Genomic DNA, 54880 nt, shown 5'->3' on the forward strand with positions numbered 1-54880 from the left:
GAAAATCGACAAAGATGATTTCAGTAAAAAATATTTCATTGGGATATCAAAAGACAACAACGGAGATTACAACCTTCTCACAAGCGAAGGAAATTATAAAGTTGAACTCGGTGATCTGGATAATATAGAATTAAAAGTAAAAGGATTTAAAGCTTTTGTAGAAAAATATCTAGTTTATCAGGATCCTTTAAAATACAATATGATCTCTATAAAGTATCAGAATCAGATTGTGACCACACTAAATCCTTATTTTAAAGAAAACGACAGTATTTTAAAAGTGGGGAATTTAGAACTTGCAAAAGTATCAACGCCAGCCCCTGCTAAAAAAACAGAGGCTAAGCTCAAAATAGGAAACGTAAAGAAAGAAACTAAGAAACCTAGCTCTACTTCTAAAAAACCGAAGGAAGGTACAAAGCCAAAGGCTACAGCCAAGCCAAAAGCAAAAGAAACTAAAAAAACAGAAAAGAAAATAACTCCTGCCAAGGCAAAAGCAAAAGTTAAAGTAGAATAAAAAAAATCAAATCGATATAAACAATGGAAAATCAAGAGTATTCAGTAGGTCTGGACATAGGGACAACAAAGATAGTCGCGATTGTCGGAAGGAGGAATGCACACGGGAAAATCGAAATTCTCGGTGTTGGGAAGGCCAAAAGTCTTGGAGTTCATAAGGGCATTGTGAATAATATTTCGCAAACCATTAACTCTATTAAGGCTGCTGTGTCAGAAGCACAATCAAGCGCAGGAGTTCCTATCCGTAAAGTCACGGTAGGTATTGCAGGAAAGCACATACGCTCTCTCCAGCACTCCGATTATATTATGCGTGAGCACCCCGACAAATTTATTACAGATGATGATATAGAAGCACTGAAAGATCAGGTCAAGAAACTGGTTATGCTTCCCGGAGAAGAAATTATCCATGTTCTTCCCCAAGAATATAAAGTGGATTCCGAAGGTGAAATTCAAGAGCCTGTTGGTATGCACGGGAAACGTTTAGAAGCTAATTTCCACGTAGTTGTGGGACAAATGGGTAGTATCCGAAACATTGCAAGATGCGTAAGAGAAGCCGGTTTGGAAATGGAAGCTCTTACTTTAGAGCCTTTAGCATCTTCAGAAGCGGTTCTTACCAAAGAAGAAAAAGAAGCAGGAGTTGCCATCGTAGATATTGGTGGTGGTACTACAGATATAGCTATATTTAAAGATAATATTATCCGTCATACATGTGTAATTCCTTATGGTGGCGGGATCATTACAGAAGATATTAAAGAAGGCTGTTCCATTATAGAGAAACATGCAGAGCAACTGAAAGTAAAATTCGGTTCTGCAGTTCCTGAGTTGGAAAAAGACAGCACATTTGTTACTATTCCGGGACTTCATGGAAGACCAGATAAAGAAATTTCTCTTAAAACTTTAGCACAGATTATCAATGCAAGAGTAGAAGAAATTCTTGAAATGGTAAATACAGAATTAAAGGCGTATGGTGCTTTTGAACAAAAGAAAAAACTGATTGCGGGAATTGTTCTTACAGGAGGTGGATCTAATTTGAAACATCTTCGTCAGCTTGCTAATTATACTACCGGTTTTGATAGTAGAATTGGTTTTGCAAATGAGTATATTGCTAATGATAAAAATCAATATTTAAAAGGTCCTGAATTTGCAACCTCTATTGGATTATTAATGGAGAGTTTAAAAATCAGAGACAAAAAACCGGTTATAATAGAAGAAGAACTCGTTCAGGAAGCTCCTAAGCAAGAAATTGCAGACGAAGTTGTGGAAACCAATACAACGGCTCAACACACAGCACCTGTTCAGGAACAAGAAGTTAAAACCCCACAGGAAAATAAAAGAGCGGCAAGACTGACTTTCGGACAGTCGCTTATGGAAAAAGTAAAAAAATTCTTTGAAGAAGTAGAATAGTAAATACAGATATTATGGAAAATATAGGTACACAAGGATTTTCATTTGATTTACCAAAAGGTAACTCAGCGATCATAAAGGTAATTGGTGTTGGTGGCGGTGGAAACAACGCCCTAAAATACATGTACGAGAAAGGAATTCACGGAGTAGATTTCGTGGTTTGTAATACAGATGCTCAAACTCTAGATAATAACCCGGTTTCAAACAAAGTACAGTTAGGAACTACGATTACAGAAGGATTAGGTGCAGGTGCCGATCCTGAAGTAGGAGAAAAATCAGCAATTGAGAGTATTGAAGAGATCAAGGCTGCGATGGGACATAATACCAAAATGGTGTTTATCACTGCCGGAATGGGCGGTGGAACCGGAACTGGTGCAGCTCCCGTAATCGCTAAAGTGGCTAAAGATATGGGAATCTTAACGGTAGGTATTGTTACCGTTCCTTTCAGTTTTGAAGGGAAAAGAAGACTGGAACAAGCTGAAATTGGTCTTGAAAAATTAAGAAATAATGTTGATTCACTTATTGTGATCAATAACGATAAACTAAGACAGCAGTTTGGTAACCTTGGATTCAAACAAGGGTTCTCAAAAGCCGATGAAGTATTAACCAATGCGGCAAAAGGTATGGCAGAGGTTATTACAGGTTACTTTGATGTAAACATTGACTTTAGAGATGCTAAATCTGTGCTTCAAAATTCAGGGACAGCTTTGATGTCTACAGGTACAGCTTCAGGAGAAAACAAAGCGGATGAAGCGGTAAGAAAAGCGCTGGATTCCCCTCTATTGAATGACAATAAGATTACAGGTGCTAAAAATGTATTATTGTTGATCAGAAGTGGTGTAGAAGAAGTAACGATGGACGAGATCGGTATCATCATGGATTACATTCAGAAAGAAGCTGGAAATACAGCTGATATTATTTTCGGGGTGGGTGCTGATGAAGAATTAGGAGATGCAATAAGCGTTCTTGTGATCGCAACAGGTTTTTCTAATGACGATAAAAAATTCGCAGGCCCAACAGAAAAAATCAGAATTGGTCTTAATGACAAATTAGATTCTAATAAAACTTCTCCGTTTAAAACAAGAGAAGAAAGAGAGGTTGCTCCTGAGCATGGCTACGATTTTGGAGGAAAAAATCATTTCAGATTAGACGACGAAGACCACGACAGTCCACAGTTTAAGTCTATGACTACTGAAAAAAAAATGATTATCGAGGATGAGAGCATTACAACAGAAGTAAAATTCTCTGATAGAGAGGAAGATACATTAGGTAGTTCTAATCAAGGCTGGAGAGGTGATGAAGAAGAGCAGGATGCATACAGCTTATTTGCTATTGATGACGATAACGATCCTAATGATTTAGAGATTCAATCTTTCTCATTTGAAACAGAAGACAGAAGAGAAGAACCAAAAACAAATATTTCTACTCCAACTTATTCTCAGGAAAAACCGGTTGAGTTTAGTTTCTTTGTAAACGAACCCATCAGCGAGCCTAGAACTGATTTTGGACAGCCAAAAGCAGAGTTTAGTACTCCAACGAATACATACAGTCAGGTAACAGAAGAAGTGGCTCCAAAAATTGAAAGTTTCTATCAACCCAAAGAGGAAATAAAAACTGAAGAGAGACCTGCTTATGAAAGCAAAACTGAAATTGAAACTTCTTCTGACAGCGAATTCACTTTTGTGAATAAAACAGCAGAACAAGAAAGAGTAATAGAAAGAAGAAATAAACTAAAAGAATTCAACTCTCGCTACCAAAGCTTTGATAGCGCAAGTGAGTTCGAATCTGTTCCTGCTTTCAAGAGAAAAAATATTTCTATTGACGGAACTAATGCTTCAGATCAAAATATAAACACGTATTTATCTGACAACAATGGTTCTATGCAAATCAGAGAAAACAGATTTTTAAATAAAGATGTAGATTAAATTGCTACAAGCAATAAGCAGTAAACTCTAAGCTTGTTAATTCGAGCGTAAATGCGTACTGCTTATTGCATAAAGCTTAAAGCCCAAACCATGAGTTTAGAAATTATAATTAGTGAAGCTATAAAAACAGCAATGAGAGCAAAAGACAGAGTAGCTCTGGATTCTCTTCGTGCTGTAAAATCTCAGATCCTACTTCTAAAAACAGAAGCTAGAGGTGCAGAAGTTTCAGAAGAGCAGGAAATTGCTATTTTACAAAGAATGATCAAACAACGTAAGGATTCTTACGAACAATTTACTGCACAAGGCAGAAATGATCTTGCAGAAGTAGAAGAAGCTCAGATGAAAGTTATTGAGAAATTTTTACCACAACAGCTTTCTCCAGAAGAATTGGAAGCTGAAATGAAAAACATTATCTCAGAAGCAGGTGCTGAGTCTATAAAAGATTTAGGAAAAGTAATGGGAGTTGCCTCAAAAGCATTTGCTGGAAGGTCTGATGGAAAGAGTATTTCCGAAATGGCTAAAAAACTCCTTTCTTAGAAAAGTCTTGGCGTGATTTCCAAGCAATAGATAAGGATATTCAATATTTGCATATCGATTTGATTAAGAAGCCCGAAACATTTCCAGTTTCGGGCTTCATTTTTTTATCTTGAGATATTCAATATTTTTATGATTCTAAAAGAGAATTGAATATTCCGTTAAAGTAAGGGAAAAATGTAAATGTTTTTTTCATGGTTATTGTTTTCAGAATCATTTCAAATTTAACAATTATTTTCGATAATCAATAACATTATCTCATTATTGTTTTAATATCATTAAACTATTAATATATCACCAATCTTGTTTTACGAATACTTTGATAGTTTTTATATATTGAAGAAAAGTAAAGAATTGTTTAACTTTGCATAGATTAAAAAACAAAAATATGTATCCAACAGATTTAGTAATGCCTATGAAGGCAGAACTTACAGATAAAGGTTTCCAAGACTTAGCAACACCAACACAGGTTGAAGAAGCATTAAAACAATCAGGAACTACTCTATTGGTGATTAATTCTGTTTGCGGATGTGCAGCAGGCGCAGCAAGACCAGGAGTTGTGTATTCTTTAACAGGAGATAAGAAACCTGATCATTTAACAACAGTTTTCGCTGGCTTTGATACAGAAGCTGTAGCAGAAGCTAGAAAGCACTTAGCACCATTCCCTCCAAGCTCACCATGTGTAGCTTTGTTTAAGGACGGAGAATTGGTTCATATGCTAGAAAGACATCATATTGAAGGTAACCCTGCAGGAGCTATTGCAGCAAATCTTCAGGCTGCTTATGACGAATATTGCTAAGAAACAATAAATCTAAATACTAAACCGTTACAAAATTTGTAGCGGTTTTTTTATTTTAATACGTCAACTTTTGTCGTTACCCATATCTACTTTTGGTTGATAATACTTTTATAACCAAATGGTATGATACAAAGATTAGAATATGTGTTAAGCAGAAATCTCGACAGTCCTTTAGGCGAAAACAGTATTTTTTACGAAACTTTTATAGTTCCTCCAGAGTTAAAAGATAGTTATCCAAAGTCAGAAAAATACAGTATAGTTAATCATCAGGCTGTTTTCTGTAAAAGTGGAATAGAAGTTTTTGACAGATACGAAAAAGAAAAATAGAACCTGACTACTTTACTATTTATTATGAGGAGATTTCCAAAAACACCAGTAATTTTTTTGGAACAGCTTGTAGGGTGAAAATGGGTGATTATGCAAGACAAAGATTACTAAGAGACTATAACAGTAAGGGAAAGACCATTAACTACCATGGTAACACAATAGATGGCAGTGTCTCAGATTTTAATAGTCTTATCAAGCTAATTGCCAAAGATTATGGAATTGATGATACATTATTGAAAGGTGCTATTTACTTAGAGATACTTGACAAAAGTAAAATCAATGAAGCTTTTAAAAAAGTATCTTCATTAAATAACCAATTGGCAGACTGGCTAAAAGGAGGTATTGAAGCCACTGAAAAATGGAAATTTACAGAAGAAAACTATGATTATACTAAGTTTTATACAGAGCCAATGTATAATAATTTCCAAAATATAGCTGGTGCAAGTGGCTTTCCTAAACAAGAAGTAAAATACAAACCCATTATTCCCGTCCCATTTCCTTGCAATGAGTATAAGAACATGTCCGATAATCAACAAGGAATTGCAGAAGCTGGATTAAAAAAACTCTCGGGGTTTATAGCCTCGTTTGATGAAATTTCTACTGCTGCTGTTTTCAACATCGTGAAGGCAACCCCTACTATTACAGATGACATTTTGTTTGCTGTCACATTCCTTGTAAAGAACTTAATAGAGGATAATATGCCTGATAGTATAAAAAGTATTTACAATAAGCTAAAAGTATTGTTTAAGGACGTTCTGGACATTGTTTCAAACATTGGAAATGTAATTAGTGAAAAATTAAACCGAGAAATTGCAAAAATCAATGCTTTTCTTTGTGGGATACTCAACGGGTTTATCTCTTTGGTACAATTGATTATTATGCTATTAGCAATGATAGTCGACAAACTTCCTATTTTTGAGTTAGAGAAAATGAGTGCTTTGGAGTTGGCAAAACACCAAGAAAAGCTGGAGTTTATAGAAGATTTTGTAGATTTATTTGATGAGAATGCAAAAGAGTTTCTAAGTGGTATTAAAAAGCTTTTCACCGATGATAAAATATGGAAAGACATTTCTACTTTTATTTCTGGTTTGGCTAAAAAAATCTCTAACTACAATGAGTATTTCTGGGCTTACTTCATTGGAGGAGTTGCCTTTGAATTGATTTTAGATGCTGTTATTGCTTACTTTACGGGTGGAAGTTCATTAGTTGCCGAAGCATCTGCAAAAATCAGTAGATTGACAGCTAAAGCAGAACAGGCAGGAGCAAGAGCTCTGAATTTTTCTAAAAATTTGGGAAAGAAAATTGCAAACACAACACAAGACCTTTTTAAATGGCTTGAAAAAGAGTTTCTTGAAATGATAGAAGCCATAAAGAATGGAAAAGTTGCAGAATGGCTTAAAAAGAAAATTGATGCTATATTTGCTGATGGCAATAAGCCAGTTGGATTAGAAAAAGGAGAATTAGATTGGATGTCAGCTCCTAAATTAGATGAATATGGAGGTAAATTAGTAACTCTTGAACAATTAATTAAACTTAGAGATATATTAAAACAAAAAGGTATAAATCTAATTTTGGAAAATGATACAGTAGCAATTAAAAAACTCTTCAAAGCTGTTGAAATTCCAGAATTAGGAGTAATAGACAATGCTGATGATTTATTTCAATTCATGAGAGAAAATGATTTGGTTGGTGGTTTTGATGCAGTAAATAAACAGTTCGTTTTACCTGAAGGAGCTTCAGAACTTGTTGCTTTTCACGAAATGGCGCATGTTAAACATTTTGAACATGCCGGAGAGGCATATCATGATATAGATTTATTAGATAAGGAAATGTATGTATGGGAACAAATTTATGAGAATCGACAAAGATGGACAAAAGCAGAATTAGAAAGTTCCTTAGAATATATAAATGACATCAGAACTAGTCCAATATATAATTATAATTTAGAACCTATAAAAATTCCATAAATGAATTATACTCAAAAAGAAATTTTAGAAAAAGCAAAGATTATACTAAAAGACTTACAAGCAAAATATTACAATGAAAAAAATATAAAAGGGGCATCATTTGAGAAAGAAAAAAGTATACATGGAAATGAAAATAAAAAACTCCCTTGTTGGACTGTTCTTATTAATGAGCCTGTCTTTAATAGTTCAATTTTTTTATATATTTCTGATGAGGATGCAGAACCCATTTACATTAGAAGCAAACACAAAACATCCGAAATAATAAAAAATTCTGATGGGACCTATATTAGAAAATGAAAAATATCATAAGAAGTTAGACTTATGACGAATATTGCTAAGAAACAATAAATCTAAATACTAAACCGTTACAAAATTTGTAGCGGTTTTTTTATTTATCCTCATAAAATATTCTTAGAAAAGTCAAATATCATTATATTTGGAAATGGCAACGAAAGCACTCTTTAATACTGTGGTCAACTGGTTCATCCGCCAAAGGATAGATCAGATACAGAATTTTATGGATCATCCTATTGAAACACAAAAAGGAATTCTATTTTCCCAATTGTTTCATTCTGAAGATACTGAGTACGGAAAAAAATATGGTTTTAACTCTATTTCAAGCTATCAGGACTTTAAAAATAAGGTTCCGATTGTTACCTATGAAGATTTTGAACCCTATATCGAAAGAGCAAGGCAGGGTCATAAAGATGTAAGCTGGCCCGGCTATATCAAGCATTTCGCTAAATCTTCGGGAACTACCAACGCGAAAAGTAAATATATCCCTATTTCTACCGAAAGCCTGGAATATTGCCACATGAAAGCAGGAAAAGATATGGTAGCTATTTACGCCAATAATCATCCTGAAAATCAACTTTTCACCAACAAAAATTTACGTTTAGGAGGAAGCTCAGAACTGTATGCCGATTTTAACACAAAATTCGGAGACTTATCTGCTATTTTAATCGACAATCTTCCCTTTTGGGTTGAGATTACTACGACGCCAAGTAAAAAGGTTTCGTTAATGGGTGAATGGGAAAGTAAGCTCAAAGCCATTACCTCTGAAGTTAAAAATGAAGATGTAGGAAGTATTTTAGGTGTACCCAGCTGGATGATGGTTCTTTTACAAAGAGTTTTGCATGAAACTGATGTTAAAAATATTTCAGAATTATGGCCCAACCTGGAAGTATTCTTTCATGGAGGAATAAGCTTTAAACCCTACAAAGAACAGTTCCAGCAGATAATCGGTAAAAAGATTAATTACTACGAAATTTACAACGCTTCTGAAGGTTTCTTCGGTATTCAGGACAGACCTGATAGTGATGAAATGCTCTTGATGCTGGATTATGGTATTTTCTATGAGTTTATTCCGATGGATCAGTTCCATTTTTCAAATCCAAAAGTAGTAAGCCTGGAACATGTTGAAATCGGCAAGAACTACGCCATGGTTATTACAACCAACGGTGGTTTATGGAGATATTTAATTGGCGATACGGTTGTATTTACATGTACAAACCCTTTCAGAATAAAAATTACAGGAAGAACAAAACATTATATCAATGCTTTTGGAGAAGAGTTGATGATTACGAATGTAGAATCAGCTATTTCGAAAGCCTGCCAAACCACAGGAGCCAGCATAACCGAATTCACAGGAGCCCCTATTTTCATGAAAGAAAATGAAGGTGGCGCTCATGAGTGGATCTTTGAATTCAGTGAAAAACCGAGCGATTTAGACCATTTTATCGACTGTTTTGATCAGCACTTAAAGACTATCAATTCGGATTATGAAGCGAAGAGATATAATAACCTAACGCTAAAACGACCTATCGTGCATATTGCAAAACCCAATCTATTTTACTGTTGGCTAGAATCCAAAGGAAAATTGGGAGGACAAAATAAAGTCCCAAGATTAAGCAACGACAGAGAATACATTGATCCTCTATTGGAATTAAATAATAAACCGCAGTAAGTTCTGCGGTTTATTGTTTATTGTTTATTATTTGTTTAAATCATCTTTTAATTTCTTAGCAGCGTCTTCTACTTTCGAAGCTCCTTTTGCAGCGGCTTCTTTTGCATCTTTCCCTACTTTATTTGCTTCTGTTTTAATATCTTGTCCTGCTTTGTGAAGATCATTTTTAGTTTTATCAGCAGTAGCATCTATTTTATCTTTGGCTTTCTGAGCTGCAGCATCTATTTTATTTCCAGCTTCATCTACTTTAGCTTTAGCATCTTCTTTGGCTTTATCAATTTTTGATGTATCAATACCAGTCTGGCTTACCGTTGTGGTTTCGGTAGTCACAGATCCATCAGCATTTTCAGTAGTTTCAGATTTTGTTGTTGATTTCGTGCATGATACAACAAGAGTTGAAATCATCAATGCTGCTAAAATTTGTTTTTTCATATTGTATATTTTTAATGAGTTTTTAAAATTAAATATTTTTATTCAGTTTTAGGAGCATTTGAAGAAGTTTCTGCTGCCTTCTTTTTTTTCTCTTCATCCGATTTTTTCTTTTCTTCGTCCTGTTTCTTTTTATTTTCTTTATCCAACTCGTCTTTAATTCGTTTCTCTTCCTTCTGAACCTTAACAGCTTCTTTTATAGAATCCTGATAACGTTGAGAAGACATTCTTATCTTCCGAACAACATCAATGGAAGTGGCTCCTGTAGAAAAAGAATCTATTGCAACCGTATCGTAATGTACTTTAGTCTCCTGATCGGCATTAAGATTAACAGTTTCTTTTGGGGAACATGCGGTACATAAAACAAAGAAAGTAAGAATTACAAAAACTAAATTTTTCATGGAACTAATTTAGCAGAAATTCTGCAATTACAGGATAGTGATCCGATAATTTCACAGAATTGTCTACTTTATAGCTTAAAGGAATAATTGATTTTGAACTAAAAATATAATCAATTCTCAAAGGTACTTTATAATCATAAAAGCTTGAAGAACTTCCATTTCCAACTGTTAAAAACGCATCTTGTAAATCTTTCCCTAAATTATAATATTCATAAGAATTAGGAACAGAGTTAAAATCTCCTGCTAAAATCACAGGATAAGGTGATAAATCTACCGCTTTTCTAATTCTTCTAATCTGATCTTCATGAGCTTTAAATGTAGGAATCATGTGAGAAAGAAGGGTATTTATTTTTCCTCCCTGTTTCCCCAATCCATCAAACTGAAACATTGATTTATGCAATCTAAAAGGCTCCAAATAAACATTTACTACCCTTATGATTTTTCCATTGATGTCAATATCTGCGTAGAATGAATTTCCACGGTCTTTTTCTTCAACAAGATTTTCCTGTCTTACAATTTTGTGTTTGGTTTTTAAAATTACTGAAGGATATTTTATCAAATCGTCTCTTAATGCTGTTTTAGTATCTTTTTCTTGAACTAAAACAATATCAGCATCCTGATCATTGATATATTTTTTCACTTTGTCCCAACCAAAATCTCCATATTTAACATTGAAAGTCAACACCTTAATATCTCTTATTGATTTTGAATTCTCATTTTTTGGTGTAAAATTAACCCATCTTCTAATTGGATTATAAAAAATAAAAGTACTTAATACAAAGGCAATTGCTATTTTTTTTCTTTTGACAACCCAAACTAAGGTTAGTAAAAGATGTAGAAGTATAAGATAAGGGAACCCAAGAGAAAGAAGGTTAAGATTACCCAGAATATTAGGTGGAATCCATGCATTTCCTAATGTACATAGGAGTAAAACAATAATTGAAATATGAAAAAATAACAATATCTGGCTCAACTTCATGGAATAACGATCTTTGGGTACACCCTATTTAAGCAAAAACCCTACCAATGCCAGATTATTTAACGAACTTTATGAAATAGCTACTTTAGTTTAAAAGTACCAATTACCGGATAATGGTCTGAAAGCTTAACAGAATAGTCAACTTTGTATGTAATTGGTTGTATTGATTTTGAAGTAAAAATATAATCAATCCTCAATGGAAATTTATAATCATGAAAGCTTGTCCCACTTCCTTTACCCACTTCTAAAAAAGCATCTTGTAAGCCTTCTGAGAGATGGTAATACTCATAAGAATTAGGAACAGAATTAAGATCTCCCACTAAAATTACAGGATAAGGCGAATTTTCAATCCCATTTTTGATATCCTTTACTTGATCTTGGTGCATTTTAAAAGTTGGAACCAATCTCTTGACAACATTCTTTAATTTCTCTTCATCTTCCTCACTGTTTCCATTGAGTTTTACCATTGCCTTTTCAAACTTAAATGGCTGAAGATAAACATTAATAAAACGATATATCTTCCCTTTTATTTCAATATCTGTTTGTGTTGCGTATGCATTATTTGAAAAATAATCACTGTTGATAAGTTCTTTTTGATCAATAACTTTATATTTAGTAAATACCGAAACAATATAATTTCCGCTTGTATTTTTTAAACCATTAAAATGATATTCATGCCCACCTTTTTCCTGTAGAAAAACAATGTCTGCATTTAAAGAATTAACATAGTCATCAATATTTTTCATCCCATAAGAACCTCCCTTTGTATTGAATGTGACTATTTTGAAATTGGCAGTTTCTTTTTTATCAGTAGAAAAATTCACCCATCTCTTTACAGGGCTGGTAAAAATCAAACCTAGTAGCATGAATACAAAAGCTCTTTTTTTCCAACTGAAGATCCAGAAAAAAATTAGTATAACATACACAATCATTAGAATAGGGAAGCCTAATGATAATAAATTAAACCAAGGAAATACCTTAGGTGGAACATAGGCATTAAGCAACATTCCCAATAAAAGAAGGAATATTCCTACATGAAGTATTAAAAATATGAGGCGAAGGATTTTCACGAAAGGTGTTTAGTTAAATCTGTATAAATGTTTTTTCCAGATCCAAGCTAACAAAAATCCTACCAAAGCTCCCCCGACGTGTGCAAAGTGAGCAATACCCCCAACATTTCCAGAAACTCCTAAAAAGACAGAAACAACGATAATTACTGGTAATATATATTTTACTTTAACAGGAACAGGAATAAACATGATCATGATTTTTGAATCTGGATATAACGTAGCAAAAGCTGCGATCACTCCAAAGATAGCTCCCGAAGCACCTACCATAGGAGTACCAACGATACCATTTAGATCTTGTACTAATCCTTGTTGCTTAAGAATAGATTCTGCCGTTCCATTATAAACTCCTTGAGCACCCGACAAATAAGCATTTACATTAAAGCCTAATTGTTGTAACTCATTAGAGATTTGTTGTACTTCTACGAAATTCCATAAATTAAAAAGAAAGAATGCTCCCAATCCACTTACAAAATAAAGAATCAAATATTTTTTACCACCTAAGCTTTGCTCTAATATAGGTCCAAAACTATACAAGGTTAACATATTAAACAAAATATGCATGATACTTCCATGCATAAACATATGAGTAATAACCTGCCAAGAATGGAAAAAGGGTGAAAACGGATAAAAAGCAGCAAGACTAGCCGTTAGTTGATCTCTCAATAAAAAACTTGAAACAATAAACACTATAATATTTATAATGATAATATTTCTTGTAATGGGTGGTATATTATTAAACATGTTTTTTAAAATTTATTCTTAAAATCATTGAACGGAATCTCATAAAAACATCGTTTTCCATCGGGTAAAAACTCAGGGAATCCTAATGCTGTAAAGTCTTTTACCAATTGTTCCGCATCTTTTTTATAGATAAAATCAAATCTGGATTTAGATTGCAATTTATTCCATTGACTATTATAAAACTGCAAAAATTCTTCTTCCGTTTTATATTCTAAAATTTCAAACAGATCTTCAAGGAATTTCATCACTTGAGTTTCTTTCAATCCTTCAGGAACCGAATCTATTCTCAGTACATTTTCATGGGCCACTTTCGTCTCAAAACCAAGTTCGGGAAGATACTTTTTAATTGAGTTATATTTACTTTTCTCAATTTCATTCATGTGATATTCCAAAGAGAAAAGAAGAGAATGACTGTTTGTTGCTCCTCTTTTTACCGGTTTATTATTTTCAGCAACCAATAACCTATGGATTCTTCCTAAATCCATCATCAGTGCCCGATCTCCTTTATTGAACAACCAATATCCGTTCGGAAGCCTCATCAAATCTTCATCAAAATCTTCATCTTCAAATAAATTAATTTTTGAAGGTGCTGCAGTGATATTCTGATGATACATCTCTGTAATGTTTTGAATTTGTGATAGATTAACCACTTTTTCTTCCAAAAAGGGATTATAGTCTTTATCTACAACAATTTCAGGCATTTTAATAGTACCGCCACCATTTCCTTTGCTTGGATAGGTCTTATTCATCATCTGATCCAAATCCGGATCTCTTTCAAAATCTAAACTTGGTGCAATATTATAAATCCCTAAAGATCTTTTTATGGTTGATCGAAGCAAAGCAAAAATAAGGTGCTCATCTTCAAATTTAACTTCTGTTTTTTGTGGATGAATGTTAACGTCTATCTTCTCAGGATCAAGATCTAAGAATAGGAAAAACGTAGGAACATATCCCGGAAGAAGTAATCCTTCAAATGCTTCCTGAACCGCTTTATTGAAATATGGGCTTTTAAAATATCTTCCATTTACGAAAAGAAACTGCTCGCCTCTTGTCTTTTTTGCTCCTTCAGGTTTTGCAACAAACCCGTGAAGTTTACACCAGATAATATCTTCTCTGATAGGAATAAGCTGCGGCTGTAATTTTCTTCCAAAAATATCAACAATACGCTGCATCTGATTCCCCTTTCTTAATCTGAAAATAGGTTCATCATCATGAAATAAAGAAAACTCTAAATTTTCATGAGCCAACGCCACGCGCTGAAATTCATCAATGACATGACGGAATTCTATATTATTGTTTTTAAGGAATTTTCTTCGTGCTGGAACGTTGTAAAAAAGATTTTTAACTAAAAAATTAGAACCCTCCACTGTTTGTGCAGGATCTTGAAATTGGAAAACTCCGCCTTCAATATAAATATTCGTTCCGATACCCGCCCCTCTCTGCATTGTTTTCAATTCAACCTGAGAAACTGCTGCAATAGAAGCCAAAGCTTCTCCACGAAAACCTTTTGTAATAATCTTGAAAATATCTTCAGTTCCTTTAATCTTGGAAGTTGCATGTCTTTCAAATGCCATTCTTGCATCCGTCTCAGACATCCCTTTTCCATCGTCTACAACCTGTATCAGATTTTTTCCGGCATCTCTGATAATCAGCTCAATTTTGCTAGCATCTGCATCTATTGCATTCTCCAAAAGTTCCTTCACTATGGACGCAGGTCTCTGCACCACTTCTCCTGCCGCTATTTGGTTGGCTACATGATCGGGTAAAAGCTGAATTATATCTGACATAAAAACATTAAATCGACTTACAAAAATAGTCAATGAAAACGGGAATAAAAACATTAAACCCGTGAATTAAAATTTAATTATCAACAAATCAACAATCTTGCCGTAAAGCTCTTTAAACAGTGTTTTACAATAATCAGTTTTTTACAAAAGAACAACCCTCTAGTTGCCTTATACAAATAGAGGGTTGATTCACAGCTAGTTTACACAAAAAATAATACTGATATTATTATATTTATTCTTGTACTTAATCTTCAAATACAAGTTTTCTTTTTTCTTGTCTCTTTTCCTTTATTTCCGGAATCCCGTGGATCTTGTTATATAAATAAGCTACAAGGTTCGGTTTTTTATAGATTTTACTATATCTGTACCGTGTTTTGAAATGTCGGACATGGATTTTATACATATCATACCCAATGACAATCAAAAGACATAAACTAATGACATAGAACACTCTAAACTCCAAGTAATAATACGTTAACCCTGAGAAAACAGCTCCCAAAACATAAGCAAACATAATACTTGTTAGTAATTTTGCCCTTGCAATCAGTTCTCCGTTTTTTCTAAATTTTTTCTGGGTAAACATGGAAAAAAGTATTCCCAAATCCGTTGTTGTTCCCGTAAGGTGAGTTGTTTTTACAGAGAAGTTTGATATACTTGCTGTTAAACCATTCTGCAAACCTGTTGCAAAAAGCATTAATGCTACCAAAAATTCTGTTTCTTCTAAAGTTTTCCGATAGAAAAACTGTCCATAAACTCCCACAAACAATAGACATAGTATTTCTAATACAATAGGCATTGAATGCGCAAAATATTTACTCTTTTTATTGAAATTAATGACAATAAAATTAGAAACAAAGCCTCCCAAGAAGAACAAAAATATCCAACCTCCGACTACCGCAACTTGCGTCCAGTTTCCTTTACTTATTTCTGCCGCCAAGATGGCATAATGCCCTGTTACGTTTGAGGTAAAAGAGAGAAATATTAATAGAGATGCTATATTTATAGTCCCTGCCGTAAAGGCGGTCAGCGTCCCCAACCTAATGTTGTCTCCCAATGTCCTGCTGTTACTATAATTTCTTAACATTTTTTAATTTTTAAAGTGTTGTGTGTTTTTTTAAACCTCAACAAAGACCTCTGCAAGCCTTCCTCTTTCCGGAAGTCTTTTAGCAATCTCAATAGTAATTTCCTGAGTTTGCAGATCTTTGCATTTTTTGATGTAAGAAGCAATGTCGAATTTCCCGTTCCCTTTGCTTTTAATAGCCGGAGAATAATAGGCTTCTTCTATATTTTCTGCTTTTACATAATTATTAAAAGTCCTTTGGAAGCTTCCCGTGAAAATATCACAGACTACTTTACTAATTAAATGAGGGTATTTATTTTTGATAATCCCATAGGCGTCAACAAACTCCTGAGGCCTTATTTTATTGAAGATTGAGCTTTTGGTTGTAAACAATAGATCTCTGATAGAATCTCCCATTTCATATCCCGATACAAGCAAAATATTATATTGAGTTTCATCCCCTTTTGCATCTTTCTCTTTTAGTACTTTTTTCAATATATTTAAAGACTCTAGAGAGTAATCCGTGGCAATTAAAATCGTTTTAGTCATATCTTTATGATTTAGTTTCGTGTTTATCTTTTTTGATAATACAAAACTATAGCGACCAAATTAGAAGCTCTTTGGAATAGAATTAAAATGTCATTAAAGAGATTAAAATGAGATTAGAAAATTGTTAAGGTGAGTTAACATAGGCGAAATTAGCTAAACGCAAAGGCGCAAAATAAATTTGTAAATCCGTTTTTAGGGCGCAACGATTTTATCTCCGATAAAATTGATAATGTAAATCTTGCTGAAAATCTTTGATTTTCTTGCGCCTTAATAAACACTAGTTTTATAAACTTTGCGCTTAACCAACGTTTGGAAAATATTAAACAATATCCTGCTGAGTACTATAGAAATTAGGAAAACGAAGCTGAACAGTCGTTCCTTCGTTTTCATGAGAACTTACGATGAGTTCGCCACGATGCATTCTGACAATATTTCTTGCCAAAGGAAGCCCGATTCCGTAGCCTTCGTAATTTTTTGTATTAGACGCCCTAAAGAAAGGATCGTAGATTTTATTCATTTCCTCTTCAGGAATACCAATTCCGTCATCTTTAATAATGATATAAACATCTGTATCCGTAGCGCCTAACGACACTTTTACCTGTTGAAAATTAGAATATTTACATCCGTTTTGAATAATATTGGCCACCGCAAGATGCAACAACTGCTCATTACCCTGAACTTTTAATTTTTTAGGATTATCAGGCAACATACTTATATCCAGATAGATATTATTTCGAACATCAATTTTTCGCAATGTCTCAATAACATCCCAAAGCAACTGATCAATTCTTACCTTATCCATTTTCTGCACCTTACCATCAAAACCGGTTTGGGCAATCATCAATAAAGCCTTGATCTTTTTATCTAATTTTTCGGCTTCATCTAAAATAATCTCTAAGGTTTCTTTATACTCATTGGCTGTTCTATTGATAGAAAGCGCCACATCTGCTTCTCCCATAATCGAAGTAAGCGGCGTTCTCAATTCATGGGAAACATTTCCAATTAAATGATTTTGGGTTTCAAATGAGGTTTCAATACGGTTAAGCATTCCGTTAAAGGTATCTACCAACTCATTCAATTCTTTATTATCAGGCTGAGATTCCAGTCTTAAATGAAGATTTTCAGAACTGATTTCCTTTACCTTTCCTGTGATTTTTAAGATCGGCTTAAATAAGGTTTTAGATAAATAAAAAGAAAAGATCATACTAAAGAACAACGAAAGCACAACACAAGCGATCAACGTTCTCTTTAGAAAACCTAAATAATAAACTACATAATGATTTTTTGCAGAAGCAATGGCGATATATTCTTTATTATCAGACTTAAAAGATTGCCCGATGTAATAAAACTCTTTATCATTATAATTAGCCTCACCTCTTTTTATAATATTCTTGAAAAAATAATCCGGAATATGTACTTCTTGAGAAATTTTTTTGAAATTAGAATCCGTTGGAACCGCAAAAACATAATCTTTTTCCATCGGAAGTTCTTCGTCATTTGAACTGTTCAGAACATAATTTTCAGGAAGATCAAGATGGTCTTTGCTTTTCTCAATCTGCACAATAGTTGTCGTACGGATTTTCAGCAATTCATAAAATCTCTGATGTGAAAAGTTGACAATAGAAAAATAAACCAATCCACTAAACAACAATATAATGGCGGTAAAAACCAGCATTAAAAGTACCATCGTTTTGGTTTGATTTGTGACAACTCTATTAAACATTCAATTAAGGCTTTTTCAACACATACCCCATTCCTATCACGGTATGTATTAATTTATTATCATCTTGCTGATCTAACTTTTTCCGTAAATAATTAACGTAAACATCCACAACATTCGTCCCCAACTCATAGTTTACCCCCCAAACCGCATCCAGAATTTCTGCTCTGGAAATCACTTTTTCAGGATTATTAAGAAAGTATAACAGTAATTTATATTCTGTAGAAGTAAGAGAAATCTCCTCTCCCGAACGGGTTACCTTTTTAGTATAATCGTTCACTATTAAATCCGAGAATTGAAAAACGTGCTCATTATCAACCTCCGGTTCTGCGATTTCCTGAGCCGGACTATTATTACTTCTCCTTAATAATGATTTTATGCGGGCTACCAGTTCAATAAACTTAAATGGCTTTACCAGATAATCATCTCCCCCATTTTCTAACCCGAGAACGATATTTTCGGATGTTCCCAGCGCCGTTAAAAACAGAATAGGAACGTGTTTATTCGTTTTTCTGATTTCTTTACAGACATCCAACCCGTTCATCTCCGGCAGCATGATATCCAGAATTACCAGATCAAAATCATTAGCCTGCACCAATTGAACTCCGGTACGGCCATCGAAGGCCACAGAAATTTCATAGCCTTTTTCCTGAAGTCCTTTTTTTATAAAAGAGACTACGCTGGTTTCGTCTTCGATCAGAATAATTTTTTTCATAAGAGTAACGAATTTCACAAAAATAGCATTTTTTATTTTGAGCCGGAAGCCTGATGTGGGAAGAAACTCAGATTTAGAAGATAGATCTTCTTATTTGGACTCCATTTAATGATTCTGACATTTTAAAATAACAATAAAAAATTTCAGTTAATTGATTTTAAACGTAGCATACACTCTATAGAATAATACTAAATTTGTTCTCAATTAGTAACATTCAAAACAATTCGGGTTAAATTCTAAATACTATGAACGATTTTTTAATAGGTGTCGGAAAAAGATTAAAAGATATTAGAAAAAAAAATAATTTAACCATTAACGAATTGGCTCTCAGAGCAGATGTAAGCAATGGACTTATTTCCCGAATTGAAAATGGAAGAACCATTCCTTCCCTTCCCGTTCTTCTGGATCTTATTCAATCATTAGAAATTGATGCCAGCTACTTTTTTGAAGGCGTAGAGAAAAAATCTCATGCAAAGTTCATTCATTTACCTAAAGAGAACCAACAAGTTATTGAAAAAGAAGTTGAAGCAGAAGGTTTCAAGTATATGCATATTTTCAGTAAAAGTCTTCATTCATTAGGTTTTGAAGCTGTTTTGTTAACTATTGAACCTCACGCAAAAAGAGAAAAAGTAATCACCGATGCCTGGGAATTTAAATACATTCTGAAGGGAGAAGTAAAATATGTAATCGATAACGAAGAAATTATCCTAAAAGAAGGAGACTCTTTATATTTCAATGGAAAATTCCCTCACGTTCCCGTAAGCATCAGCAATGAAAGCTGCATTATGCTTGTTCTTTATTTTTATTCCGATAAACATTAATCACTTTTTACTATAAGACAACTTTTAATTGTTTTCTCATTATTATTTTGGGTAATTATAACCTTTTCAATCTTCCTTTTTAAAATAAAAAGTTTACAAATACTCAACTTTTTATTTTTAGAAGCATTTCAAAATTAACGTAGAATTAATCAAAAGCCACTCAGATTATTAATTAATTTTATTAATGATTTATTCCTTTTAAATTAATAAAAACCATTAAAAACTCCTATATAAAGCTTTTTAAACATTATTTACCTAAAAATAGCTCTAGTAATATATTGGTCTTATTTTAATGAATTTGTTAATTATTACTTAACTTCAAATTATTACATATATTAAAATTATTAGCTTGTTTTGCAATAGAAATTTAATATTTGTAAAATGCGAGCAAAATTTGAGAAACTATTTATCCTTGTTTTTGTCTGTTGTATTACGCTGCTATCAGCCCAAGAACAATCTATTATAGGCGTTGTCCTGGATGAAAGCCAGCCACTTCCCGGAGCCACCATAAAAATAAAAGGCTCTTCTAAAACTACCACCACAGATGTTGACGGAAAATTCATCATCAGTGATGTAAAAACCGGACAATATCATTTGCAAATAAGCTATATAGGATATGAAACTAAAGATACAGATGTAGATCTAGTATCGGGACAAACTAAAGACCTAGGTACTGTTAATTTATCTCAAAAACACAAAAGCATTGATGAAGTTATAGTAACCGGAACCTTAAAAAACACAGAGGCAAGAGCTTTAAATCTTCAAAAAAATGCCATCAATATCAGCAATGTCATTGCATCTGACGGAATCGGAAAACTACCGGACAGAAACGCCGCAGAAACCGTACAACGTGTACAGGGCGTATCTATTGAAAGAGACCAAGGAGAGGGAAGATTCGTCTCTTTAAGAGGATTACCCCCGTTTTGGGCCTCTACAACCATCAATGGAAACAGACTTCCAACCGCAGAAGAAGAGACCACCTCAAGAGCGACAGCTTTCGACTTCTTTCCAACAGAATTGATTTCCTACGTTCATGTTAATAAATCTTTCACTCCCGATATGGAAGCAGACGGAATTGGCGGCGGTGTAAATTTCATCACCAAAACTCCCCCGATGAAACCTGAACTGAAAATTACGTTAGGAAGCGGGTACAATGCAAAAGCTGATAAAGGAGTATATAATTTGGGGCTACTTTACGGAGGAAGAACAAAAGATAAAAAGTTTGGTTACCTTTTTAATGTGGCTCACTTCACAAGAAACTGGTCAACAGATAATTTTGAAGCGAGAAGAAGTGGTGACGAAGGTGTTTTCAGGCTTGAACTTCGCGATTATAACGGGGTTAGAAAAACTACAGGAATCAATACCGCTTTTGAATATGTCTTATCTCCAAAAACTACATTTTATCTAAAAGGAATGTATGGAACACTTGCTGATGACGAAACCCATTACAAACACAGAATCAGGTTTGATAAATTCAATGCGGCAGATAATACGGTAAGAGTTGAGCTACAGAACATTCACAATAAACTTATCACTGAACTAACATCTGTTTCTTTAGGAGCCGTTCATAATCTCAACAAAGGAAAAATAGATTGGGACCTATCCTATTACGACAACAGATTCAAATACGGGAACATTCCGGACAAGCAAAATAATTCTTATTACGTCATCAAATACACTCAATCTGGCGTTGGTATTAATCCCAATTATATTTCAGATCATGGAAACGGACCAAGAGCTTATTGGCAGGCAGACGGCGGAAAATTAGACTATAAAAATACAGATGCCTTATTTGGTTTTTACAGCGATCCTAATTTCAAAATGGACGCTTCTAAAATGAAATTCACCGATTTAGAATTCTACAAAGTTTTTGTTGATGAAAAAGATAAAATTGTGGCCACCTTTAATCATGAGATCAACGCTTCTGATAAACTGACCTTAAAATACGGTTTCAAATACAGGGATAAAGAACGTAATGCAAGATTTTCTGATATCTTTTACAACTGGAACAATGCTTCTGCTCCTTATCTATCTGATTTTGGTCAATTCATCACCACTCAGCCAAACGGCACAAAATATTTAAGCGAAATGAATGCCCACATCGGGAATACTTTCGGGCCTGTTTTATCAACAACGGGAATGAATCAGTTTTGGTTTCAAAATCAAGGAAATTTAAAAATTAATCCTGCAGATTCAGAGTCTCTTGAATTTAACAAGGCGTTAGGAAGAAACTTCGATGTTTTTGAAAAACATGCAGACGCTTATGGAATGGGAACGTATAAAGTAAATGATCAGATGACCATTTTAGGAGGAATCAGATTATCAAATACAAACACCAAAGTAAGAGGTTATAATGTGGTGGATAACGTATTAACACCCGTAGAAAACACCAAAAATTATCTTGCCGTTTTACCGATGTTACACATTAAATATGCTTTAAACGACAAAACCAATCTACGTTTTGCGGCAACCAGAACATTCTCAAGACCCAATTTCGGTGATTTAACTCCTGGAGGAACTTACATTGAAGCAGATTATAAATTTATAGGAGGAAATCCAAATCTGAATCCTACTTATTCTTTAAACTTCGATTTAATGGGAGAATATTACTTCTCTAATGTAGGGATTTTGAGTGGTGGTGTTTTCTATAAATCAATCACAGATCCGATCTTCCAAGATTCTTTCATCGGTACGTACAATGGAAATAGCGGTGTACAATTCTCTGCTCCCAACAACGGAAAAGCAGCTTGGCTAAGCGGAATTGAATTGGGAATCAACAGAAGATTCGATTTCTTACCCGGTTTTCTTCAGTATTTCGGAACACAGCTGAATGCCACTTTCATGAATTCTGAGATGGAAAAACCAAGCGGAAGAAAAGTAAAGCTTCCGTATCAGGCAAAAGAATTATACAACATCCAGATTTTCTTTGAGAAAAAAGGATTCAATGCAAGATTGGCTTACAATTATAAAGGGAAATATGCTGTAGAATATGCAGAAGAAGATATCAACGATTCTTACTACGGAAAATACAGCAGCTTAGACTTCGGAACATCGTATCAATTCACAAAATATCTGCTACTCTACGCAGACGTGAATAACATTCTGAACAAGCCTTTGATCTATCATTTCGGAAAAGATGAAACACGTCCGGAGCAGGTTGAATACTATGGCGTACGATGCAATTTGGGTATAAAACTTAATTTCTAACCTCATCACCATGGCAGAAAGTAATAATAAAAAAACAGGAGTAACTCTAAAAGCGGCATTCGCTGCTTTTGGGGTCTACTTTTGCATGTACGGTTTTAGAAAACCTTTTACAGTAGCTTCTTTCGAAGGTCTTTCTTATCTCGGTGTTGATTATAAAGTGTTGATCATCATTGCTCAGGTAATGGGCTATTTTATCTCAAAATTTATCGGAATTAAATTTATTTCAGAATTAAAACCCGAGAAAAGAATCTTCTATTTATTCACTTTTATTGCTGTTGCCGAATTGGCTTTGTTAGGTTTTGCAGTTGTTCCCGCTCCTTACAACATCATCTTTATGTTTATTAATGGAATTCCGCTGGGTATGATCTGGGGAATTGTATTTTCCTACATCGAAGGAAGAAAAACAACAGAGATCATTGGTTTGTTTTTATGCTCAAGCTTTGTGGTTTCTTCAGGATTTACAAAATCTGTCGGAAAGTTTTTAATGGACACCTTTAATATTTCAGAATTCTGGATGCCGTTTTCTGCCGGATTACTCTTCGTAATTCCCTTATTGATCTTCGGATTCATGTTAGAGAAGCTTCCAAAGCCAACGGAAGAAGATATTGCTTTAAAAAATAAAAGACGACCACTCAACACCACAGAAAGAAAAAAAATCATCAAGCAGTTTTTTGTACCGATGCTTTGTATCACCTTTTTATACGTGAGCTTGACAATCTTAAGAGATTTCAGAGATAATTTCAACCGTGAGATCTGGGATAATTTACATATCAAATTTGACAGTTCAGTTTTTACCTTAACGGAAGTTCCAATTGCGATCATGGTGCTTTTAATCCTGAGTTTTATGGTAAAAGTGAAGAACAACAAAAAAGCCTTTGCTTATTATCATTACATCCTTTTCGGAGGAATATTAACCGTCGGATTTTCAACCTATCTATTTGAAAACAACTTATTATCGCCTTTTCCATGGATGGTTCTTTCGGGTTTTGGAATGTATTTATGCTACATCCCCTTCAACGGAATTTATTTTGACCGAATGATTGCCGCCTTTAACATCAAAGGAAACGTGGGATTTCTCATCTATTTTGTAGATTCTTTTGGGTATCTGGGAAGTGTTTTGATTCTGCTTTATAAGAACTTCGGATCTTCCCAAACCTCATGGCTCAATTTTTATATCAAACTCAACTACATCATCGTGGTCATCGCATTAGTTTCTTCTCTTATTGCCTTTATCGCATTCAGAAGAAAATCAAGAAAAAATAAAATTAACAATCAACCATACATCAATTTCGACACGTCGGAAAGTATATAAATTACAGTAACAATGACAACAAAATTCGATTTAATTGTTGTAGGAGGTGGAATTCTAGGAACATTCCACGCCTATCATGCCTTAAAAAGAGGTCTTAGCGTAGCTTTATTAGAAAAGAATTCTCTGCCTCAGGGGGCTACCGTAAGAAATTTCGGTCAGGTTGTTCCTTCCGGAATGGATCTTAAATGGCAAAACTTCGGAAGAGAAAGTTTAGCAATTTATAATGAACTTCAGGAGCAAACCAATTTAACCATAAGAAAAAACGGTTCGGTGTACATTGCTTCCAATGACGAAGAAATGCAGTTGATCAAAGAATTATACGAGATCAATAAAAATAACAGCTATGAATCTGTTCTTTTATCAAAAAGTGAATGCATTAATAAATTTGACGGCCTTCGTTCAGATTATTGCAAAGGCGGATTATTTTTCCCACAAGAATTGTCGGTAGATTCTGCCGAGATGATCTTAAAACTGCACGCTCTTTTAAAGGAAAAATTCAACCTAAAAATATTCTACAACACCACCGTTCTGGAAACATATGAAGATGATCGTGAATGCACCGCCGTTACTTCAGATGGAACAGAATTCAATGCTGCTAAAATTATTATCTGTGGCGGACATGAGTTTAAGACCCTCTATCCAACCGTTTTTAACGAAAGTGATCTTGAAGTAAGTAAACTTCAAATGCTACAGACAAAACCACAGGGAATTTATTCTTTACAGGGAAATATTCTTACCGGATTATCCATTAGAAGATATGAAGCGTTTGAAGAATGTGCTTCTTTCGAAAAGATCAAATCAATGGAAGACCCCAATTCTTTTGAGAAAAAATTCGGGGTTCATATTTTATTCAAACAAGCGCTGGACGGCTCTATAATTTTAGGAGATTCTCATGAATATGCCGACGCAAAAGATTCTGACAATTTAGGATATGATCTGAATATGGAAATTGATGAATTCATGATCAACGAAGCAAAAAAAATTATAGACCTGCCCACTTACGAAATCCAGAGGCGTTGGTTTGGAATCTATTCTCAATGCAAAACGAAAGATATTTTCGAACATAATCCTTCCCCAAACATCCACATCGTAACAGGAATTGGAGGCAAAGGAATGACCGGAAGCGGCGGCTTCTCAAAATTTAACATCGATAAAATTTACACTTAAAATAAATGAAGAATATAGAATTATTGGTTCTGGATATGGCTGGAACTACGATCAATGAAGACAATGTAGTATACAAAACATTAACAAATGCCGTGAATGATTATGGCTATCAGGTTTCTTTAGAAAAAGTCTTATCCACCTGTGCGGGAATGGAAAAACTGGAAGCCATCAGCAGTTTATTAAAAAAGATTGAAGGAAATGAAGAGGATGCATTGCCCATTTTTGAAAACTTTTCAGACCAATTAAAAGATGCTTATCAAAACCTAGAGGTAAAACCCATTATTGGAGTTGAGGAATTCTTGCTGAAAATGAGATCTAAAAACAAGAAAGTAGCCTTGAATACGGGATATACTTCCGAAATAGCGCAACTGCTTATAGATAAACTGGGCTGGAAAGAGAACATTCATTATGATGTTTTAATTACAGCCAATGATGTTTCAGAAAGTCGCCCAAGCCCCGAAATGATCCATCTTGCAATGAAGAAGTTTAATATTAATGATGCCGAAAGAGTATTAAAAGCAGGCGATTCTGTTATTGATATTGAAGAAGGTAAAAATGCAGGCTGCGGACTGACCATCGCTGTTCTTTCAGGGGCGCAAAACAGAGCCGAACTTGAAAAATCCAAACCCGATTATATTTTCAACACTTTATCTGAGGCTGAAGAAATTCTTTGCTAATTCTTTCAAACTAAGTTTACTTATTCAGCCTCTTTTTTGATTTAGCATTCAACTTTTTAATTATCAATTAATTAATTTTAAGTTCATACATGTTTACAAATAGTAAATTAATTTTACAATTATAAAAATATAATTACTATTTGTAAACATTCTTATTTTTAAACTATCTAATATTATGAAAACAAAACTATTTTCTCTTGCTGTCATTATGAGTAGTTTTTTCAACGCTCAGACAAAAAAAGTTCTTTTTATTGGGATCGATGGATGCCGTGCGGATGTGATGATGTCATCCAACATTCCTAACATTCAGAATCTGGTTTCAAAATCAATCTATTCTATAGATGGACTTTGCGCAGCAACAACCTGGAGCGGAAACGGCTGGAGTACAATGCTTACAGGCGTTTGGCATACCAAACACAATATTCAGGACAATAGTTTCACCAACCCGAACTATGTAAATTACCCTGATTTTTTAACCAGAGCAGAAACGTATAATTCAAACCTAAGAACAATTTCTTTAGCGAGCTGGGCTCCAATCAATGATCAAATTGTTCAGAATGCAGATGTTCAGAGCAACTTCACTTCCGATGTAGCGGTTAAAAATGCAGCAATTAGTGCTTTACAGACCGATAATCCGGATATCTTATTTATTGATTTTGATGATGTAGATCACGCAGGACATTCTTACGGTTTCGCTTCGTCTGTTCCTCAATATGTTTCCGCTATTCAACAAACAGATGCTTATGTTGGAGAAATTGTAAATGCAATGAAAAACAGAGCTACTTATAATAACGAAGACTGGCTAGTTGTTTTAACAACCGATCATGGAGCCGTTCAAAGTGCTCATGGTGGAGGTAATCTTTCAGAAAGGAATATTTTTACGATCTATTCTAACCCTAATTTCATTCCTCAGCAAATCAGCAAAACGATTCTTGAATCTAATAAAACCTTCAATCAACTTAATTTTCCTGCAGGAACGTATGCAAAACCCACAAATCAGGCTCCTTTCAACTTTGGAGCCACTCAGGATTTCACCATTGAGTTTTGGGTAAAACCTAATGCAAGCTTTTCAAGCGATCCGGTAATGATTGGTAACAAAAACTGGGCAAACGGTAAAAATAAAGGGGTTATCATCTCGGGATATTCTGGGCAAACCTATAAAATAAATATTGGTGATGGAACCAATAGAATAGATCTTGTAGGAGGAAAAATGGAAACCAATCAATGGAAACATATTGCCGTAAGCTTCGACAGAGATGGCCTTGTGACTTTATATGAAGACGGAGTTCCTGTAACTTTTGCCAAAATGAATACCATTGGAAATATTGATTCCGGGCTTCCTTTCACAATCAATCAGGACGGAACGAATGTTTACGGGCAAAATTTAACCGCTTCTTACAAGGATATCAGGGTTTGGAAATCGGCTCTTCCTAATGACGTTTTGGTAAATTGGGCGAATGAAAATATCACACCTTCACATCCGTATTATGCTCAGTTATTAGCCAACTGGAAATGCGATGAAACTTCAGGAAATACACTTGTTGATTCGAGCCCGAACAATAATAACGCTTCAGTTACAGGCTCTCCGACTCGTAACGCGGGAACTGTCAATAATTTTAAGATTTTCAATTATCTATCTACCACCAGAGAAACAGATCATTTACCAACTGTTTTAAACTGGATGTGTATTCCGGTTCAGGCTTCTTGGGGAATTGATGGAGTGAATAGAATTCCGCTATGTTCTAATGGAACTTTATCCACCAAAGAACTTGAAACCTCAGCAAATGATTTCACAATTTATCCAAATCCCGCAAATCAGGAAATCAATGTAAAGTTCAAATCAGACGAAAGAGAGGTAAAAGTAGACCTTATTGATGCTAAAGGAAGTATTGTATCAACTCAAAAAATCAGTTCTTCAAAAGGATTTTATAATGAGAAGATTAATATTACTAACCTTTCAACAGGATTTTACTTCATTAAAATAACAGGAAATAAAAAATCGCTTTCAAAAACATTTATCAAAAAATAGAAAAAAGAAATTTTTCAGTACATATCATTAGTAGATTTAATTTTTGATATTAGAATGAGGATAGTTTTATCCAAGTTCTAATATCTTTTTTTATTTGTAAAGAACCTTTTCAAACTATTCTGAGCAAAAGACAATAACGAGAATATTCTTCTTTCGAAATAAAGAAGTAAAATTAATTAAGAAAATTAGTTTCTAATAATGGGTAATTAGATTAAACTCATCTTAGGAATGGGATACTATTATAATAAGATAACAAAGTGAAAATATACTTTTTACGAACTATCTCAAAATAAAAAACCCTCCGTAATAAAATTACAGAGGGTTTTAGTACCCCGGGCGGGACTTGAACCCGCACGTTCTTACGAACACAGGATTTTAAGTCCTGCGTGTCTACCAGTTCCACCACCAGGGCATGGAGTGGAGCGAAAAACGGGATTCGAACCCGCGACCCCAACCTTGGCAAGGTTGTGCTCTACCAGCTGAGCTATTTTCGCAAAACCTGTGCGGATGAAGGGACTCGAACCCCCACGCCTCACGGCACCAGATCCTAAGTCTGGCGTGGCTACCAATTACACCACATCCGCATTGTTTTGTTAAGTTATATTTTTAAAGAGCTTGTATCGTTTTTGTGAGTGCAAATATAGGACATTTTCTTTTACTTCCAAACTTTTCACAAAAAAAAATTAAAATATTTTAATTTTTTTTCTCTCGTAGCCTTTATTACGATTCATTTTCTTACTTTTACATCGTTAATATTTACGATATGGAATTACAAGGAACGGTAAAGAAACTTTTTGATGCTCAGACATTTGCGAGCGGGTTTCAAAAAAGAGAAATGGTTATTTTAACCCAAGAACAGTATCCACAACCAATAAACATAGAATTTTTATCTGATAAGATAAATTTACTTGATAATATTAGAGAAGGAGAAAATGTAAAGGTGGGAATCAACATCAGAGGAAGAGAATGGACTTCTCCTCAAGGTGAAACTAAATATTTCAACTCTATTACAGGTTGGAAAATTGAGAAAGTTATGGACAACGGTTCTGAACCTACTCAAGCTTCCCCATCACAATCTGCATCTCCGGTTTCTAATGAGAATCCATTTGCTGGAGACGAAGACGATGATTTACCTTTTTAATTAAAAGACAACGATCAAATATAAATCCTGCTTTATTCAAGTAGGATTTTTTTTCACAAAAAATGGTTCGATTAGACGAAAACGAGATTTCATTTCCCGACCCTGCTCTGTACGATGGTCATGACGGAATTATTGCGTTTGGTGGAGATTTATCTATCGAACGTATCTGGTTTGCCTACCAGCTGGGAATTTTCCCTTGGTATAATCCCGATGAGGAAATTCTTTGGTGGTGCCCCGATCCGAGGTTTGTGTTATTTCCTGAAGAGTTGAAAGTATCAAAATCGATGCGAAAAATATTGAATCGAAATGTTTTCACTTTCACAGAAAATCAAAATTTCAGAGGAGTTATTAAAGGCTGTCAGGAAATAAGCAGAAAAGGACAATCCGGAACCTGGCTTTCGAACGAGCTTATGGAGTCTTTTATTCAACTTCACGAATACGGATTGGCCAAAAGTGTTGAAGTTTGGCAAGATGGAGAACTGGTTGGCGGATTTTATGGGTTGCAAATTGGAAATGTATTTTGCGGAGAAAGTATGTTTGCAAAAGTAAGCAATGCCTCAAAAGCAGGATTCATTCATTTTGTTGAAAGTAATAAAAACAACCTTGAACTCATTGACTGCCAATCTCACACAGAACACTTGGAAAGCTTGGGTGCCTGCATGATTCCTAAAAAAGAATTTTTAAAAATTTTACACGAAAACAATGAACGCAGATAAAGAAAAATGGATTCTTTTAGCCATATTGAGCCTTATTTGGGGATCTTCTTTTATTTTGATTAAAAAGTCTTTAGATCACTTCAATCCCTTTCAGGTAGGAGCTTTAAGAGTTCTTATTGCAGGAATTGTTTTAATGCCAATTGCCTTATCTAAATATAAATCATTTCCAAAGAAGCATTTAAAATGGCTTATTTTAGCAGCATTCACGGGAAGCTTTATTCCTATGTTCCTATTTCCCATCGCAGAAAAGGAAATTACCAGCAGCATTGCAGGAATCATCAACTCTATGATGCCTATTTTCGTGATTATTGTGGGCGCTCTCGTGTGGAAGTTCGAAACTACAAAACAGCAGCTAATTGGCGTTTTTATTAGCTTTACAGGGGTTTGTATATTAGCTTTCGGAGGAGATGACAATAGCGCTTTTAAGTTTATTCCTATCCTATTGTTGTTATTAGCAACTTTATGTTACGCCGTGAGCACAACAACAGTAAAGTCTAAACTCATGGAAGTTTCTTCTACTGTGCTATCTGCTTTTGTATTCTCATTTGTATTATTTATCCCGTCATTACTCGCTTTAACCTTTACAGGATTCTTTTCTACATTCAGCTTTTCTAAGGATACTATGACAGGGTTGATGTTTGTAAGCCTATTATCGATTTTCGGAACAGGGCTCGCCATGATGATGAATTATAGATTACTGAAAGTATCTACTCCACTGTTTGCATCAACAGTTACTTTGTTAATGCCTATTGTCGCAATTATCTGGGGTATTTTAGACGGCGAAAAACTAACCATCTTACAATTTGTAGGTGCAAGTATCATTATCGCCGGATTAATCTTTTTAAGAGCAAAACCTGCCATAAAAAAATAAATCCCGCATTACTGCAGGATTTACTCTTTTATTTAAGATAAATTAATTTTTCTTTCTCACTTTAGCTTTCGCCTTTTTCACCTCATCTTTAATGTAAGGATACTTTTTCTGCATATCCGGTGCAAGCGTTGGATCTAAGCTTAATGCCAATTGAAGAGATTCAATACCTTTTTCTTGATTTTTAAGGTTGAAATAACAGTTGCTTAACTGATAATACAATTCTGCTCTGTTGTGTGATATTACAGCAGCATTTAAAAGCGTAACCGTTTCGTCATATTCTCCCAAAAGCATCAATACTTCTGAATAAGCATACCAGTTATAAAATCTTGAAGGCTCTGCTTCAACCAGCTTTTTCAAACAAGCAAGACTTTCTTCAAACTTTCCGGAATCAATAAATAAGAATGCTAATCTTTTTTGATAGTCAAGATTATTTTCATTCAGATTAGTCGCCTCCTGTGCAAAATGTAAAGCCTCCGGCATTCCGCCCATTTCTTCATATAAATACGACTGCTCCATCATCGAAAGATAAAACTGAGGGTCTTCTCTCAATGATCTCTGGAATGAATTCAAAGCCATAACCGGTTGTTTTAATGCTTTATAGCACAAACCAATTTTATAAAACGTAAACGCCTTTGTATATTCCAACTCAAGCATTTCTTCATAAATTTCAATTGATTTTTTATATTGACCCAGCGCTTCATAACAAGCTGCTTTATTAGCATACACTCCAACTGCAGTTGAGTTAATGGCCAATAAATAATCAAATCCTTTTATCGCTTCTTCGTAATTTTTTCTGTTGAAATAAAACTGCCCATATTCATACCAAGCGGTTTCAGAATACGCAAAATCATCTAAATATTCATTAAGAAAGGCAATTGCCTCCTCACTCTTATTCAAATCGCTAAAGCAAATCATGGCATTCTCCAAAGGATATTCATCCGTTGGATCTTCTTTCAATGCTTTTTTGTAGTGTTTAAGAGCGTTAAAAGGATCTCCCAAGTTCACATATTCATCCGCAATAAAATTGTGAAGAAAATTTTCTTCTTCTTTTAACTCTAATGCTTTTTTACAGATGTCAATGGATCTTTTAGGGTTTCCTAAATTCGAATAATACTTCGCATAGCAAACCAAAAAGTCTGTATTCTCCATAGATGAAGCCTTCAACTCATCGATAAGCTCTTTTGCAGCATTATACTCTTCCCATTCTAAAAGAACTTCAAGTTTTTTAATCTTGATGTCCAAAGAATTAGGATGAAGTTTAAGACCATAATTTACTGCATTATCTGCATAATTAAAGTCACCCAACTCCAGATAATGAACAATGATATCCTCCAACTCTTCTGTATCAAAGTAGAATTCGTCATTATTTTCCATCATTTCTTCGAACTTTTTCACAAGTTCATTTCCAAAATATTCTTCCAATAGAGTGTCATATCGTCGGCCCAACGTCTGAATTTACTTGCAAACATCGACAAACTTCTTAAATTAATATTACTTCTGAAATTTACTATTTCAAAATGTATGCAAAGTTGCAATTTTTTTTTGACATACATTATTCGTTAATTTCTATCCTAAAGATAGTGAAAAGAATACGAAAGTGAAAGAATTGTGGATAAATAAATAGGAGTTATTATTAAATTAATATGACCAACCTCTTTCTGCTACTGATTTCATGCTGCCAAACCGTTCCAATATCTTTGAGATGTACCGTTTCTGTTTCTATTTCCAGTTTATTATTTGCTGCTGCCTGAAACATTTCGGGAATAATTTCTGTTAACAACAGTTTAAATTCGTCAGGAGTCCAGCTTCCTAATCCTGAACCTGAGATCTGAATGTCTGTTCCTCTTAAAATTTGCGATGACAGCTGGATTGTATCTCCGCTCATTCCTCCTACTGAAACCAATCTTGTTTTGTGGGAAAATGTTCCGTCTCCTTTTAAAGCTGATAGCAGAAGCTCTACAGAACGTCCCCAAACATAATCCAACACAACATCAATTGGGGTTTCGCTGTGGATATCTTTTATTTTTTGTTTAAAATCTTCGTCATTCAATTGCAAAGAGACAACTTCATCCGCTCCAAGATCATAAAGAGAGGCCAATACTTCCTCATTTCTTCCGGTAACAATTACTTTTTTGGCGCCGTATAATTTAGCAACCTGAATGGCCACTTTCCCTGTAACCCCCGTCGCTCCATTAATTAAAACAGTTTCTCCCGGTTTTAGTTTTGTTTTGAATTTAAGCCCCATGGCAGATCCCATCACCGCATTGGGCAAAGCGGCAGCGGTAGGAAAATCAAGACTATCAGGAATGGGAACAATAAACTTTTTATCTGCGACAGCTTTTTCTGCTACGGTTCCTTTTTTACTGAAAAAATACACTTTATCTCCATTTTCGAGCAATCCCACTCCATCACTCCCAATAAGTTTAGGCTGATGCACTTCATTTTCGGTTGAATAATGGGTTCCGCTCGCTCTTGCTCTATCCAAATGTTTGATAGATGCTGCTTTTACGGAGATCAGTTGTTCGTTTTCAGAATTTACTACAGGATCAGAGAAATCTGCATATTGTGGAATTCCACCTTTTTCAAATACTATTGCTGCTTTCATTATGTTTAATTTTAATACAAATTTATTATGAAAGCGTTTAGGGAAGCAATAACATTTGTTATGAGTTGAGATGGAAGTTAGATGCTTGGAGGTGGAAGATTTAGAAAATAACTTCTTTGTGTATTATTTTTAGAGGGCAAAGGCAAATAAATTTGCTTCGCGAAGCTTGAAAACATCGCTTCATCAAATCAACTCGTTGATTCTTCTTTGCTTACTTAGATATGTTTTATTTTTAAATTAAAACTTTGCGTTTAAAAATGAAAAAGTTCTTTATTAATTCAATTATATGCAGTCGCAAAGAAACTTCCATCTTCCAGCCTTTCAAAGCCTGTCTTTCAAAATCTTGCTTTTTATTCTGCTGAGATGCACAGTCGTAATTCCCAAATAGGACGCAATATAATGCTGGGGAACCCTTTTGATGATTTCGGGTTTCTGTTGACTAAGATCAATATACCTCTGTTGTGGCGTATTTTTAATGAATGAGAAAAAGTGTTTCATATAATCGAACACCCTTTCAAAAACAGAATCCATAAACTTGCTCCTTAGCTCAGGGATTTCATAAATCTCTTCTAAAATATTATCCAGAGAAGTTTTATCAATTTGCCATAATACACAAGGCTCAATGGTCTCAAACGAAACCATGCTCGGTAATCCTTTTCGGAAACTTTCAAGGGAAGAAAACATGGTATTTTCCATAAAAAACTGGAAGGTCACATCTTTTCCGTCGTTATTATACCAAGCTCTTACCATTCCTTTTTCAATAAAATAGGCATTCAATGAAATTTCATCTTCTTTGAGAAGAGTCGTTTTTGCCGGAACTTCCAAACGTTTGAAGCTGCTTGTAAATTTCTCACAAGTTTCTTTAGGAAAAGGGAATCTATTTTTTAGATGTTCAAACATGTTGTAAGCAAAAAGAACGGAACCAAAGCCCCGTTCTTGTTAATATATTAAATTAAACTTTTAATTTTAGCGATGATATCATCCCCCAATTTATCAGCCTCTTCCTGAGATTTAGCTTCTGTATAAATTCTGATAATTGGTTCTGTATTCGATTTACGAAGGTGAACCCAATTATTTTCAAAGTCTATTTTTACTCCGTCTATCGTAGACACATTTTCATTTTGATATTCTTTTTCCATTTTAGATAAAATATCATCTACATTGATTTCCGGCGTTAATTCTATTTTCTTTTTCCCCATGAAATAGCTTGGATATCCCGCTCTCAGTTCAGAAACCGTTTTGTTTTCTTTTGCTAAATGAGTTAAAAATAACGCAACACCTACCAAAGAATCTCTTCCGTAATGAAGTTCAGGATAGATAATCCCTCCGTTTCCTTCGCCTCCGATTACTGCATTTTTCTCCTTCATTAAAGTAACAACGTTTACTTCTCCTACAGCACTTGCAAAATATTCTGAATTGTGACTTTGAGCAACATCTCTCAATGCTCGGCTTGAAGAAAGGTTTGAAATTGCCACACCATTTTTATTTTTCAATAAATAATCTGCAACAGCAACCAATGTGTATTCTTCACCAAACATTTCGCCATTTTCATCGATTAAAGCTAATCTGTCAACATCAGGATCTACAACCACTCCAACATCAGCACCTTCTTTTTTAATCAATTCACAGATATCTCCTAAATGTTCTTTCAACGGCTCAGGATTGTGAGGAAACTGTCCGTTTGGCTCACAATATAGCTTTACGGTTTCACATCCTAGTTTATCTAAAAGCATTGGAATCGCAATCCCTCCCGTAGAATTTACGGCATCTAAAACCACTTTAAATTTCTTTGCCTTAATAGCTTCTACATCTACCATCGGTAAATCTAAAATCTGCTGAATATGAATATCAAAAGCATCGTCTCTTGTTTCATATTTCCCCAAATCATCCACTTCGGCATAATTGAAATCTTCACTTTCAGCTAACGCCAACACTTCAGCTCCATTTTCTCCGGTAATGAATTCTCCTTTCTCGTTTAATAGTTTTAGTGCATTCCATTGTTTTGGATTGTGAGAAGCGGTAAGAATAATTCCTCCGTCTGCATTCAGCTCAGGAACCATGATTTCAACGGTTGGTGTTGTAGAAAGGCCCAGGTCAATCACATGAATACCCAACCCTTGTAAAGTTGCTGTAACCAAAGAATTAACCATTAAACCTGAGATTCTTGCATCACGGCCAATGATTAAAGTAAGGTCTTTTTTATTCTTATTATTCTGAAGCCAAGTTCCGAAGGCCGAAGCAAATTTCACCACATCAAGCGGTGTTAAATTATCATTTACCTTTCCTCCGATGGTTCCTCTAATCCCTGAAATAGATTTGATTAACGACATTATGTTTTTATATTTTTTTAATTACTTTATTTCTAAATTTCCTCTGCAAAGATACTTAAAAGACCTATATTTTATAGAATAGGTATTTTTTCCTGAAGCTTATCATAATTTCGTTTCACAACTTTCGGAGGTGCAAAACGATAGCCAATATAAAGCAACCCGTATACATTATTATTTTCTACCGTAGAGTTCTTCTCTTCATTATATGTATCCGCATAAAAATTCATTTTGCCTCCAAACAAAAACCGATCCGTATTGTATCCTACATGGATCCCACCCGTAAACTTCATGGTTAGATATTGTGTGTTTTCCTTGATTCCCTTTGTTCCATCTTCCAGAGAATCTCTATAGCTGGAAAATTTCCCACCAAATCCCAATGATACATAGGGAGAAATATTGAATTTCTTTGCAATCACCCAGTTGTAAAAATACGCCATATTGGCCCCGACGTTATATTGAACTTCTTTAATTTTCTGATTCTCTTCAATATTAGAGAAGGTTGTACGGTTGTAATCTAAAAATGGAACCCAGCTTCCACTACTTTTTTTCTGCCATTCTCCCTGAGTATAAATAGCATTCAACGAAAAATTTTTATTAAGAGTATATGAAGTAGAGCCTCCAAAACTTTGTATTTTTAAATTAGGAATCTGAAAATAGGGATCTCTTCCTTCCTGCCAGTCAGGATTTATATCTTTCATATTCTCTATATAAAAACCTTTTACCCTTTTGTAATAAAGCGTTTGTGTAAACCTTTTTGGAAAAAACCTAAATCTGAAATCTGTATAAGAACTATTGCCTTTATTTTCATTTTCATTATTCCCCGGAATAAATCGCGGCGCAAATGATATGGTTGCACTTATGATTCTATAATCAATAGATAAAGATGTTTTCGTCTTATTGTTAATAGAAAGGATAGTCTGATGTACATTTTTAGCATCGCCTACCGAAAAAATATAACTTTCGATATTGGTATCCAAATTAGCACGGATCATGACCTGATCTGCGTAAGATTTTATAATAGTGGTATCAACCTGCGCTTTTCCAAGAATAACACACAGGCAGCAGATAAAAAGAAAGAGTGCTTTTAGCCTCAAATTGAATTCATTTTAGTTTTGAAAAATGAAAATACTACAATTTTTGCAATTATCAACTTAAGATAAGATTATGAGCATCCACAATCTTTATCGCAACCCGTTTTTTTAGAGCTAAACTTTTTAGGGGCAAAATTCTTTCTTAGAATATTGAATAACGAGTAGCAAGCGAATCCAACTACCACTAAAACAACTACATATTGAAAAATTAATGAAGAGTTCATTATTTTAATATTTGATATACTATCATCGACACAAAGTATGCCAAACCTGTCATCATCACAACCTGAAAGCCAGTCCATTTCCAGCTTTTGGTCTCTCTGTAAACTACTGCAAGTGTAGAAACACACTGCATTGCAAATGCGTAAAATAAAAGTACGGAAACCCCGGTTGCAAAGTTGAAAACTTTTTCACCGTTTGGCTTTACATCATGTCTCATTTTATCAATCACTTTTCCTTCGGCAGCATCCTTATCCAGACTGTATAATGTAGACATTGTTCCTACAAAAACTTCTCTTGCGACAAAGCTTGTGATAATCCCAACCCCCATTTTCCAGTCGTAACCCAATGGTGCAATAGCAGGCTCAATTGCTTTTCCCATTTTTGCCAAATAAGAATGATCTAGCTCAACATTCGTTGCAACCACTTCATTAGGATTCTGTTTTGGACCAAAATAACTTAAGAACCAGATAATAATACTTACAATGAAGATGATTTTTCCTGCTCCTGTTATAAATTCCCAAACTTTACCCAATACCATTTTAAAATCGTATCCGAAAAGTGGTTTTTTATACGTTGGTAAATCCATTACCAAGTATGTTTTACCTTTATTTTTAATGAAACCTTTAAGAATAGCAGCAGAAAGCAATGCCACCATGAATCCTAAAAGATACATTCCTAATAATACCAATGCTTTATATTGGATTCCATAGAAGGTTCCGTCTGAAATAATCAATCCGATGATGATGCTGTAAACAGGAAGTCTTGCAGAACAAGTCATGAAAGGCGTTACCAAAATGGTCAACAATCTTTCTTTTACATTCTCAATATTCCTTGTAGAGATTACCGCAGGAATGGCACAAGCGGTTCCGGAAACTAATGGAACGATACTTTTCCCGTTTAATCCAAATGGGCGTAAAAAACGATCCATCAGGAAAATAACCCTCGCCATATATCCTGAATCTTCCAGTAAGTATAAGAAGTATAATAGAATTCCGATTTGAGGTGCAAAGACCATAATCCCGCCTAATCCAGGAATAATTCCGTTAGAAATTAATGAATTCAGAGGTCCTGCAGGAAGATTTTCTCCTGTGAAAGCAGATAGCCATGCAAAGAAATCATCAATCCAATTCATTGGATATTCCGCCAAGAAGAAAACACTTTGGAAAATGATTAATAGAATCAATAAGAAAACAACATAGCCCCAGAATTTATGAACTAAAACTTTATCTAATTTCTCCGTAAGTAATTCTTTGAATTGTGGCTTTTTAGTGATTACATTCGCTAAGATCTTATCAATATTCTGATATCTTCTTATGGTTTCCTTTACCTGTAATCTTTTGGGAACTAAACTTTTAACTTCAGAATCATTTAATGCATCTTTCATTGACTCGATTTTACTCAACTCAACTCCTGAAGACACAGATATCCAAGCTTTATATTCGCTATCAAAACCTTTATGTGAAACTAATTTTTGAATAAAACCAGCATGCTCGTTGGGCGTTGCAAAAGACGCTTTATCTGTTTTTAAAAACTCATTATTTAAAACAGCCTCTCTTATTTCATCAATACCAATCTGCTCTTTAGCATTGGTTTGGATGATTTTAATTCCTAATGCTTCAGAAAATTTTTGAACATCGATATTCACGCCTCTTCTCTCCGCCTGATCAATTTGGTTTACCACCAAAATCATCGGAACGCCTAAATCCTGAATTTGCTGAAAAAGAAGAAGCCCTCTTTTTAAACTTAAAGCTTCCAGAATATAAACAACTCCTGCATAATTTTTCTGCTCATCAATAAGAAATTTAGAAAAAATAGCCTCATCTTCAGAACTTGGGTACATGCTGTATGAACCCGGTAAATCAACTACCTCAACCTCTTCATTCTTGTAAACATAATTCCCTGAATGGCTTGCTACGGTAACACCCGCATAATTTCCAGTTTTCTGTTTTTTGTTGCAAAGCGTATTGAAAACTGTTGACTTTCCTACGTTCGGATTTCCGACTAAAAGTACCTGTTTTTTTTGAGTATCCTGCATTAATTCAATTCTTCAACAATGATAAAATTACCTTCTTCTTCACGAAGGGCAATTCGGCTTTTCTCTTCTCCAAACTCCACATACATAGGACCATTAAACGGAGCCTGATACAATATCCTGAAAGCAGTATCGGGCAAAAGACCCATTTCTATGATCTTACTTGGCATCTTCATTTCGTCATCATCATACCCCAATATTTTTCCCATTTTATCTTTAGGAAATCCGCTCAATTTATGTAAATCCTTCTCTTTCAAAGCCTGATCTTTTATGAATGCAAATATACTCTATTTAAATTTAATCTAAATAACGGAAAATGTTAAAAAAAAAAACCCCAAACGTATTGCTACACTTGGGTTTATTAAATATAATTTAGTTGATATGAATGTCTACTTTTTTTCTTTCTCTTTTCCTACTTTTTCTAAATCTCCTACACTTAATGTGCCATAATCCGGTTCAATAGGGTTATCATTTGCTTTATAAAAGTCTTTATATCGCTTCTCTTCTTTCTTCATCATGTCACCAATGGTACCATCCATTCCGGGAATAGATTTAGACATCATTTCCTGTGTCATCATTGGTCTTACCGTTGCAAAAGGATCTTTTTTGAAGTCATTAAATGTTTTTTCAAACTTTTCTCTAGACAGAATGTTTACTTTTCCTCCTTTTGCCTGCATTAAGGTTTCAATATAAGAATACTCTGTATAATCTTTCACTTTCTTGTTTCCTTGTAATACCCAAGAATAGTTTTTATCTGCATCTTCAATTTTTACAATTAGCCCGGGAAGTCCATAAAACTTATAAGGTCCATCCTGAAAAGGAAGATCTGCACTAAACCAAGCCGTCCATTGTTTTCCTCCGAATTCAGTGGTAGCTTTTTGCGTATTGTATTCGCCTATCTTTTGCTTTTCATTTTGTATTTTCCAATTGAATTTCAAGTTTTCATCATATCCAATATTGGTAGGCGTAAATCCACTTGCGATTTTATCTACATACTCAATTTTCATGCTTGGATACATCTTGTATATTCTCGAAGAAATTTTTGGAGTTTTAAGGATTTTAGATAAATCTTTCATTGCCCCAGCTTTTTTCATGGCCTCCATTTCTATTTTCATGATAGAATCCTGAGAAATAACTGTGTAATCCTGATAGATAGATCTGTTTTTATCTGTAATATCTAAGATCGTAATAACCTTGTCCATTTTTGCTGAATCTTTTTTAGGCTTAAAAGATAATTCGTAGAAAAAACGGTTGGCAGTTTCTTTAGAATCCTTATCCTGAGCACTCACAAAAGTAATAAGAGCGATAAAAAATACTGAAAAGAACTTTTTCATTTTTGAAATGTTTATTAATTAGTGAGCACTTCTATTATTTTGTTACAGTTTTTTTGAAATTTATTCAGTGTCCAATCTTATACGGCTGATATGAAATACTTTATTAAAGTCTCATATTTAAATTTTATGATTTCATTATCTTTTTGTTAGCATCAAAATCTCTAACTTTAAACTACCTAAAAACAAATAGTATGGACACTTTATCCCAATTAAAATCCGAACTGGAAAGCGAGTATCAAACGACAAAAAAATTCATTGATCTCTTTCCTGAAGAAAAAAACGAATACGCTCCTCACGAAAAAAGCATGAAAATGATGCCTTTGACAACTCATTTGGTAGAAGTCTTCGAATGGCCCAATACCATCTTAGCAACTTCGGAATTAGATTTTGCAAAAGGAGCCTATCAACCTACGAAACTGTCTACCAAAGAAGAACTTCTAAAAAAACTGGATGACAGCTATCAAGCAGGTAAACAAGCGTTAGAAAATGCGAAAGAAGATGACCTAACCCCGAGTTGGACCATCAAAAATGACGGCCATGCATTAGCGAGCTGGAGCAAGTATGGAGCGATCCGACATGGGCTGAATCAAATTACGCATCACAGGGCTCAATTGGGAGTTTATTACAGGTTAAATGATATTCCGCTTCCTGGAAGCTATGGACCTTCTGCTGATAATCCGAGTTTTTAAAAAAGAATAAAAATATATTTAAACAAAAAACCAACCTCCTGTGAGATTGGTTTTTTACATTTTATTTAAAGTTGAATTTTACTGTGAACATGACTTGGCTTGGGCGAAGTTGGTATCTTGTGAAAGAGGTATACGTAGAAGTGATTTCATAATTTTCAAATACTTTTTTGTTGGCAATATTCATCCACTTCAATTCAAAATCAATTTTCTTTTTAGCCCATGTGAACTGATAGGAAACATCATAAAATCCGTTGTGATATTTTTGATCAACTGCATTTGTATTTACCTGATCCCAATTGAATCCAACAGTATGGTTTTCGATCGGATAAAAGAATACTCCAAGATTATGCTTGAACCCTGTCGTAGTAGCGTTTGTATTCACATTACCTATACTGGTCTGTTTTGTTCTTGTAATACTTGCATTATAATCCAGACTCATCCAGCTAAAATATGTATTATTGAATTTTACACCATAAGATTGCCCGTTATTCTTATTGTTATAGGAGTCATTATTCAGCAATGCATCAGATTTTGATGTATTATTACTATAGCTAAGGGAAGCATTAGTTTTAAATTTCGGGAAATATTTTCCCACTTCCACACTATAACCATTATTTAACACATTATTATCCTGAACTTTATAATTCATAGCAGTATATCCATTGATGATTGTTGGGTTAGAAATTAAATTTCTTTTTGCATCAGAATATCTGTAATTGATATTAAAGAATAAATTATTAAGTGGATTTCTATATTCTATCCTTGTTCCAGCTGATTTATTATTGTTCTGAGGAATCGGGTTATTAGGATCCATAACATTAATTCCCGCTGGTGAAGTCATTAAAAATCCTGAATAAGCAGTATTAATTTCACCAAAGTTATTATTGATATTTGCATTTATCGAAGCTTTCCAGAAAGAAGCAAAAGTATATTGAGCAAAAACACTAGGCTCAAAAGTAACTTTATTTAGTTCTCTCGAAACTAATCTTAAAGGATCTTCTGCTTTAATATTATTAGAGTTTACTGGGAAGTTAGCATATAAAATCCAAGAATCGTTTTTATAATTTACTCCTAAACTTCCGTAAGGTATTGCCGTTGTATATTTAAGATCATTATTATATTGCGTTAATGCAGGGTTGGCATTTGATTTAATATTTGATAAATCTGAAATTAAATCCGTCGATTTAAAATTAAATCCAACTTCAGGAGTAAATGTCCATCCTTTTGTAGAGAATCCAATATTTGCTGAATGATTTGCCTCAAAAGTTTTAAGTCTTAAGCTTTGTCCTACAAAATCACTTGAAGGGTTTGCTGTAAATCCAGGAATCTGTAAATAAGATGAGGGCGAAACACTAAGCGTCTGCCTGTCAGTCTGATAACTTAAAAAAGACAATACATTCACCATTTTCTCTTTCCAAGGGATTATTGTACTCAATGAGTTTTGGAAAGAACTTGTAGGAGACTCTAATGCCTCGGCACCATTTCTTTGTATTGTACCATTTGTAGTTGTTCTATCCACAATACCCCTGTCTGCATTCCAATATTGAGAGAAGCTAGTGGTATTTTTGAAAAATCCTTTTTTTGCATTTTTAGTGAAAATTAATTCTCCTTTTGCTTTATCAGTATAAAAGTTATTATGAATTGTCTGTAATACCGAATAGGCGGGGGTATTTGCTGTAGCAAAAAAATCATATTGAGTATAAGATTCCCTTTCCACCGCATTATTGGTATAATTAGCATTTGCTTTGAGCTCCCATTCTTTCTTTGTATCAATATTAGTCAAATAGTTTGCTGATAAATAATGTACATTATTCATCAAGTACCTTTTTACCGGAAGATTCGGAGTGCTTGCATTTTCTACATTCAACCAATCATTTTGAGAAGCATTGATTCTTTTTCCTTCAAATCGACTTCCAAAAGCTAGAATATTCCCTTCATTTTCAACTTGTTCCCCCATATTGTTGGTCTTGTAATTAACCACCCATTGGCTCTTTTGTCCGAAAAACATTGGGGTTAGCTTTACATTCCATAACCAGGGATCTCCGAAGCCGGTTCCGACTTCTCCTCTACCAGTCATAGTTACAGAGTTTTTCAATTTGATATTTATGGCTGCTGCATCTGAAGGTACTTTATCCTGAAGAATTTTTACGGGTTGGTGATTTTCCAGTACCTCAACTTTCTGTACCGCATCTTTTGGAAGTGAGTTGTTGATAGTACCGTAACCACCTTCCATTAAATCTTTTCCATTGACATAAAATTTGTTGATTGCATTTCCTTGGTAGAGAATGGTTCCGTCTGTGTTGACTTCAATTCCAGGAATCTTTCTCATTACGTCAGCCAGTGTTCTATCACTTTTACTGTCGAATGCTTTCAGATCATAGGCAATGGTGTCTCCTCTTGAGGTAATCATTTTGGTTTTTAGCTGTACTTCTTTTATTTCAGTGGCTTCAGACTGCATTTTAAAAGTTAAAGTCTGATCGCTATTGCCAATTTGTTTTGTTAAGGGTTTTTGATTGAATGCTTTTACCTTAAGATCTACATTAGGTTCTGCGGATGTGAAAGTCACCTTATATTCTCCTTTAGAATTGGTAATCCCGTAGGCTAAGATGGCATCCTTTCCAGGTTCTTCTATTGTTACACTTGCACTCGGAATGGCAATCCCATCTTCATCCGTAATTTTTCCCGAAACCGTTTTCTGTGCGAAAGTGAGCACCGAGAAAAAAAGCATCAGAAATAAGAGAACATTCTTTTTCATAATTTATTATTTGGCTAATTAGTTAATGGTTACCCTTTTTTGTTACACTTTTATAAAGATGTATTTTAATATAAAAAGTTAAAACCACAATATCACTACAAACATAGTTATATTTTTTTTAATTGAATCGAAAAAATAAAAACTTTCAACAATTTAATTTGAATGCTTTTACATTTAAACCAATCCCTATTTTTTATGATAAAAATTAAACCACAGCATCTTATTATGGCATTTAACATTAACTTCTATCGAATTATCATCTAAAATAGATTTTATACATTCGTCTTGAATGAATTTTTATTCAATCAATTTGTGTTTTTGCCCTGTAATTTTTTTTACAGGGTATTTTTTTTATAACATCTGAAAAAAGTACTGGTATAAAAGATTTCTCAATTTTTGATATTGCTTTTTTTATTCGGAGATAAAGTCATCCTTCAAAAATATTATTTCATTCTTTTTCACATAATATTGATTTAAAACTTACATTTTTATTCAATTTAATTAACTTTTATTATTACATTTATATAGTCTTGTTAAAATGTTTTATTTCAGATGTCTATGCTATTTAGAATTGATACAAAAAAATGATTTGAATCATAGATTAAAAAAAACGTAAACTCATCCTGAAACATTTTAATTTAATAATTTTGTAACATAAAATTTATAGAAATGGGAATTATTTTAAAGCCTATAGATGTTGTAGATGATATTTCTAAAGAAGAATTCTACGAAAAATATCTAAAGCCAAGGAGGCCCGTTGTCATAAAAAACATGGCAAAAAAGTGGCCCGCCTACCAAAAGTGGACGATGGATTATGTAAAGGAAGTGGTTGGAGATATTGAAGTGCCTCTTTATGACTCTAAAAAAGCCGATCCCGCAGCTCCTATTAATACACCTACTACCAAAATGAAATTTGCAGATTATATAGACCTCATCCAAAGAGAGCCTACTGATCTTAGAATTTTCTTTTTTGATCCTATAAAACATGCTCCTCAACTGCTAGAAGAATATATAGCTCCTAAAGAATTGATGGGTGGTTTTTTAGATAAATATCCCGGAATGTTCTTCGGAGGAAAGGGTTCTGTAACTTTTTTACATTTCGATATTGATTTAGCGCATATTTTCCATACTCATTTCAATGGAAGAAAACATGTCATGCTATTTGAAAATAAATGGAAAGAAAGATTATATCAACTTCCTTATGCAACATATGCCTTAGAAGATTACGACATTGAAAATCCTGATTTTGAGAAATATCCGGCTTTGGATGGTGTAGAAGGTATCGATTGCTACCTTGAGCATGGGGACACTTTATTTATGCCTACCGGTTGGTGGCACTGGATGAAATATCTGGATGGCAGCTTCTCTCTTTCGTTGAGAGCTTGGGATAAATCCTGGACAGTAAAAGCAAATTCTTTATGGAATCTTACGGTTCAACGTAAGTTTGACGACATCATGAAATCCAATTTCAAAAAGAAATACATGGACTGGAAAGAAAAAGTAGCCATTAAACGAGCTGAAATTGCTTTAAAAAGAGGTTTACCCAAATAAAATAAAAAGACGTTTCGAGCTGAAACGTCTTTTTTTATTCCTAAAAATTAAGTTTACTTTTTAATAATCTTATAGCTTTTTTCTGTTGATCCTTCTTTAATTTTCACCACATAATTTCCTGCAGACAAATCGCTCATCATAATTTTTGCAGTTCCTGAATTGGGCGCTATCTGTTTCTGAGCTCTTCCTGTCATATCATATATATTGATCTCATAAATTTTATTCTTGCTTTCAATAGTAAGAATATCACCCACAGGATTGGGATAGATCGAAATGCTTTTATTATCAGCTGCTGCCTCTGATACCGCAAGCGTATTAGAAGAAACAACAAAATCATCAATCCCTATAAACCAGATATCTGTAGTTGTAGAGTAGAAAGCAATATAAATGGTTTGCCCTACATAAGGTGTTAGATCATACGTATATTGTTGCCATGTTACCGGCGGTTTTACTGCGGATGCCAATGTAGTGGTAAAAGCCGCTACTGTAGGTGTTGTTGTAGAGATTTTCACGTCCACCATTTCTGCTAAACCAGCCCCTCTATTTCTCCCCCAAAAGGTTAATTTATCCGAAACACCTGCGGTAACAAGTATTGCAGGACTTATTGCATAATCGCTATGCGCATCACTTCCATATTCCAATCCTAAAAAATGGGATCCTGAATGGGGAGTATTAAAAGTACTGTCATAAGAAGTCCATGTTTTCCATGTACCGGTGTCTCCACCGTTAATGATCGTCCAATCTGCCGGTAGCGTAGCCGAATCAAAACTTTGGGAATACTGAGCAGAAATACCAAGAGGCCATACGCCTAACATCAATGCTAATCGATAAATATGTTTCATAATTATTTGTTTTACACTAATTTAGTGAAAATTTTAAATCAAAACATATTTTAATACTATTAATTTAAACGACAACAGCTATTCGTTGATTCTATAAATAGGATATTGTCTAAAGGTTCTGTTTTCAAAATAAGGAGAATGCTTATACACCCAATCTAGTTGTGCTTCTCCATCTTCTGAAAACTTTTTGTCAGACAGCTTTTTAGCTTCAAACTCATCTTTTAATCCTTTGCGATTCTTTAATAGTTCGAATGCGGTATCTTCAAAAATATACGCTGAATAATATTCTTTCTGAGCTAAAATTCCATCAAAAAAGTTCCAGTTGAAAAATGAGTCTACGGCTCCCGGTTCCAACGTTTCGATAAGGTATTTAATCCCCTCTTGATTGGTGGGAATTAAGAAATCTCCTTTGGAAAATTCAATGGTATTATTTACTGTGGTAACCTTTGTATCGTAATGAAGGTAATGCCCTTCATAAGGATTTTTAACGGTTTTAAAATCATCTATTATATAAGATTCTACTGAAGTTGCGATATCCCGGGTAAGGGCTTCCATTATTATTCCGTTCCTGTTTAGTTCTTCAATCACTTTATATTGTGATTGAGGCACAACATAGTATTTCGGAATTTTGATAAAATTTATAGCAACGGCTGTCGTGAAGAGCTTTATTTTCTTTGTAAAAGGTTTGGTTCTGTCATAAAACAATCTCGGCTTTCCGGAAATATCGCTTGGCTTATATTTTCCCTCATATCCTTTAAAATCCATCGTAGAATATTTCGTAGAATCTATTTTCCAACGAATTCCATACTGTTTTCCTGCTTGGTATTGTTTTAAATTTTCAACCCGAAGTTCTTTTATCTTTTTATAGTCTTTATCTAAATTTTGAAGGTTGACCAACATATATTTATACGTTGCATCTACCCTTTTGTCATACGGCTTCAGCATATGGGTTTCGGGAACGGTTCCTAAAGAATTAAATAAAGTAGTATATCCCGTAGAATATCTCGGTGAATCCTCAAAAGAAGCAAAACCAACCTCCGGAACATCACCATGAATATTGACATACGGCGTGCTTTCATATCCTAATTTCTGTAGCTCCTGAAGGTTTTTAGCCTGATAATTATCGTAGAAATAATTTCCCAACACATTTCCCAATCGTTCTTTGAAAGTGGAGATGTACGTAAACGTATATTGATAATCTGCTCCGTTGCTTACATGATTATCAATAAAAACATCTGGTTTTAGCCATTGATAAATCTGCTGAAAGCTTCTCGCATTTTTTGAATCTGCTTTGATGAAGTCTCTATTTAAATCATAATTTCTCGCATTTCCACGAAAACCATATTGCTCCGGTCCGTTTTGATTGGCTCTGGAAAACGAACCTCTGTTTAGCATTCCGCTAACATTGTACGCTGAAATAGCGGCAATGATAAAATTCTGCGGTGTTTTTATTTTCTTGGTTGCCAAATCCCGCATCAACATCATCGTTGCATCAATTCCGTCCGGTTCTCCGGGATGAATTCCATTGTTCACGAATAAAATTGCTTTGTCCTTTCTTAATGTATTCAAGTCTTTTTCAGGAAACGGATTGTAAACCACCACATAGATTGGTTTTCCGTTATCGTCTTCTCCTTTTTTCAGATATTGAATGGTGCTAAAATTCTTTGATAAACTTTGATAATACACATTCATTTCGTCATACGTAACGGTTTGATTTCCATTCCCTTTTTCAAAAGGTGTCTGAAATTGAGTTTGCGTAAAAAATAAAGATGAACTCAGGAAAAATAAGAGATATTGCAGTTTCATTGAAGTGATATTTCAGGTTTCAAAATTACTGAAAATAAATCTTTAAAATTTAGTTTTTGGTTAAGCGCAAAGACGCAATTTTTTTACAATTCAATATGTTTTAAGACGCAAAGATTTTATCTTCGATAAAATTTATACCCGTAAACTTGATGAAAATCTTCGATTTTCTTGCGCCTTAAATCAAAATATACTTAACAATCTTTGCTCCTCTGCGTTTATCCAACTTTTAATTATTCCTTCCTTTTTCATTTGGATACAATGACGGAAGCGAGTCGCTTTGCCAGAATTCTTTGGTATTAACATCCATAATAGATAAAGCTCCAGTGAAAGCAGCACCTGTATCGAGATTCCAGACGTTGACCTTGTTGACGGGATGTTTCATCCCTAAATATAATGTTGGGGTATGACCGATGAAGATTTCATTGTATAAAAGCAGTCTTTTTGGATATAATTCTGAATCTTTCGACAGCTTTTTATCCATTGCAACAGCAGTTTCCCACAACGTCCTGTCCCAACGATAATTGCTGGAATACACTTCCTTTTCAGGACCGTGCATCGAAGAATAACCGGCATGAATAAACAAGCGGTTTTCTTCGTCTACATAATAATTTTTCATTCGTTGAAAAAATTCCAGATGCAGATTCAAATCTTCTACAGCATAATCAGCATAACTTTCAACCGTGCTTTTTCCTCCGTTGGATAGCCAAACATTTGGCGCATCACCTAAAGAAATCCAGTCTTCAGTCCATGCATCATGATTTCCCTTAATAAAAATACATTCTTGTTTTTGGGAAAGTTCCATTAAAAACTGAATGATTTGGGAAGACTCACTCCAACCATCAACGTAATCTCCGAGGAAAATTAAGGTGTCGTTTTTAGTTACATTCGCTCGTTCTAAAACTTGTTTCAAAGCTCTAAATCCTCCGTGAATGTCTCCTATTGCTAATGTTCTTTTCATTATGTTGAAATGTATTTTGGATCTACATGATCCGTCAACCAAACTTCGTTGTCCGAAAAATAAAATTCGATGCCGTCTTCGAACATTTTTTGTGTTCTGATCGTTAGAATAATTGGTTTTCCATGACGCATTCCAACATTAGTTGCGGTTTCTTTATCTTGACTTAAATGAACGTGTTGTCGATCTCTTTTTTCTATTCCTTTTTCTAGAATAGATTCAATATTACTTTGAGCCGTTCCGTGGTATAAAAATTCCGGCGGTTGCTGTGGAATTAAAGCCAAATTGATATCAATTGAATGCCCCTGACTGGCTCTGATTCTTGTTTTATCTCCATTAAAAGCAAATCGTTTTTTAGCGTTGGTCTGAACAATTTCATCTAATTCTTCAAAGGTAAAGCCTTCATAAGAATCTCTTTTTGATTTTGTGATTAATTCATCCACATTTGCCCATCCATTTTCATCTAAATTTAAATTAATGATTTCGGGATGGTGTCTGAGAACGTAACTCAGAAATTTGCTCTTGCCTTTATTTTGTTTTTCATTCATGGTTTTTGTTTTATTAATTTGTTTGCTAATTTTTCACACAAAATCTCAATATCCACTTTCCTCACCAAGTCAGAAATCCATTCTTCAGGAATATTTTCAAAACCATAATAAATTCCTGCGATTCCACCCGTGATGGCTCCGGTTGTGTCTGTATCTTCTCCTAAGTTGACGGCTTTCAACACCGCTTCAGAATAACTTTCTGAGTTTAGAAAACACCATAATGAGGCTTCTAAACTGTGAAGAACGTAGCCGCTTGAACTTATTTTGTCCTCATTGTATTCAAAAATATTGTTATTTAAGATTCTGTCAAACTTATCCATTTCACCTTGAGAACAAATTGGATTATTATCTAGAAAATATTTTACTGTTGATTTCATTTTCTGATATCCTTCAAATTTGTCTGCTCCATTTAAAATTTCTAATAAAAACTCCAAATACATGAAGCAAGAAATTACAGAACGAATATGGGCGTGAGTGATTGAAGAGACATCTTTAACTTTATCAAAATGTTGTTCGATTGGAAGTTCTTTTATGTAAAATAATAATGGTAAAATTCTCATTAAAGAACCGTTACCATTATCAAACTCACTTGTTCCTCCACATAATTGAGGAGCATATCCTTTACTTATCTTGTTTATGGCTTGTCTTGTAGCAATTCCAATATCAAAAACTCTTCCATGAGGTGTCCAAATTTCTGCATTATACCATTGCAAAAATTTTGTTGCCATATCTTCCAAATCATATCCTTTACAAAGGCTTTCAGCCAGACATAAAGCTAAAGAACTATCGTCACTCCATGTTCCGGCAGGTTGACGATGAGTTCCTAAAGCTCTCATTTTTGTAACGGGTGAACGTTTCAATTGTTCTCGACTTCTGAATTCCACCGGAACACCCAACGCATCACCAATACAAACTCCGAAAATTCCGGCTTTTACTACATTTTCCATTAGGCAAGATTGATAAGTTTATCGAACAATAGCTTCATTCCTCTTGTTGCGGTTTCTTTCATGACAACCGCTCTTTGCCCGTATCCAAAGCCTGTTTCGTTGGGATTGATCACAATCAACAGACAATCATCTTTAATCTCGTGGATCAAACCTGCTGCAGGATATACTTGCAGAAAAGTTCCGATTACTAAGAAAATATCTGCCTGTTTTGCTTTTTCTGTCGCTTCTTTCATTAAAGGAACATCTTCTCCGAACCAAACGATGAAAGGTCTCAATTGCGCTCCATCTTCTGCTTTGTCTCCGATCTTGATATCTTCTTTTTGTTCGTAAATCAAGCCTTTGTTATTGCATGAACAAGATTTTAACAATTCTCCGTGGATGTGAAGGATATTTGTCGATCCCGCTCTTTCATGCAGATCGTCGATATTCTGAGTAATAATTTCTACCTCAAAATATTTTTCTAAATCTGCTATTATTTTGTGTGCATCGTTAGGCTCAACTTCATGGATCTGGCGACGTCTTTGGTTATAGAATTCCAATACCAATTCTCTGTCTTTTCTCCATCCTTCAGGACTTGCCACATCCGTCACATTATGATTTTCCCAAAGACCATCTCCGTCTCTGAATGTTTTTATTCCGCTTTCGGCACTGATTCCGGCACCGCTCAATATGGTTAATTTTTTCATTTGTTTAATCTTAATTTAATTCTCTCGCAGATTTAGCAAATTATGCAGATTTTTCACTTTAATATTATTTGCAAAATCAGACTAAACTACGAGATCGTTCTTAATCAGAACACTTAATCTCTTTCTAATAATTTTTTATAAAGCTCCTCATTTTCCTCATCAAAGCACACAAAAATAACTTTCTCAATAACCTCTGATTCAAAATTCTTTACTTCCTGAATGGCAATTTTAGCCGCCAATTCTTTTGGAAATCTATAAACTCCTGTACTGATGTTTGGGAAAGCAATGGTTTTCACTTCAAGACTTTCAGCCAACTTTAAAGAATTTCTATAACAGTTTGCCAAAAGTTGTGACTCTTTTTCTTCATCATTATTCCACACCGGACCGACTGTATGAATCACATATTTTGCAGAAAGATTTCCGGCTGTTGTTACTACCGCCTCTCCCGTTTTGCACTTCCCTTGTCGATTTCTGATTTGCCTGCATTCTTCCAAAATTTCCGAACCTCCTGCACGATGAATCGCTCCATCAACCCCGCCTCCACCCAATAAAGATGAATTGGCTGCATTGACAATGGCGTCTGATTTTATTTTGGTGATATCTCCTTTTGTTAATTCAATTTTCATCATTCTAGTTTTAAGTTAATCTTAATTTTTTATTTAAATTCTCATCATCAAATAACAAAGGTTTTTCTTCAGGAAGCATTAAATTATCTAATTTATCATTCAATACAAATTGATATTGTTCTTTCACAAAATCTGAAATATTTTCAATCAGAATAATATCTTCTTTAGCAAAAGATCTGGTAAATTCATCTCTTAAACCAATTTGAATTGCTCTTCTTTCTAATTTTCCCCCAAAAGGATCATGGTCCGGATCCCATTGCAATCTCACAGAAGATTCTTTTATCTGATCTTGCCACTCTTCTCTGGAAATTTCCAATCTGTCATTGTACGAAGAATAGACTGCATTTTCTAAATATCTTTTGAAAGCATCCTTTTTTAGATGGATCGCCAAAACATATTCCTGTCCTTCTTTTGTTCCCCATCCGCTTCGATACATCATCCAAAGAAAATTGGGTTTTATCCAAGTCATTCTTTCTAAGCTGAATTCACCACCAAAATATTGATTTTTAACAGCAAATTCACCAATACTTTTTTTATAAGACTGATAGACAACAATTTTTTCATCATCATATTGTGCCATGATGTGATGTCCTTTTTGGGGCCATTCTTCTATTTGCTCTTTATATTCTTTTAATTTGAGGTCCATTATATTTCTTCAAACGGTTTTATCATTTCTTCTTTCTTGGTCAGAACTGCAAAAACCACTCTTTTAAATTTATTTTTATACTTTCCGTGAAGGTATTTCTTGAATAGTTCAGCAATTTCTTTCGGATCATTTTTAAAAACTCCACAACCCCAAGCTCCTAAAATCAATGTTTCATTTCCTTGATGTAAAGCCAACGCCAGCATTTTATCCATTCTCATATCCATTGCTGCGAAAATTTCATTCGATCTTTCTGGTTCCTGTCGCTTGACAACTCCTGCATTTACAGCCGGAGACGTGATAAAATTACACAAAACAGGTTTTGGCAATAATTCTCCTTTATCTTTCCTGAAAACAGGAACTTTCGGACTGTAAATCATCATATCTGTGTAAAAACAAGATTCCATGGCACGGTGAACGGTGTAATAATCCCAAGCCTGAAGTTGAGTTTCATACAAAGCTGAAGTTCTTGCCAGGCTTTCTTCCTGCGCTTCCGCTCCATTGATAAAACCTCCTCCCGGATTTTTTGCAGAGGCGAAATTCAGGCACATGATTTTCTGCTGATCTTCTTCTTCGCTTAACTTTAAAATTGCTTTTAAAGAACTACAATTCCAAACTTCAAATGTTGTTTCAAAATCTATTTTCGGAAGTTCATTATTTACGAGTTCCGAAAGCTCTTCTGATAAAAACAAAACGGTTCCTTTCTTAGAGATTTCCAGTTCGTTTTCTATATTTATTTTTTCGTTGTTTTGGTTTATATAATATTTCTTGGCTAAGATGTCTAGCGTATCTTTTGCCATTCCTTTATTTGTCATGGTTAGTTTTTTTATATTTAACATCAGGCTTTCTAATTCAGTATTTTCAGAGTCTTTAAATTGATTTCCTATAAATACTTTTATCACTTCAATATTTCCAACAATCGCCTGATTGAATGTTTCTAATTTTTCTGATGGAACCCATAATTCATTATGATTTCTGGCTCCGACATTTTGTGCAGGATATTTATTTGCTTCCTCATATAACACTTCAAATTTGGTTACAAAACCGAGATAGTTTCCTGCTTCATCTCTGGTATTCCATTTTTCTGCAATTTCTGATGCGTAGTCTTCATCTAAAACCGGATAAAAAATAGGTTGCCATTCCAATCTTGGAGGAAATTTTTTGAAATCACTTTCTAAAATTAACATCATTTCCCTTTCTCCGACTGGTCTGTAAAGTGTTGTTGTTTTCATGGTTCTTGTTTTTACTCAATTTGAATGTCCTTTTTTGATAATATTTTTTAACGCAAAGCTCACAAAGAATTTTCCATTTTGTCAAATGGTAGATAACCATTTTATTCAAAATCGTAAACATATACCTCCACATTATTTTCCAGCAATGTTTTTTCAATAATTGGCTCAATTTCTTCCCATTTTCCTCCTGCTAAGCCGCAACCAATTCTTGGCATATGAACACTCGCATTTAATTTTACAGCTTCATTAGAAAGTTTTTCCAAACACTTTTCTACAGCTTCATATCTTATGGGAGCCATTCCTTTTGAGTTTGTAATCGTTTTATGTTGACCAATCATATTACAAATCCAAATATTTTCTTCCACCTTAATTATTTGAATTTCTCCAAGATGAAAATTTTCTTTGCTTTTAAACCATTCTCTATACTCATTTTCGGGTTTCTTCCATTTTTTAGATATTGCCATTACAAAACCTTTTCCCCAGCCTCCAATATCATTGCATATATGAGTGATTATTTTATTTCCGTTAACCTGTGGATTTGTAGCGTCTCCTTTTAAATAAATTATAGTTTTCATGGTTATCAAATTTTAATTTTATCTAAATTCAAACACTTTTCAATATTCTTTGTTGTTCCGCTTTTTCTTTTTTCATCTGAATTAAAATCAATAGCTAGAAAATGAGTACAGTTTAAAATTGCATAATTATCTCTTTCTAAATCAGAAACAAAGCCTCCTTTAATTTCCCATTTTCCAGCTTTTGTTTTAAATGTATTAGCAAAATATCTCGGTTTTTGTCCGATATGAAGGATGCTTACCTTTTAAGATTTATCTTTTAGATATTCCATCATTAAAGTATCAACTCCACAGAAATCTCCCATCATAAATTCACATTCAGAAAGATCAAAATCTTTTAACGGTTCAATATAAAACTGATTAAATTTTTTCCAAGACAAATTTCCATTTCCAAAAACATATATTTTTTTCATTATTACTTTGTGTTTTTAAATCTTCTGCTTTAGGTTTTGGCTAAAGCCGTTGAAATGTATTCTTTATTAAAACGGGCTAAAGCCCAATGTCATTAAGTTAGTGTATTTCATAAGCTATTTCGTTGATTTTTAGGAACTATTGGTTTTGCTCTTGCTCTGTATTTACCAATATTCCTT

At 34.2% G+C, this 54880-nt stretch carries 50 protein-coding genes and 3 tRNA genes (1 of these 53 running past the window's edge); 20 read left to right on the forward strand and 33 right to left on the reverse strand.

Annotated elements, in window-relative coordinates; all coding sequences use genetic code 11:
• The 9 genes from BUB80_RS10855 to BUB80_RS10895 all read left to right on the forward strand — a co-directional run.
• Window positions 1–511: the 3' portion of a cell division protein FtsQ/DivIB gene (locus BUB80_RS10855; protein WP_073292954.1), read on the forward strand. 476 nt of this gene lie to the left of the window's left edge; the window shows 511 of its 987 coding nt (coding positions 477–987); its start codon lies beyond the left edge, outside the window; its stop codon occupies window positions 509–511.
• Between the two features lie 23 nt (window positions 512–534).
• Window positions 535–1914: a cell division protein FtsA gene (ftsA, locus tag BUB80_RS10860; RefSeq protein WP_073292955.1), complete on the forward strand. Its 1380-nt coding sequence runs from the start codon at window positions 535–537 to the stop codon at window positions 1912–1914.
• Window positions 1915–1928: 14 nt separating this feature from the next.
• Window positions 1929–3839, forward strand: a complete 1911-nt coding sequence (gene ftsZ / locus BUB80_RS10865) for a cell division protein FtsZ (protein ID WP_073292956.1) — start codon at window positions 1929–1931, stop codon at window positions 3837–3839.
• 90 nt (window positions 3840–3929) lie between these two features.
• A complete protein-coding gene (locus tag BUB80_RS10870) occupies window positions 3930–4376 on the forward strand; it encodes a GatB/YqeY domain-containing protein (RefSeq protein WP_073292957.1) in 447 nt (148 codons plus the stop codon).
• Between the two features lie 385 nt (window positions 4377–4761).
• Window positions 4762–5172 (forward strand): BrxA/BrxB family bacilliredoxin, encoded by a 411-nt coding sequence (locus tag BUB80_RS10875; protein ID WP_054512582.1) that lies wholly within the window; start codon window positions 4762–4764, stop codon window positions 5170–5172.
• A 123-nt stretch (window positions 5173–5295) separates the two neighbouring features.
• The gene (locus BUB80_RS10880; protein WP_073292958.1) at window positions 5296–5499 is read left to right on the forward strand and encodes a hypothetical protein; all 204 of its coding nucleotides are present in this window, start codon (window positions 5296–5298) and stop codon (window positions 5497–5499) included.
• An 80-nt stretch (window positions 5500–5579) separates the two neighbouring features.
• Window positions 5580–7466: a zincin-like metallopeptidase toxin domain-containing protein gene (locus BUB80_RS23395; protein ID WP_139262661.1), complete on the forward strand. Its 1887-nt coding sequence runs from the start codon at window positions 5580–5582 to the stop codon at window positions 7464–7466.
• On the forward strand, window positions 7467–7763 hold the full coding sequence (locus BUB80_RS10890; RefSeq protein ID WP_073292959.1) for a hypothetical protein: 297 nt from the start codon (window positions 7467–7469) through the stop codon (window positions 7761–7763). It begins immediately after the preceding gene.
• Between the two features lie 145 nt (window positions 7764–7908).
• Window positions 7909–9432 (forward strand): GH3 auxin-responsive promoter family protein, encoded by a 1524-nt coding sequence (locus BUB80_RS10895; RefSeq protein ID WP_073292960.1) that lies wholly within the window; start codon window positions 7909–7911, stop codon window positions 9430–9432.
• 27 nt (window positions 9433–9459) lie between these two features.
• On the opposite strand, the gene BUB80_RS10900 is transcribed toward BUB80_RS10895, so the two are convergent.
• The 10 genes from BUB80_RS10900 to BUB80_RS10945 form a co-directional block, all read right to left on the reverse strand.
• A complete protein-coding gene (locus BUB80_RS10900) occupies window positions 9460–9864 on the reverse strand; it encodes a hypothetical protein (RefSeq protein ID WP_073292961.1) in 405 nt (134 codons plus the stop codon).
• 38 nt (window positions 9865–9902) lie between these two features.
• Window positions 9903–10262: a hypothetical protein gene (locus BUB80_RS10905; protein WP_073292962.1), complete on the reverse strand. Its 360-nt coding sequence runs from the start codon at window positions 10260–10262 to the stop codon at window positions 9903–9905.
• Window positions 10263–10266: 4 nt separating this feature from the next.
• Complete coding sequence (locus BUB80_RS10910; RefSeq protein WP_073292963.1) at window positions 10267–11241, reverse strand: endonuclease/exonuclease/phosphatase family protein; 975 nt, start codon at window positions 11239–11241, stop codon at window positions 10267–10269.
• An 80-nt stretch (window positions 11242–11321) separates the two neighbouring features.
• Complete coding sequence (locus BUB80_RS10915; RefSeq protein ID WP_073292964.1) at window positions 11322–12311, reverse strand: endonuclease/exonuclease/phosphatase family protein; 990 nt, start codon at window positions 12309–12311, stop codon at window positions 11322–11324.
• A gap of 9 nt (window positions 12312–12320) precedes the next feature.
• Window positions 12321–13052 (reverse strand): rhomboid family intramembrane serine protease, encoded by a 732-nt coding sequence (locus BUB80_RS10920; protein ID WP_073292965.1) that lies wholly within the window; start codon window positions 13050–13052, stop codon window positions 12321–12323.
• A gap of 5 nt (window positions 13053–13057) precedes the next feature.
• The gene (mutL, locus tag BUB80_RS10925; protein WP_073292966.1) at window positions 13058–14839 is read right to left on the reverse strand and encodes a DNA mismatch repair endonuclease MutL; all 1782 of its coding nucleotides are present in this window, start codon (window positions 14837–14839) and stop codon (window positions 13058–13060) included.
• A 244-nt stretch (window positions 14840–15083) separates the two neighbouring features.
• Window positions 15084–15923: a YoaK family protein gene (locus BUB80_RS10930; RefSeq protein ID WP_073292967.1), complete on the reverse strand. Its 840-nt coding sequence runs from the start codon at window positions 15921–15923 to the stop codon at window positions 15084–15086.
• Between the two features lie 30 nt (window positions 15924–15953).
• Window positions 15954–16448 carry a hypothetical protein gene (locus tag BUB80_RS10935; protein ID WP_073292968.1) on the reverse strand — a complete coding sequence of 165 codons (495 nt, stop codon included), beginning with the start codon at window positions 16446–16448 and terminating at the stop codon, window positions 15954–15956.
• 319 nt (window positions 16449–16767) lie between these two features.
• On the reverse strand, window positions 16768–18171 hold the full coding sequence (locus BUB80_RS10940; RefSeq protein ID WP_073292969.1) for a sensor histidine kinase: 1404 nt from the start codon (window positions 18169–18171) through the stop codon (window positions 16768–16770).
• Window positions 18172–18175: 4 nt separating this feature from the next.
• A complete protein-coding gene (locus tag BUB80_RS10945; RefSeq protein WP_073292970.1) occupies window positions 18176–18883 on the reverse strand; it encodes a response regulator transcription factor in 708 nt (235 codons plus the stop codon).
• A 245-nt stretch (window positions 18884–19128) separates the two neighbouring features.
• Between BUB80_RS10945 and BUB80_RS10950 the strand changes: the two genes are divergently transcribed.
• The 6 genes from BUB80_RS10950 to BUB80_RS10975 all read left to right on the forward strand — a co-directional run bounded on the left by BUB80_RS10950 (window position 19129) and on the right by BUB80_RS10975 (window position 28096).
• On the forward strand, window positions 19129–19704 hold the full coding sequence (locus BUB80_RS10950; RefSeq protein WP_054512570.1) for a helix-turn-helix domain-containing protein: 576 nt from the start codon (window positions 19129–19131) through the stop codon (window positions 19702–19704).
• Between the two features lie 381 nt (window positions 19705–20085).
• Window positions 20086–22911, forward strand: a complete 2826-nt coding sequence (locus tag BUB80_RS10955) for a TonB-dependent receptor (RefSeq protein ID WP_073292972.1) — start codon at window positions 20086–20088, stop codon at window positions 22909–22911.
• A gap of 10 nt (window positions 22912–22921) precedes the next feature.
• Window positions 22922–24223, forward strand: a complete 1302-nt coding sequence (locus BUB80_RS10960) for a DUF5690 family protein (RefSeq protein WP_073292973.1) — start codon at window positions 22922–22924, stop codon at window positions 24221–24223.
• 12 nt (window positions 24224–24235) lie between these two features.
• The gene (locus tag BUB80_RS10965; protein ID WP_073292974.1) at window positions 24236–25390 is read left to right on the forward strand and encodes a TIGR03364 family FAD-dependent oxidoreductase; all 1155 of its coding nucleotides are present in this window, start codon (window positions 24236–24238) and stop codon (window positions 25388–25390) included.
• Window positions 25391–25395: 5 nt separating this feature from the next.
• A complete protein-coding gene (locus tag BUB80_RS10970) occupies window positions 25396–26067 on the forward strand; it encodes an HAD-IA family hydrolase (protein ID WP_073292975.1) in 672 nt (223 codons plus the stop codon).
• A gap of 175 nt (window positions 26068–26242) precedes the next feature.
• Window positions 26243–28096, forward strand: coding sequence for an alkaline phosphatase family protein (locus tag BUB80_RS10975; RefSeq protein ID WP_073292976.1), 1854 nt, complete (start codon window positions 26243–26245; stop codon window positions 28094–28096).
• Window positions 28097–28424: 328 nt separating this feature from the next.
• On the opposite strand, the gene BUB80_RS10980 is transcribed toward BUB80_RS10975, so the two are convergent.
• The 3 genes from BUB80_RS10980 to BUB80_RS10990 all read right to left on the reverse strand — a co-directional run bounded on the left by BUB80_RS10980 (window position 28425) and on the right by BUB80_RS10990 (window position 28680).
• Window positions 28425–28508 (reverse strand) — tRNA-Leu (locus tag BUB80_RS10980).
• A gap of 6 nt (window positions 28509–28514) precedes the next feature.
• Window positions 28515–28590, reverse strand: a tRNA-Gly gene (locus BUB80_RS10985).
• A gap of 8 nt (window positions 28591–28598) precedes the next feature.
• Window positions 28599–28680: transfer RNA gene (locus BUB80_RS10990), tRNA-Leu, on the reverse strand.
• Between the two features lie 179 nt (window positions 28681–28859).
• Between BUB80_RS10990 and BUB80_RS10995 the strand changes: the two genes are divergently transcribed.
• The 3 genes from BUB80_RS10995 (at window position 28860) to BUB80_RS11005 (ending at window position 30824) form a co-directional block, all read left to right on the forward strand.
• On the forward strand, window positions 28860–29237 hold the full coding sequence (locus BUB80_RS10995; RefSeq protein WP_073292977.1) for a DUF3127 domain-containing protein: 378 nt from the start codon (window positions 28860–28862) through the stop codon (window positions 29235–29237).
• Window positions 29238–29299: 62 nt separating this feature from the next.
• Window positions 29300–29953, forward strand: coding sequence for a leucyl/phenylalanyl-tRNA--protein transferase (gene aat, locus BUB80_RS11000; protein WP_073292978.1), 654 nt, complete (start codon window positions 29300–29302; stop codon window positions 29951–29953).
• Complete coding sequence (locus tag BUB80_RS11005; RefSeq protein ID WP_073292979.1) at window positions 29940–30824, forward strand: DMT family transporter; 885 nt, start codon at window positions 29940–29942, stop codon at window positions 30822–30824. Before aat ends, BUB80_RS11005 begins: the two co-directional genes overlap by 14 nt.
• Window positions 30825–30866: 42 nt before the next feature.
• Here the strand turns inward: BUB80_RS11005 and BUB80_RS11010 are convergent, their stop codons facing one another.
• The 8 genes from BUB80_RS11010 to BUB80_RS11045 form a co-directional block, all read right to left on the reverse strand.
• Complete coding sequence (locus BUB80_RS11010; protein ID WP_073293000.1) at window positions 30867–32246, reverse strand: tetratricopeptide repeat protein; 1380 nt, start codon at window positions 32244–32246, stop codon at window positions 30867–30869.
• A 211-nt stretch (window positions 32247–32457) separates the two neighbouring features.
• A complete protein-coding gene (locus BUB80_RS11015; protein WP_073292980.1) occupies window positions 32458–33429 on the reverse strand; it encodes a quinone oxidoreductase family protein in 972 nt (323 codons plus the stop codon).
• A 321-nt stretch (window positions 33430–33750) separates the two neighbouring features.
• Window positions 33751–34329 (reverse strand): Crp/Fnr family transcriptional regulator, encoded by a 579-nt coding sequence (locus BUB80_RS11020; RefSeq protein WP_073292981.1) that lies wholly within the window; start codon window positions 34327–34329, stop codon window positions 33751–33753.
• 47 nt (window positions 34330–34376) lie between these two features.
• Entirely contained in the window at window positions 34377–35759 is a 1383-nt protein-coding gene (gene glmM / locus BUB80_RS11025; RefSeq protein WP_073292982.1) for a phosphoglucosamine mutase, read from the reverse strand.
• A gap of 71 nt (window positions 35760–35830) precedes the next feature.
• Window positions 35831–36853, reverse strand: coding sequence for a DUF4421 family protein (locus BUB80_RS11030; RefSeq protein WP_073292983.1), 1023 nt, complete (start codon window positions 36851–36853; stop codon window positions 35831–35833).
• A gap of 220 nt (window positions 36854–37073) precedes the next feature.
• Window positions 37074–39107, reverse strand: coding sequence for a ferrous iron transport protein B (gene feoB, locus BUB80_RS11035; RefSeq protein WP_073292984.1), 2034 nt, complete (start codon window positions 39105–39107; stop codon window positions 37074–37076).
• A complete protein-coding gene (locus BUB80_RS11040) occupies window positions 39107–39361 on the reverse strand; it encodes a FeoA family protein (protein WP_073292985.1) in 255 nt (84 codons plus the stop codon). Before BUB80_RS11040 ends, feoB begins: the two co-directional genes overlap by 1 nt.
• Window positions 39362–39493: 132 nt before the next feature.
• A complete protein-coding gene (locus BUB80_RS11045) occupies window positions 39494–40438 on the reverse strand; it encodes a GLPGLI family protein (RefSeq protein WP_073292986.1) in 945 nt (314 codons plus the stop codon).
• 191 nt (window positions 40439–40629) lie between these two features.
• On the opposite strand from BUB80_RS11045, the gene BUB80_RS11050 reads away from it, so the two are divergent.
• On the forward strand, window positions 40630–41127 hold the full coding sequence (locus tag BUB80_RS11050) for a DinB family protein (protein ID WP_073292987.1): 498 nt from the start codon (window positions 40630–40632) through the stop codon (window positions 41125–41127).
• A gap of 61 nt (window positions 41128–41188) precedes the next feature.
• Here BUB80_RS11050 and BUB80_RS11055 read toward each other — a convergent pair whose 3' ends face one another.
• Window positions 41189–43882: a Plug and carboxypeptidase regulatory-like domain-containing protein gene (locus BUB80_RS11055; protein WP_073292988.1), complete on the reverse strand. Its 2694-nt coding sequence runs from the start codon at window positions 43880–43882 to the stop codon at window positions 41189–41191.
• Between the two features lie 669 nt (window positions 43883–44551).
• On the opposite strand from BUB80_RS11055, the gene BUB80_RS11060 reads away from it, so the two are divergent.
• On the forward strand, window positions 44552–45433 hold the full coding sequence (locus BUB80_RS11060; protein WP_073292989.1) for a cupin-like domain-containing protein: 882 nt from the start codon (window positions 44552–44554) through the stop codon (window positions 45431–45433).
• Window positions 45434–45486: 53 nt separating this feature from the next.
• Here the strand turns inward: BUB80_RS11060 and BUB80_RS11065 are convergent, their stop codons facing one another.
• The 11 genes from BUB80_RS11065 to BUB80_RS23825 all read right to left on the reverse strand — a co-directional run bounded on the left by BUB80_RS11065 (window position 45487) and on the right by BUB80_RS23825 (window position 54703).
• A complete protein-coding gene (locus tag BUB80_RS11065) occupies window positions 45487–46275 on the reverse strand; it encodes a T9SS-dependent choice-of-anchor J family protein (RefSeq protein ID WP_073292990.1) in 789 nt (262 codons plus the stop codon).
• Window positions 46276–46353: 78 nt separating this feature from the next.
• Complete coding sequence (locus BUB80_RS11070; RefSeq protein ID WP_073292991.1) at window positions 46354–48081, reverse strand: M14 family metallopeptidase; 1728 nt, start codon at window positions 48079–48081, stop codon at window positions 46354–46356.
• A 226-nt stretch (window positions 48082–48307) separates the two neighbouring features.
• Window positions 48308–49039, reverse strand: coding sequence for a metallophosphoesterase (locus BUB80_RS11075; protein ID WP_073292992.1), 732 nt, complete (start codon window positions 49037–49039; stop codon window positions 48308–48310).
• Window positions 49039–49584 carry an RNA 2'-phosphotransferase gene (locus BUB80_RS11080; protein WP_073292993.1) on the reverse strand — a complete coding sequence of 182 codons (546 nt, stop codon included), beginning with the start codon at window positions 49582–49584 and terminating at the stop codon, window positions 49039–49041. Before BUB80_RS11080 ends, BUB80_RS11075 begins: the two co-directional genes overlap by 1 nt.
• Entirely contained in the window at window positions 49581–50531 is a 951-nt protein-coding gene (locus BUB80_RS11085; RefSeq protein ID WP_073292994.1) for an ADP-ribosylglycohydrolase family protein, read from the reverse strand. Before BUB80_RS11085 ends, BUB80_RS11080 begins: the two co-directional genes overlap by 4 nt.
• Entirely contained in the window at window positions 50531–51217 is a 687-nt protein-coding gene (locus BUB80_RS11090) for an SIR2 family NAD-dependent protein deacylase (RefSeq protein ID WP_073292995.1), read from the reverse strand. Before BUB80_RS11090 ends, BUB80_RS11085 begins: the two co-directional genes overlap by 1 nt.
• Before the next feature lie 113 nt (window positions 51218–51330).
• On the reverse strand, window positions 51331–51843 hold the full coding sequence (locus BUB80_RS11095; protein WP_073293002.1) for an O-acetyl-ADP-ribose deacetylase: 513 nt from the start codon (window positions 51841–51843) through the stop codon (window positions 51331–51333).
• 10 nt (window positions 51844–51853) lie between these two features.
• Window positions 51854–52489, reverse strand: a complete 636-nt coding sequence (locus BUB80_RS11100; protein ID WP_073292996.1) for a DUF4291 domain-containing protein — start codon at window positions 52487–52489, stop codon at window positions 51854–51856.
• Window positions 52489–53718 carry a TIGR02452 family protein gene (locus BUB80_RS11105; protein ID WP_228433774.1) on the reverse strand — a complete coding sequence of 410 codons (1230 nt, stop codon included), beginning with the start codon at window positions 53716–53718 and terminating at the stop codon, window positions 52489–52491. The genes BUB80_RS11100 and BUB80_RS11105 overlap by 1 nt, the downstream gene beginning before the upstream one ends.
• Window positions 53719–53819: 101 nt before the next feature.
• Entirely contained in the window at window positions 53820–54293 is a 474-nt protein-coding gene (locus BUB80_RS11115) for a macro domain-containing protein (protein WP_073292997.1), read from the reverse strand.
• Between the two features lie 242 nt (window positions 54294–54535).
• Window positions 54536–54703 carry a hypothetical protein gene (locus BUB80_RS23825; RefSeq protein WP_228433776.1) on the reverse strand — a complete coding sequence of 56 codons (168 nt, stop codon included), beginning with the start codon at window positions 54701–54703 and terminating at the stop codon, window positions 54536–54538.
• Window positions 54704–54880: the final 177 nt, after the last annotated feature.

Origin of the sequence: Chryseobacterium polytrichastri (genome assembly GCF_900142445.1) — a bacterium.
Taxonomy (GTDB): Bacteria; Bacteroidota; Bacteroidia; order Flavobacteriales; family Weeksellaceae; genus Chryseobacterium; species Chryseobacterium polytrichastri.

Bases quoted from the DNA above. Each gene is read 5' to 3' on its own strand.
- ftsA (WP_073292955.1), top strand. From the start codon at position 535: ATGGAAAATCAAGAGTATTCAGTAGGTCTGGACATAGGGACAACAAAG.
- ftsZ (WP_073292956.1), top strand. From the start codon at position 1,929: ATGGAAAATATAGGTACACAAGGATTTTCATTTGATTTACCAAAAGGT.
- BUB80_RS10870 (WP_073292957.1), top strand. From the start codon at position 3,930: ATGAGTTTAGAAATTATAATTAGTGAAGCTATAAAAACAGCAATGAGA.
- BUB80_RS10875 (WP_054512582.1), top strand. From the start codon at position 4,762: ATGTATCCAACAGATTTAGTAATGCCTATGAAGGCAGAACTTACAGAT.
- BUB80_RS10880 (WP_073292958.1), top strand. From the start codon at position 5,296: ATGATACAAAGATTAGAATATGTGTTAAGCAGAAATCTCGACAGTCCT.
- BUB80_RS23395 (WP_139262661.1), top strand. From the start codon at position 5,580: ATGGGTGATTATGCAAGACAAAGATTACTAAGAGACTATAACAGTAAG.
- BUB80_RS10890 (WP_073292959.1), top strand. From the start codon at position 7,467: ATGAATTATACTCAAAAAGAAATTTTAGAAAAAGCAAAGATTATACTA.
- BUB80_RS10895 (WP_073292960.1), top strand. From the start codon at position 7,909: ATGGCAACGAAAGCACTCTTTAATACTGTGGTCAACTGGTTCATCCGC.
- BUB80_RS10900 (WP_073292961.1), bottom strand. From the start codon at position 9,864: ATGAAAAAACAAATTTTAGCAGCATTGATGATTTCAACTCTTGTTGTA.
- BUB80_RS10905 (WP_073292962.1), bottom strand. From the start codon at position 10,262: ATGAAAAATTTAGTTTTTGTAATTCTTACTTTCTTTGTTTTATGTACC.
- BUB80_RS10910 (WP_073292963.1), bottom strand. From the start codon at position 11,241: ATGAAGTTGAGCCAGATATTGTTATTTTTTCATATTTCAATTATTGTT.
- BUB80_RS10920 (WP_073292965.1), bottom strand. From the start codon at position 13,052: ATGTTTAATAATATACCACCCATTACAAGAAATATTATCATTATAAAT.
- mutL (WP_073292966.1), bottom strand. From the start codon at position 14,839: ATGTCAGATATAATTCAGCTTTTACCCGATCATGTAGCCAACCAAATA.
- BUB80_RS10930 (WP_073292967.1), bottom strand. From the start codon at position 15,923: ATGTTAAGAAATTATAGTAACAGCAGGACATTGGGAGACAACATTAGG.
- BUB80_RS10935 (WP_073292968.1), bottom strand. From the start codon at position 16,448: ATGACTAAAACGATTTTAATTGCCACGGATTACTCTCTAGAGTCTTTA.
- BUB80_RS10940 (WP_073292969.1), bottom strand. From the start codon at position 18,171: ATGTTTAATAGAGTTGTCACAAATCAAACCAAAACGATGGTACTTTTA.
- BUB80_RS10945 (WP_073292970.1), bottom strand. From the start codon at position 18,883: ATGAAAAAAATTATTCTGATCGAAGACGAAACCAGCGTAGTCTCTTTT.
- BUB80_RS10950 (WP_054512570.1), top strand. From the start codon at position 19,129: ATGAACGATTTTTTAATAGGTGTCGGAAAAAGATTAAAAGATATTAGA.
- BUB80_RS10955 (WP_073292972.1), top strand. From the start codon at position 20,086: ATGCGAGCAAAATTTGAGAAACTATTTATCCTTGTTTTTGTCTGTTGT.
- BUB80_RS10960 (WP_073292973.1), top strand. From the start codon at position 22,922: ATGGCAGAAAGTAATAATAAAAAAACAGGAGTAACTCTAAAAGCGGCA.
- BUB80_RS10965 (WP_073292974.1), top strand. From the start codon at position 24,236: ATGACAACAAAATTCGATTTAATTGTTGTAGGAGGTGGAATTCTAGGA.
- BUB80_RS10970 (WP_073292975.1), top strand. From the start codon at position 25,396: ATGAAGAATATAGAATTATTGGTTCTGGATATGGCTGGAACTACGATC.
- BUB80_RS10975 (WP_073292976.1), top strand. From the start codon at position 26,243: ATGAAAACAAAACTATTTTCTCTTGCTGTCATTATGAGTAGTTTTTTC.
- BUB80_RS10995 (WP_073292977.1), top strand. From the start codon at position 28,860: ATGGAATTACAAGGAACGGTAAAGAAACTTTTTGATGCTCAGACATTT.
- aat (WP_073292978.1), top strand. From the start codon at position 29,300: ATGGTTCGATTAGACGAAAACGAGATTTCATTTCCCGACCCTGCTCTG.
- BUB80_RS11005 (WP_073292979.1), top strand. From the start codon at position 29,940: ATGAACGCAGATAAAGAAAAATGGATTCTTTTAGCCATATTGAGCCTT.
- BUB80_RS11015 (WP_073292980.1), bottom strand. From the start codon at position 33,429: ATGAAAGCAGCAATAGTATTTGAAAAAGGTGGAATTCCACAATATGCA.
- BUB80_RS11020 (WP_073292981.1), bottom strand. From the start codon at position 34,329: ATGTTTGAACATCTAAAAAATAGATTCCCTTTTCCTAAAGAAACTTGT.
- glmM (WP_073292982.1), bottom strand. From the start codon at position 35,759: ATGTCGTTAATCAAATCTATTTCAGGGATTAGAGGAACCATCGGAGGA.
- feoB (WP_073292984.1), bottom strand. From the start codon at position 39,107: ATGCAGGATACTCAAAAAAAACAGGTACTTTTAGTCGGAAATCCGAAC.
- BUB80_RS11045 (WP_073292986.1), bottom strand. From the start codon at position 40,438: ATGAAAAAGTTCTTTTCAGTATTTTTTATCGCTCTTATTACTTTTGTG.
- BUB80_RS11050 (WP_073292987.1), top strand. From the start codon at position 40,630: ATGGACACTTTATCCCAATTAAAATCCGAACTGGAAAGCGAGTATCAA.
- BUB80_RS11055 (WP_073292988.1), bottom strand. From the start codon at position 43,882: ATGAAAAAGAATGTTCTCTTATTTCTGATGCTTTTTTTCTCGGTGCTC.
- BUB80_RS11060 (WP_073292989.1), top strand. From the start codon at position 44,552: ATGGGAATTATTTTAAAGCCTATAGATGTTGTAGATGATATTTCTAAA.
- BUB80_RS11065 (WP_073292990.1), bottom strand. From the start codon at position 46,275: ATGAAACATATTTATCGATTAGCATTGATGTTAGGCGTATGGCCTCTT.
- BUB80_RS11070 (WP_073292991.1), bottom strand. From the start codon at position 48,081: ATGAAACTGCAATATCTCTTATTTTTCCTGAGTTCATCTTTATTTTTT.
- BUB80_RS11075 (WP_073292992.1), bottom strand. From the start codon at position 49,039: ATGAAAAGAACATTAGCAATAGGAGACATTCACGGAGGATTTAGAGCT.
- BUB80_RS11080 (WP_073292993.1), bottom strand. From the start codon at position 49,584: ATGAATGAAAAACAAAATAAAGGCAAGAGCAAATTTCTGAGTTACGTT.
- BUB80_RS11085 (WP_073292994.1), bottom strand. From the start codon at position 50,531: ATGGAAAATGTAGTAAAAGCCGGAATTTTCGGAGTTTGTATTGGTGAT.
- BUB80_RS11090 (WP_073292995.1), bottom strand. From the start codon at position 51,217: ATGAAAAAATTAACCATATTGAGCGGTGCCGGAATCAGTGCCGAAAGC.
- BUB80_RS11095 (WP_073293002.1), bottom strand. From the start codon at position 51,843: ATGAAAATTGAATTAACAAAAGGAGATATCACCAAAATAAAATCAGAC.
- BUB80_RS11100 (WP_073292996.1), bottom strand. From the start codon at position 52,489: ATGGACCTCAAATTAAAAGAATATAAAGAGCAAATAGAAGAATGGCCC.
- BUB80_RS11105 (WP_228433774.1), bottom strand. From the start codon at position 53,718: ATGAAAACAACAACACTTTACAGACCAGTCGGAGAAAGGGAAATGATG.
- BUB80_RS11115 (WP_073292997.1), bottom strand. From the start codon at position 54,293: ATGAAAACTATAATTTATTTAAAAGGAGACGCTACAAATCCACAGGTT.
- BUB80_RS23825 (WP_228433776.1), bottom strand. From the start codon at position 54,703: ATGAAAAAAATATATGTTTTTGGAAATGGAAATTTGTCTTGGAAAAAA.